Below are 57,671 nucleotides of genomic sequence, written 5' to 3' on the forward strand. Positions count from 1 at the left end.
AGTAAGCCAATTGCGGCTAAATGATTTTGCTGATTAATAGAACGTTCAAAGGCAAATGCCAATAGCAATATTGTTGCAATAGCGAAGCGTCGCTGGTTGATTATTAGCCCTGATAATTGCTCAGTTTGTTTTGAATTAAACAGTCGAAAACGTAAGGTGATAGGGTTTATTACTTCAGTAGAAATCATCGTACTTAATACAATAGCGGAAACAATCACCATACTTGTTGCTGCAGCCAAACCTCCAATATATACGACGCCACCTAGCCATGCCTGTTGATAAAATAAAGGAATGGTGAGCACATATGTATCGGCATCAACACTGCCGCCAGGAAAGGTTATTTGTCCAGCTAATGCTATTGGTAAGACAAAAAGATTGATCAAAATTAAATAGCCTGAGAACAACCAACGACCGCTTTTTAATTGCCGTTCAGTATGGTTTTCGATCATCATTAAGTGGAATTGCTGCGGTAATATAAAGATGGTAATTGCACCAAGCACCGCTTGCGAAATGCTTAAATAAATTGAGCTACCATTGACTATCTCAGCATTGCTCTGCATCTGGCTATGCTGGTTAAATAAATCTTCAAAGCCATTAAAAATGAAAAATGTGGCAAAAATTCCTACCGCGGTTAAGGCAAATAGTTTAACGATGGAGCTAAATGCAATAGCCAATACTAACCCTTGATTTTGTTTACTGGCGGCAAGTTGGCGAGTACCAAAAAAGATACTGAAAACGATAAGTACCAAGGTCACAATAAAGGTGGTACTGATCCCTGTTTGATAGTTACCGGTGAGTAAATCAAAGCTGTTTCCAATCGCTCGTAACTGTAAAGCGATATAGGGAATTGTGCCGATCAGGGCAATGATAGCGACAGTCGCAGCCACTTTGGGTGAGCGATCATATCGACAGGCAATAAAATCGGCAATAGAGGTTAAGTTTTGCTGTTTTATGATTTGTAGAATGCGCAGTAGCATTGGCCAGGCGAGTAGCAAACAAAGAATTGAGCCGATATAAATTGGCGCTATCCAGGCACCTGTTGTCGCTGCCTGACCAACGGTGCCATAAAAAGCCCAAGTGGTACAACTTGCTCCTAAAGATAAGCTATAAATCCAGGGCTTACTAAACCACTGCTTTTTAGCCTTATTTTGCCCCCAGTAAGCGACGACAAACAGTAATGCTAAGTACGCTATAGAAATAAGGGTAATTAACCACGCGTCTAAAGATAGCCAAACTAACAAAGGTAATTTCCCCGAAATAACATGTGTGCCATCGATTTTTATCGATGATTATAATTTTTATAAGCAGAATAACACGTCAGTACTTTACGAGTAGTGCACTAAGGTAGTACTTATTTCTATCGAGTCTTAAGGTACTCTGAACAGTAATTATTCTTTATTTTGAAATTAGCATATATGCAAATTAGTAACAAATATATCGTCGAAGGCATTGTTTTTATTAGCTATGTTTTATTTGCTATGGCTTGGGTAGGTGGAACTGCCAGTATGAGCCAAATTATGCAGGCAATGCAGGTAGATAGTTTTGCTTCAGCGAGTTTTATCAGTGGTTCAGTAACCTTGGCAAAAATTGTCGGCACATTTATGGCTGCTTGGCTAGCGAGTAAATTAGGCATTAAATACGCATTTTTTATGGCATGCATCTTAACGGCTGTTGGTATCATTACTCCCTTTGCCGGTAATTATGAAGTTTTATTAGCAAGTCGGTTCTTAATGGGCTTGGGCGGGGCGTTAATGATAGTGTACTTTAACCCCATCGTAATGAATTGGTTTGATGCCCAGCAACGGCCAACCGTAAATGGTATAAATGCGGTCGCGTTTAATGTAGGTACCGCAATTATTTTGTGGACTATGCTGGATATTAACGAGGTGACTGGAGGATGGCAAAACAGCTTATTAATATTCTCTATTGCCAGTTTAGTGCTAGCAATAACTTGGTTGTTTGTGCATTTTGAACCTACAAAAAGTTCAACTCCGGCGAGTACTGAAGATACTCAACAAGCCGATGCTCATTATACGTATGTTGATGGCCTTAAGGATAAATTTAACTGGGCTTATGCATTTACTTATTCAGGTTTATTAGCCTTTTATATTTGTTTGTTTACCTTTTATCCGAAGGCAGGCATCAGTCAAAGTAAATGGGTGATTGGCTTTGGTATTGTCGGTACATTAGCAGGTATTATTTACAGTAAAAAATTCCCGAATAGAGTGCCTGTCATTCGTTGGTCTGGTTTAATTATGGTGATCACTATTATTGGGCTGTCGTTTAGTACGTCAGAATTTGTGCAAACATTATCAGCAATTACCTTAGGCTTTTTTATTTTCTTCCCTGTTACAGCCTTAGTCACCTTACCGCATGAGTTACCAAAAATGACTCCGCAGAAAATTACCGTGGTCTTTAGTTTATTTTGGTCGATTAGCTATTTATTCTCGACCATAGTGTTATGGATATTTGGTAAAATGGTCGACGCCAATAATGGCGATTTTACTGTCGCATTCATACTTATTACGTTGATCAGTAGTACGTTTTTCATTGGGAGTTTTTTCTTACCTGAAACCAATCAACCTAAGGAAACAGCATAATGAGAGGAGTGGTCTCGCCTAAACTGGAGGATTTTCTAGAACAAGTAAATGCCGCAATTGCTGAAGCAAAAGCTAACAATGTTACTTTTACGCCTATCCAAACTCGGATCAATTTAAATAATTTATCCGCGTTTATTCCATCAGGTCCACAACTTGCTCAGGTGAAAACTGAGCATTTACATGCGCAAGACCGAGATATTCCGGTAACAATATACAACCCTGCACCAGAGCAAGAATTACCCGTACTTATTCATTACCATGGTGGTGGGCATATGTGCGGCAGCGTAGACTTGTATGATCCTATTAGCCGAAATTTAGCAAGCATGTGCCAATGTATTGTTATTTGTGTTGAATATCGCCTAGCGCCTGAACACCCTTACCCTGCTGGCATTGATGATTGCCAACAAGTTCTTATTCGCTATAAAGAATTATTAAAGGGTATGTCTTACAGTGATCAAGTCTATATTATTGGCGATAGTGCCGGTGGTGCTATCTGCACCACATTAGCTCAGCAAAGCTTAACCAATGCAGATATAAAAATTGATAAACAAATATTAATTTATCCCAGTGTCGATTACACCATGACTAGCCAGTCTATGCAGGAAAATGGTCATGGTTTTTTACTCGAACAAGATAAGATTACGTGGTATTTCGAACAATACTTTCAAGAAAATTGTAATAACCATGAGTTTGTCAAAGCGGCATCACCTTTACATGGCAGTTTTAACAACTTTATGCCGTCCACATTACTGTTCACTGGTGGTTGTGATCCGCTAAAAGATGAAGGAATTGCGTATGGTAAAGCTCTCGAAAATGCAGGTGTTGCGGTTGAATATGTGCATTTTGAAGGCATGATACATGCCTATATGTTATTGCATTCTTTAGTCGCAGAGGAATGCCAGAAAACTTACCAGTCGATAGCCAAATTTTTATCCACATCATAATAGTACTTAAATGTTATATAGATTTGTTGCTTTACTTGCCTAGCCTAATCTGAATTTCTTTCTATACTTTATTAACATTTATTACAAACTTGTCGGTTCCTTACAGGGCTACCAAGCCATTTAAAAATAAAGATAGTATATGAACAGGTTTATCCAATTAGTGTCGATTCCAATTTTAACCCTTTTATTATCCAGTAAAGCTTTTGCAAATGATCAGCACCAAATCAGCTATGGCAACGTGAAGTCGGTATTAATTACTACTGCCGATTCTGACATATTACAAAATACGATCATTGGCGGCGCGTTAGGAATGGCGATTGGTAATAACACCCAGGCAACTTTAGACGGTGCTGCAGCTGGGTTTGTTATCACGTCTCTGATGGAGGGCGATAGAAGAGTATTTTTATACACAATAGAAGTAAATGAAGATATTAAGAAAATAGCCATGGAAGAGGGAGGCATTGGTGAAGGTAGATGTGTTGCTATCGAAACTGATAATGACCATACAAACGTAAGGGCGGTATCTTCTACTTTTTGCCTGCAAACAGATCATAAAGCTCTATCTGCTGATGAAGTGATTGAGCAACAGCAAGCCCAAGCTCGACAATGTAAAGAGGCGAGAAAATCAGTGCTATCGGCAACTACAGATGCTGAAATTGATCATGCTATGGTAAAAGTGCGTGCTCTTTGTGAATAAACTTTAAATTATTTTACGCACAAGACTACCGCTTTAAAATTACAGGGAACATTATGAAAAACTTATTTAAATCTATTGGCTTATTGCTGTTATCTATATCTTTACTTGCTTGTACTGGCACGGTTAGCTCCGTTGATAGCAAAGGAGAAGGCGCGGGGCATGTATACGTTATTTCAGAAGTGATTGCTAAGCGACTGATGATGGCGGCAATGAAATCAGAATTTAATCCGCAAGACATTAAGGAATTATCGTCACCTAAATTAGGTTATGGTTCAAAAGTGCAGTGGGGGGTAGATCAAGACACCATAGAGCTAACTGCGTTATTGGCACAAGGTACAGACAGTGCTGGAGAAACTGTGCAAGGTTATGTATTTTCAGCGGAACATTCTGGTACAGCACCAGCGGCTGGAAGCCCAACGATTGATCGATTACTTGCACATATTGTGAAAGATGCAGAAACATTAGGTAGCACGGCTAAATTCACAAAATTAATCGACTAAATTGAAAAAATTCATTGGGGCAATCAGTACGCCGCTTGCTTCTATTTTTGGCAGTGGCTTTTTAGTCATAGTGCCAATATTGGCAGGCGCGGTAGCATTCTACTCTGTTTATGCAATGTTCGTAGTCTGTATACTCGCGTTTATAGTGGGTGAAGTGATTCGCTATAACATCAAATATGTAGAGCCTAGTTTAGTTAACGCACCCGCTAAATCGACATTTCTTTTTCAACGAGTATCAGATCTCGCCTTAGTGCTGGCATACATCATTTCAGTGTGTTTGTACTTACACATTTTGTCGGCATTTGTATTAACCGCAATTGGTTATGATAGCCACTTAAATGAAGACATATTAACCACACTAATCGTTATTTGTATCACTTTGATTGGATTGATCAAAGGGTTGAAACCATTAGAAAAACTTGAAACTTGGGCACTGTATGTAACATTATTGGTTATTGTTGTTTTGTGTGTAGCCTTGGCTGATTTTGACCTTTCTATTTGGCAACAGCAGTCTTCTTTTACCATGCCCACTTGGGTCGAACAGTCTACTTGGCAGGTGCTAACTATTCTTGCCGGTACATTAATTGTGGTGCAAGGATTTGAAACCAGTCGCTATTTAGGGCAGGAATACGATGCCAGTTTACGGATAAAAACGTCTCGTTGGTCTCAAATCATATCTACACTGGTGTATATATGCTTTGTCGCCTTGGCTTTGCCTGTCGTTCATACTTTAAATGGTCAGTATAATGATCACAGTTTAATCGACTTAATTGCTACGGTATCAGTACTGTTGGTTACACCTTTGGTGTTAGCTGCTGCATTGAGTCAATTTTCTGCCGCTGTTGCCGACACTCTTGCTGCCTCTGGCAGTATGGCTGAAATGAGTAAGGGAGTTTTAACACAGGCACATGGCTATATATTAGTCGGCATTGGTGCTATTGCATTAACTTGGTCGGTAGATACATTTGAAGTGATTGCATTGGCATCTCGTTCTTTTGCTTTGTATTATTTTATTCAGTGCCTTGTTGCACTTTCTGTGGCGAGTAACCGTTACTGGAAATTAGCATTAGTTGTTCTGTCTGCTATTTTACTGTTTATCAGCTTGTTTGCTAAACCGGTAGGATAAACTAAACATCTGTTATTGAGTTATTGCGATTGTTTATTACTCAACCCGGTTCAACATCATTTGATTAACTCTTTAACATAAGAAATGATTACTGAGCTGTCCAGGCGCCATCAATAGGTATTGATGAGCCAGTAATCGTACGGGCAGTATTACTGCATAAAAACAAAACTAATTCACCTACTTGCAATGGGTCAGTCATTTCCGGCAGTGCTTGTTTGGCAGTGATTAGTTTATGTTTTGCCTGTTCTACGGTTAATTTGTCATTACCAGCCATGGCATTTATTTGTTTGTTTATAAGAGGCGTGTCTACCCAACCAGGACAAATCGCATTAACAGTAATGCCATGTTCAGCACACTCTAATGCAGCTACCTTGGTTAACCCAATAATACCGTGCTTGGCAGCGCAATAAGCTGATTTATTAACTGAGGCAACTAAGCCATGCACGGAAGCAATGTTAACGATTCGGCCCCAGCGCTGCTCTCGCATTTTAGGTATAGATTTTTGCATGGTGTGAAACGCTGCGCTGAGATTGATTGCAACAATATCATTCCATTTATTCGTTGGGTACGTCTCAATACTTTCGGTGTGCTGTATGCCGGCATTGTTGATCAGAATATCAATTGTTCCCATCTTCTCAATGGCTTTATCCATAAAGGCAATTAACGCTGACTCATTTCTTAAGTCGGTATTATCAAATAGGGTTTCAATGCCATAATTTTGTTCAAATTGCTTGGCTAATTTATTACCCTCATCATCGCTAGCTAAGCCATGCAATACTAGGTTTACGCCCTGTTCAGCAAGTACATGAGCCGTTGCTAATCCAATACCACTTGTGGAGCCGGTTATTAATGAAACTTTGCCTGTTAACGTCATCAATTTTTACCTTATTAAAATAAATAAGGTAAATTTTAACTAATAACTCACAAAAGGTATTTAGCACCTTAGTACCACTAATAATTGACTGTTGTTTGGGGTAGAAAATGGGCAGTCAATAGTTAGTGTAGCGTTTACTTTACATGGAAAAATAACTGTTATAGCGGCGCATTATCAAGCTTACTTAACAACTTAAGTAAGCTTTCCTTTTCTTTTTTTGTGAGATTAGCTGTGACTTGCTGTTCATGTTTTAATGCAATAGGCACAAGCTTTTGGTATATATCAACACCTTGTGCTGACAAGGATAATTCATGACTGCGTTGATCGTTGTCGTCTAAGTGTTTAATTATTAAGTCTTTTTCAATCAATCTTTTCACCGCTCGCGATACGGCTACTTTATCCATGGCTATGCGGTTTGTGATGCCTACAGCCGAAAGTTTAGTTTCTTCACCAAGCGCCGCTAAAATACGCCACTCCTGCACGCTAATGCCATATTGTTTGCTATATTTAACTGCTAACGACTGGGAAATACGGTTGGCTAAGGCAGACAAGCGATAAGGTAAAAATTGTTGTAAAGATAAAGTGCCATCATTTGCTGAGGTCATAATACCTGCCTTGATTGTAATTAGTTACGGATGCAACTAAAATAGTTTCATCTGTAACTAATCATAACATATAAATAAATACGAGCAACGCAAGGGTGCTTGTAGTAGCGGAGAGAACATGACTGATTTATTTGAAAACCCAATGGGCCTAGACGGCTTTGAATTTGTTGAATTTACTGCACCAGCGCGTGGCATTTTAGAGCCTGTATTTGAATCTATGGGTTTCACCCTGGTTGCCAAGCACAAATCAAAGCAAGTTGAATTATGGCGCCAAGGCGACATTAACTTAATCAGTAACTATGAGCCAAAGAGCCATGCAGATTACTATGCCCAAGAGCATGGTCCGTCAGCGTGTGGTATGGCATTTCGTGTTAAAGATGCTAAAGCAGCATACGCTCGTGCTATAGAACAAGGCGCACAACCTGTTGAAGTAACAACGGGTCCAATGGAATTACGTTTACCTGCAATTAAAGGTATTGGTGGCGCTACTTTATATCTAATCGATAGATATGAAGGTACAAACACTATTTATGATATTGATTTTGACTGGATTGAAGGTGTTGACCGTCATCCTGAAGGTTGTGGTTTCCACACGTTAGATCACTTAACTCATAACGTTTACCGTGGTCGTATGGCTTACTGGGCTGAATACTACGAGAACTTATTCAACTTCCGTGAAATCCGTTACTTCGATATCAAAGGTGAATACACAGGCTTAACATCGAAAGCGATGACAGCACCTGATGGAAAAATTCGTATTCCATTAAACGAAGAAGCTGGTGGCGGTGGCCAAATTGAAGAATACCTAATGAAGTACAACGGTGAAGGTATTCAGCACATTGCATTTGCGTGTGATGACATTGTTGCTTGTTGGGACAAACTTAAAGCGCAAGGCATTAAGTTTATGACAGCTCCTCCAGGTACTTACTATGATATGTTGGAAGACCGTCTTCCAGGTCATGGTGAACCAATCGATCAGTTACAACCACGCGGCATCTTAGTCGATGGTACAACTGGCGACGGTAAGCCACGTTTATTATTACAAATTTTCTCTGATACTTTACTAGGACCAGTTTTCTTCGAGTTTATTCAACGTAAAGAAGATGAAGGTTTTGGTGAAGGTAACTTTAAAGCATTATTTGAATCAATTGAACGCGATCAAATTGAACGTGGTGTAATTGGTAAAGACGCGTAAGAGGTAGTTATGGCTATTAAACGTATTCATCATGTAGCGTATCGCTGCAATGATGCCAAAGAAACGGTAGAATTTTACCGTGATATGTTAGGCATGGATTTTCAATTGGCAATTGCTGAAAATGAAGTACCATCAACTAAGGCACCAGACCCATACATGCATGTGTTTTTAGATGCAGGTCAGGGCAATGTATTGGCGTTCTTTGAATTACCGAACTCTCCTAAAATGGGGCGTGATGTTAATACTCCTGAATGGGTACAGCATATTGCCTTTGAAGTAGAATCGATGGATGAGTTATTAGCAACTAAAACAAAGTTGGAAGACGCAGGTATTGAAGTACTGGGTCCGGTTAACCATACTATCTTTAAATCAATTTACTTTTTTGATCCAAATGGTCATCGTATGGAGCTTGCCGCACAAACGGCTAAACCAGGTATGATGTCAGAATTAAAACGTGTTGCACCTGCCATGTTAGATGAATGGGCAATAACTAAAAAAGCACCAAATCATGCGGCATGGCTGCACAATGGTGCTGACTTTGATGAAAAAAGTTTTCTAGGTGATAAATAATGAAATTAGCAAGTATTAAATCAGGTCGCGATGGCCAACTATATGTTGTAAACAGCGCTCTTACTAAAATGGTTAGTGCCACTGACATAGCTCCAACAATGCAAGCAGCATTAGACGATTGGGCAACAATTGAAGCGCAGTTAGAAGCACGTTTTGAAGCATTAGAATCAGGCGCCGTTGAAGGTGTTGAATTTGATCAAACAGCGTGTCACTCACCATTACCAAGAGCTTATCAATGGGCTGATGGTAGCGCTTATGTTAACCACGTTGAATTAGTACGCAAAGCGCGTAATGCTGAAATGCCAGCTACATTTTGGACTGATCCATTAATGTATCAAGGTGGTTCAGATACGTTTCTTGCACCACGCTCTCCAATCTTAATGCCACAAACTGATGGTTTCGGTATCGATTTTGAAGCCGAAGTTGCAGTAATTACTGGCGACGTACCTATGGGTGTTAGCAGTGATGATGCGCTTAACCACATTAAATTAGTAATGATAGTTAACGATGTATCATTACGTGGTTTAATTCCAGGCGAATTAGCGAAAGGCTTTGGTTTCTTCCAATCTAAACCTTCAAGTGCATTTAGCCCAGTATGTGTTACGCCAAAAGAGTTAGGCAGTGCATGGAATAACGGTAAATTAGCGTTACCTCTATGTTCACGTTACAACAACGAATTATTTGGTAACCCTGATGCAGGTATCGATATGACTTTCCACTTTGGTCAGTTAATCGCTCATGCAGCCAAAACTCGTCCATTAGCGGCGGGTACTGTAATTGGTTCAGGTACTGTGTCTAATAAGTTAAACGACGGTCCTGGTAAGCCAGTTACTGAAGGTGGTGTTGGTTACAGTTGTATTGCTGAAATCCGCATGATTGAAACGATTGAAAATGGTCAACCAAGCACACCGTTTATGAGCTTTGGTGACAATATTCAAATTGAAATGTTTGATGCAAATGGTCAATCTATCTTCGGTCAAATTAACCAAGATGTAGTTCAAGGCTAGTTGTAGTAAAGAGTTCGGGGAAGTAGAAAAGCCTGTAAGGCAAAGCGCTAATCAATAAAAATTAAAATACAAAAATAATAAAGCGACCCATTTAAAAAGCCGTATTAACGATGTTAATACGGCTTTTTTTACTTCAGGGAAGAAGTAATGCAAATCGCCACGGACGGCTTTAGATTTGTAACTTCAGAGTTCAACCCTTTAAAATTAACCTAATGGAATTGGCATACCATTAATTAGTGCCTGACCATTGGCAAAGGTAAAATCAAACGTTACTTCAGTTTCATCAGTAACCAACATGTTTTGCAAAATTAATGTTTCAATGTTTTGCTGCATGCCAATAGCATTGAAAAATGCCACCGGTGCTTTACCGTTAGCGTCAGCTTTAAGAGCCATTACTATACTCATTGGATTATTGGCATCTAACAAGTCTTGATCAAACTCAATGTTTAACTGACTGTCGATTTCACCTTGCTCAGTCTGCATGCCAAATTTTTTAATTTTAAGCTCTGGACCTGCGGCTAACAGCTTTGGTAATAATGCCTGAATTTCCATAGTCATCAGGTTTGGATCTTGCTGAGCGTTATTACTCATCAATATATTTTGAAATTCTTGATAAACATCTAAGTCTAATTTATTGAAGCTGACCAAATAAGCGAAGTCTTTAAATTGTTGCCCAATTGCATTGATATTAGCTACTTCAATATTTGCATCGGCGTACATTAAACCATCTTTTTCATGGCTGGTAGATAGTACGCTCAGGTTTTCCATGCTGACTTTTTCGGCGTCTGTCGGCCCTAAAACATCAAGACTGGCTAGGGTAAAGTTGCTATCGCCAACGGTAAGTGCGTTATAACTAAGTATGTCACCTCGTACCACTTGTTGATCTGCAGAGAACTGCATTTTACCAACGGATAAAATCTTTTCACTAAACTCGCTAAACTCCAGACCTTGCCACTCACCTGAAAACTGCAAATGACCATCTTTTGTCATTATCGAATCCACGTTCATCGCATGAATATCAAAAGTACCTTCGTTTGTTGTTACTTGAAATGGTTTTAAATACATTGAAGATGTCATGGCGCCACTAAAACCAATTCGAACATAACTTTCCAGTTTATCTTTACTAAAGGTATGACTAAATTCTAACGGCTCAGTTTGGTTGTGAGCAATATCGAAGTCGTAACTAATATCGACTAAGCCCAAACCCAAACCATTAGATTGCCATAAAATTGGTCCATGTTGCATGGTTTGTTTTGACGTTAATGTGAATTGGAATGGCTCTACCTGAGTGTCAATATCTTGCGTAATCGTGGCAACAATATCGGCTGTTGAGTTAAACCAACCACGTTGATAATTTTCAATGCTTACTGTCGCATTCGGCAGGTTTTGCATTTTTGCTAGCATGCTTTCCATTTCTGTTTGAGCCAGTTTTCCGGAAAAGTACGGTGCAACCAACAAACCTGAAACAACAGCTGTTGCAATTAATCTCTTTTTCAAAGTAATTATCCTTTTAAAATTTTTTATTCTTATTAGTCTCCTAAAAACATCATATCAATTATTTCAACAGAAATAAGCTATTTTTGTGTTCTAATTCGTATGTGTTAATGTTGATTAAATTTGTGTTAACTAATTGAGAATAATAATGAAAACACTGGTTAAAATAGTAGGTGGTTTATTCGTAGTTGTTATCGCTGTTGGCTTATATAGAGCCAATACTTTATATACAGATAGCCAATATTACCCGTCGACTGAAACACAAAAAGTTACTGTGGATGTTAATAAAGCGGTAGATACATTCTCCAAGGCTATTCAAATTGCTACGATATCCAACGATTACCCTGCTCCTGTAACACCAGAGCCTTTCTTGGCATTTCATCAGCACTTAATTGATAGTTTTCCTGCAGTGCACAGTTTCTCAAGTCGGGAGATTATTAATAATTACAGTCTTGTTTATAAGTTTGCAGGAACAGATGAAAGCTTAAAGCCGATTTTATATATGGGCCATATGGATGTTGTTCCCGTTGACCAAGACACCCTTGATAAATGGAGTCATGCACCATTTTCTGGAACAGTAGCAGATGGCAAAATTTGGGGGCGTGGTGCCATTGATGATAAATCTACGGTAATGGCATTAATGGAGGCAATGGAGTTAACGTTAAAGCAGGGTGTACCGCCCAAACGTACGCTTTATTTTGCCTTTGGTCATGATGAGGAAATTGGTGGCAGCCAAGGCGCTAAAAAAGTAGCCGAATACTTTCAACAACAAGGTGTAAGTTTTGAGTTTGTTCTTGATGAAGGTGGGTTAATTACTGAAGGTATGATCAATATAGTTGATCAACCATTAGCTATTATTGGCATTGCCGAAAAAGGCTTTATGAATATTCGCCTAATTGCCGAAAGGCCAGGCGGACACTCTTCAATGCCTCCTGAAAATACTGGCCCAGGAATTTTAGCCCAAGCGATCGTAAAATTAGAAGAAAACAAGTTTCCGGCAACGGTAAAGTATACCAATATTACTTTTGATGCGGTTGGTAGTCATTCTGATTTAGGCACACGGTTTGTGATGGCAAATCAGTGGTTAACAGAACCATTAATTTTAGATCAAATGTTGAAAGAACAAAGAACCGCAGCTGGAGTTCGAACGACAACGGCAGTAACCATGCTAAAGGGCAGCAGTAAATCAAATATACTTCCGACTAAAGCAAGTGCAGTGGCTAACTTTAGAATTTTACCGGGCGAGACAACCGATACTGTATTGGAATATGTAAAATCAGTAATTAATGATGACCGGATCAGCTATGAAGTGTTTATGGCCAATAACCCGTCAAAAGTATCAAGCACAGAGAGCCTCGGTTATAAATTGATCTCTCAAACTATACGAGAATTTGCTAACGATGCGCTGGTTGCACCATATTTAGTAATGGGAGGTACAGATTCAAAATACTTTTATCCGCTAACTGACTCGGTATATCGATTTTTAATGATGCGTGTTACCCCAGAAACAATGAAAATTGTGCATGGTATCGATGAACATATCAGCATTGAAAATTACATTATGAGTATTCAGTATTTTCATGAGTTATTAAGAAAGTCGGCGTTTGATAACGAAGCGCCAAAATAAATAGTCGGTAAAAAATATAAAAGCTACTCTTCCACAAGGTAGCTTTTATAGCCCTTAATGCCAAAATAACGAATTGACTTTTTTTGAGTGATCTTTTTAGCAATTAAGGTTTCACCGCAGTATATTTTGACTACCTGTTTATCAGTATTGGTATCAACCTCATAGCTGTGTTTACCATTAAGGCGCAAATTATCAAATTCGCTGCGCATGATTAATTTCATTAACACCTCTATTGTATAGTCTGGTTAACAACAGCATATTCAATGCTTAACTTAATGTCACCCTAGTTTGTATACTAATGCTTTTCTATAAGCTAAAGTACGTTTATAAAGTACTTAGCTGTTTTTTTTAAGTATCTGATTTAGATAATTATAAGGCAAAATTATGAAATGGAAGTTTAGAAATAAATCGTTGAAAAATAATTTATTAATGCTAATTGGTTTAGCAATTACCGGTAGTATAAATGCTGCTGAAGTCGTTGATTATAAAGATGTCTTCGAACTTGAATATGCCGCTTCACCACAAGTTCACCCGAATAAAAAAACAGTCATTTATGAACGTCGTTCTATGGACATTATGGGCGATAAAACTCGCAGCAGTTTATGGCAAGTGAACTTAGATGGTAGCAACCACCGTCCATTACTTTCAGGTAAAGAAAGTTTTCGCTCTCCTTCGTTTTCACCTGACGGTAAGCGATTAGCTTATACCTCAGCCCTTGATGGCTCAAATCAGCTGTATGTTCGCTGGTTAGACACTGGCCAAACAGCCAGAGTAACTAATTTACAAAATTCTCCTGGTTCTATTGCTTGGTCCCCTGATGGTAAGCAAATTGCATTTTCAATGTTTACTCCAAGCAAAGGAAAATCACTATTTAAAGACATGCCTAAAAAGCCGAATGGCGCGACCTGGGCTGGCACTGCAACTTATATAGATACTACCAATTATCGTGAAGACGGCGGTGGTTATGTTGAGCCGGGTTATGGTCATATTTATGTAGTTCCAAGTGATGGTGGCAGCCCTAGACAAATTAGCTCAGGTAACTTCCATCATGGCGGTCCAATAAACTGGAGCAAAGATGGGAAGCAAATTATTATCGATGCTGACAGACATGAAAACTGGCAACTAAGACCGAGAGAATCTGACGTTTACGCAATTAATGTTGCAGATGGAACCTTTACCCAACTAACTAGCCGCCAAGGTCCAGATAGACAACCATTAATCAGCCCTGATGGTAAACATATTGCTTACTTAGGCTTTGAGGATAAAAAATTAAGTAGTCAAAATGCACATTTAAGCGTGATGACTATTGATGGCAAAAATAGTGTAGATTTAACGCCAACACTTGATCGTTCAGTTGGTAATATTCAATGGAGCCAAGACAGTAAAGGTTTATATTTTTCATTTGATGATCATGGTCAGCAACAACTTGGCTTTGTCGATTTAACCGGCAAGTTAACTAAAATGAAAACCAAACTTGGTGGCCAGTCTCTAGGTAGACCATACACATCTGGTGACTATCAAGCGGTAGGTGATGGTAGAGTAGTGTTTACCCAAGGTAATCCAAATCGACCAGCCGATTTAGCGGTTGTTAATACCAAAGGTGAAGTGAAAAAATTGACCGCGTTAAATGAAGACTTATTTGCTCATAAAACCATGGCAAAAGTCAGAAGTTTAACGGTTATTTCCAGTTTAGATGAAAAATCAATTGAAGCTTGGGTAGCATTGCCACCTAACTTTGACCCGGCAAAAAAATACCCACTGATCCTTGAAATTCATGGCGGCCCACATGCTGCTTACGGTCCAAATTTTTCAATGGAAGTACAATTGATGGCAGCGCAAGGGTATGTCGTTGTTTGGTCTAACCCTCGCGGCAGTACATCGTACGGTGAAGATTTTGCCAACTTGATTCACCATAACTACCCGTCGAATGACTATAACGATTTGATGGATGTAGTCGATGGTGTAATAGAAGAAGGTTACGTTGATCAAGAGCAATTATTTGTTACTGGTGGCTCAGGCGGCGGTACGTTAACAGCGTGGATTATTGGTAAAACAAATCGCTTTAAAGCTGCAGTTGTTGCTAAGCCGGTAATTAACTGGATGAGCTTTAGTTTAACCGCTGATGGGTATTCTTATTTTACTCAATATTGGATGCCTGGCATGCCTTGGGACAATGCTGGTCATTTATGGGAGCATTCACCGCTTTCATTAGTCGGTAATGTGAAAACGCCAACTATGTTATTAACTGGCGAATTTGATTATCGTACGCCTATGAGTGAGACCGAGCAATATTACCAAGCACTGCAGCTACAACAGGTAGACTCGGCAATGGTAAAAATTAAAAAAGCTGGTCATGGCATCGCTAGAAGACCAAGCAACTTAATTCAAAAAATCGGTAATATTATGGCTTGGTTCGAAAAATATCGAGCTAAAGAAGTTAAATACAGATAAGTTATACCTAGTCTAATAACTAACTGTTCATTTTTCCTCATGAAAAAGTAGAACATTTAATTAAAAGAATTGATATTTAAAGGGCGCTAAGCGTCCTTTTTTGTTCATGGACTAACGATAAATTAAAATTGCCCAAAACGGCTCTAACTCGGCTTTGTATTTTGTCGCTTGATTTTACTGTCTTCGCTAAATGAACTTGGTAGTATTTCAACGCCAACCAAGCGGCTTAGTTTTATCATGACAGGGATGGTGATAGGAGCAAATGGTAATACCGCAAAAACGCCAAGGCCTAAGCCCTTTAGTAAGTCGATAAATTGTTTGTTGGCCGTTTGCATTTCTTCAGCTGATGCTTGTCGGCGAGTATACTTTTTGTATATCGCCAACATTTCTTTAGTTTCTGTCTTTTCTTGACCAAGCGCTACTTTCAACATGAGCATTTGTTGTTTAAAACGATAAACGCTGCGCCTTCTTTGGATGCGAATGACCCGAAAAGGCGCTTTGAAAATAAACACTCTAAGTTTCATAAAAAGATCAATTAACTACGGCGAAATAATCTAGCAATGAATAGTGCGCCAATAATTAAAAAGCTGCTGCTGCCTCCGCCGCTAGAATCATTATCTTCCGGTGGTGTAGGCATAGGTGCAGGATCTGTATTATCAAGTAAAGGTGGTAACTCTGGTTGGGTATCTTGATTTGGATCGGTAATCGTAATCGACTCTACTACGACTAAATGTTCATTTGTGATGATTTCATCTTCAGGAGGTAGGCTAATTAATGGTGCTGAATCAAATGCTCCGCCTAATTGATATCTGTCTAATTTATTGATTGCATCGATGATTTCTAAACCATTACCCGTAACCACACCAAATACCGTATAACCACCGTTGTCTTTATCTAGAGGGCTAGAATTATCAACCACATTGAAAAACCATTGATTAGTCGCACTATCTTCGTCACCAGCCTGTTTCGCCATAGCGATCGTGCCTGCAACATTAGAAAATACAGGTTCATTAACAACCGGATCAAAAGTGCTGGCAGTTTCAACTGTATCAGTCTCTAAATTGTATTGAAAACCACCACCTTGAATAACAAAATTAGGTACCGAACGATGAATAATTGTATTTTGATAAGTGCCAGCTTCAATATATTGAATGAAGTTGCTCACAGTTTTGGGAGTATGTTCATCCAATAGGTTGACTTCAATATCACCCATATTGGTTTTAATTAAAACTACTGTTGCTTTTGCTGGTGCGCTTAACGCTAAAATGCCAACAACTAAAAATGTAAATAAGGAAAGGTTAACTTTTTTCATCATCTCTACTACTTAAATTAAATGAAATTGCAGCTTAAACCATTTTTAACGCAAAGCAAGAGAATAGGGTTATTGTGCTAAAATAAACTAACTTTTATTTAATATTTTTGTAAATTCAGGCAAAAAGAGAGGGCGATGACAAGCAATCGGTTGGGGGGGTAATTACTTGCCATCATTTTGAAACTGGTTGTTTGGTAGAGAATATAGTTACTTCACCATAATTACGGTTAGCTCTAAATCGAGAACAACATCGCTGTGATACTTTTTCCTGCCATCTACAGTTTTCGTTAAAAACTCCATTTGTTCAGGACTATTATTTTTAATGCCGAGCATGTTGATTTTTACTAACGCAACATCTTCTCTATCCGCAACATCAGTTATCTCTAAAATTGTGCTTTGAGCATAAATGGTGTCACCAGCAAAAGAAGGATTACAATGGCTACCACTGTGGATAGCACTTAACCATATGCCATTGCCTAAACCGTTATAACTTAGCGCACGACAAAGAGAAATGATGTGCCCACCGTAAACTAACCGTTTACCATGATTGCTGTCGTTCATCATGTGCTGATCAAAATGCACACGCGCGTTATTTTGATAAAGTCTGGTCGCTAATGAGTGATCAGAGTCGTTAATGGTAATACCGTCACGATGAAAATAGGTATCGCCGACATTAAAATCTGATGCTTTAAGCTGCGAGTCACTGACAAAATCTGGCCATTGTGAAAGGTTCAGTTGTGCAGGTATGATTTGCTCTGTTGAACTTATTTCACTGGCAAGTGTAGGCAGCTGCGGTGCAGGGCAACTAGTGCTGTGATCCTTTTTATGAACCATAACCCAACGTTTAAAACTTAATACGATATGGTCATCTTGATTTACCGCTGTTGAATGCACATAAACCACACCGGTTTTACCATTTGAGTTCTCTTTTAGGCCAATTACTTCGCTAACCACCTTAATGGTATCGCCAGCAAAAGCAGGGCTTTTAAAGATAACTTCGGCATAACCAAGATTAGCAACAGCATTTAATGATACGTCGTTGACGGTTTTACCAAAGGCAATATGAAACAGTAGAAAGTTGTCTACCGGCATTTGGGTAAAGCCAACGGCATTAGCCACTGTTTTGGCGCAATGTAAGGCAAATCTAGACCCTGTTAACGCGGTATACAGTGTGCAATCAGCTTCAGTAATCGTGCGAGGTACACCATGAACCAAAGGTTGACCGATAAAAAAATCTTCAAAATAAAGACCTTCTGGCGTGGGCAAATAATTTGTTGGTATTGTCATTAAACGTCACTCTTTTTATTATTCAGCTGCAATTAACCCAGGGTTAACTCACCTTGACCAATTTCATTCACTTTAGTGTATAAACAAATTACACGATTTGCCCATTGCTCTAAACATGGCTCAATTAATCTATCGTCGATTACCGCAACACTTTGGCCATCAGCTTTAGCTTGTTCCATCGCTGAAATAATGCCTTTTGCTTTACGAATATCTTCGCCTTTTGGCGTTAACGCATCATTGGTATAAGTTAACTGTACTGGATGAATAACAGCTTTACCATCAAAGCCAAGATCGCGAGCTTGACGACAGCTGTATTCACAAGCAACCACATCTTTTAAATTAAAGTGCGGGCCATCAATGATGCTTTTATTATGTGCTCTGGCAGCCAAAATACACATCGATAAATAAGTTAATAAACCTTGTCTATCCAGTGTTACATTCACTCGTAATGAGTTGGCTAAATCGGTGGTGCCCATTACAATTGTTGTTAATCTGGGACTGGCAGCACAAATTTCTTCGGCGCGTAGCACGCCAAGTGGCGATTCAATATTAGCCATCACTAATTTATTTTCACCGTTAGCATTATCTAATGCGGCAATGGCTAGGTTTAACTCTTCACCGCTTTCAATGTCTGGAAACAGCACACCATCAATTTCAAGCTCTGCTATTGCGGCTAAATCGGCCTTTCCCCAAGGCGAATCAAGCTTATTTACACGAACAATTTTCTCCGAATAGCCAAAGTCGCTATTTTTTAATTGTTCAACTAATAATGCTCGTGCTTCTTCTTTACGAGAAGGAGGAACCGATTCTTGCAAATCAAAAATAATTACATCAGCAGATAAGCTACGCGCTTTAGTAATGTACTGCTGTTGATGTGCCGGAACATATAATGCACTGCGTCTTGGTCGAAAGTTTTCTTGAGTTTTGCAGTTCATAATTAGGCTCCTTGGGTGGCCGGTTGTTTGTTTTGCTCGGCAAGTTCAGCCAACATTTGTTTACGTAATACTTTGCCATTTTTAGTGCGAGGAAAATCATCGTAAAAATGCACAATTTTAGGAGCTTTATATTTAGCTAAATGACTATTACCAAAGCTTAAAATATCTTCTTCGCTAGCGGTTGCACCAGGCGCCAATATAATACAGGCACTTACCAATACTTTATCTTTTCCTAGTTCTTCACCAAGGGCAACACAGTCTGCTACTTCCGGGTGGGTTTTAATTACTCGTTCAATTTCGTGTGGTGATACACGATAGCCGAAGGTATTTATGATGTCGTCTTTTCGGCCTACAAACCAAATATAGCCATCTTCATCCACTCTTGCATAATCACCAGTAAAGAAATAACCACTGTGTCTTGCTTTCGCTGTTTCTTCTGGCAGTTGCCAATAATTTAAAAATAACCCTGGATCACTTTCAGGAATCGCAATCATGCCTTCTTCACCAGGTTGTGCCGGTTTGTTTTCTTCATTAAGTAGCACTACGTCGTGGCCTGGTTGGGTAAACCCAGCTGCGCCTGGACGAATAGGTTGTTGTTTGTTTTGCGAGATATAGTAAGAAAATTCTGACATGCCAATCGCTTCATATACATCCATACCAAAACGTTCACGCCAGGCTAGCAGCATTTCATCACTTAAGTGCTCACCGGCACTCATACAGTGCCGTAATGAAGGCACATCACTGCCTTTAAATTCGGTTTTTTGAATGATTTGACGGTAGATAGTTGGTACACCGATAAATATTGTACAGTCATGTTTGGCAATAAGGTTAGGCCATGTTGAAGCGTCATTTGCGCCCTCATGTACTATTACGGTATGGCCGTGAAATAATGGGTCCATCAATGCTGAACCTAAAACGTAGGTCCAGTTGAATTTACCAGAATGCATGATTCGATCGCCTTCTTTAAAGTCGAACCAAAAACGGCTGGCAGGTAAACGACCAATTAAAGAGCGATGCGCATGTAACACGCCTTTTGGATACCCCGTTGTACCGGAGGTATAAACTAAATACGCAGGATCATCCGGAGTACTTGCTACTATCGTGTCATCAACAGGGTTCGACTCTAGCAACGCTTCTAAATCTAATACTTGTACATTTAAGTTATTGCAATCACTTGGCATTTCCCCCGGACCTGCTAATAACACTGCACTTAACTGAGTGTCTTCAGTTAAAATCGACTTTAATTCTGGCCACATTGATTTGGCGGTTACTAATACTTTCGCACCAGAGTCTTTTGCCAAATAGGCAACTTCAGGGGCAGACAGTAATGTTGAAGTAGGTACGGCAATTGCGCCTTGTTTCAAACATCCAAAAAAACTTACCGGATAATCGCTAGAATTTGGTAAACGAATTAAAACTCTGTCATCGCTATTTAATCCTAACTCTTTCAAGGTATACACAAAGCGACCACTTAAACTATCCAACTCGGCATAGCTAAGTTCACGAGTGCCTAACGTGTCATCTTCAATTATCAATGCTGTTTTATTGCCATTATTTTGCTCAACATGCTGGCGTACACAGGCATAGGCAATATTAAAATACTCAGGTATGTGCCACTGCCAACCATTCGCGTTCTGTGTTAATAAATCATCAAACTTAATCATAACTTTTTCCTCATAAACGCCGGTTAAATGCGGCCGTATGGCCAGTTTTCACGAATAACCGTGATAGGCAGTTTCTTCAATACATCTATTGCAAATTGCTTATCTTTTTCGTCTAAAGATTTCAATGCATAGGCTCTTAACAGTGTTTGCAGTGCTTTACCAAACATTGGTGGATCAAGCATTTCACCTTCATATTTAATTGCGCCGCCTAACAGGGCGTCAGCATCAATGGCCATTTTCAAAATTTGCACGTTGCGCTTTATTACTTTTGGCGATGGCGTGAATGCCACTTTACATAAATGAATATGGTACGGGTGAATAAGTTGTTTGCCGGTTAAACCCATTTGTGTTTCAACAACAGCGTGTCCATGCACAACATGAGATTCGTGATCGCCATGTAAATCTAACCAGCGACGAACATCGTCAGGCTCGATAAACTTTTCTGGCATTGGCGTATCGTTAATCAATACTTCGACACCGCCAATAACACCTTTACCGGCAATTCTTGCCTCAAGTAACAGCATTCTTAAGTAGGTGAGTAACTCTTCAATCCAACCTTCTGGGGTTAAATGAATCGCCATTGCTTTAGAGAAATCGTGAATACCAAATACCACATGTTTAACCGCAGGAAATGCCATCAGTTCTGAGGCAATTTTTAAACTTCTTGGGTGCTCAATAATCGGTTGAATTTCAATCTTAGGGTTAACCCCTAACAACCAGGCGGAGAGGTCGCGAATTTCTGCAGCGCCGTACATTTCACCGGCTTTAGCGAGCACAATTACATCGATGTGCTCAGCTACCTTCATGATCATTTCTAAATCTTTTTCATACTCGTCGGTACGAAATGGATTTATACGCAGGGCTATTAGAAAGTCGCGCTCTGGAAATTTTGGTAATTCGTTTAGTAATAGTTCTCGGCTCATTTCTTTTTGACGACAGCCATCTTCTAAATCGAACAACAAGGTATGGGCTTGGCAGTTATGGGCATGCTTGCGCATTCGCTCAGCTGCTTGCTCCATATTTTCGTATTCTTCATCCTTAGGAGAGTATTTGACTGGCGGGTAGTACAGCTGAATACCCGGCCACGTGCCACCGAGTACGTCTTCTTCATCTACCTGCTCTAAGAACTCATTATGATAGTTCATTCACTTCTCTCCTCGGATGTTTAACAGTCAATTTATCTAAATTATTGTCATATTCATGAAAACTTTTATCTATAGTTACACGATTAGAGTAAATATTTCAAACAATAGTTTTAAAAAAGTGTTTGAATTTTTTATCTTATGTTGTAGTGTAAGTTATAACAAGTAACTAAGAGCCAAGGTGTCACCTAAGCAACAACATGGAGTTCATTAACTTTATATTATTAAGGTATAAACAATTTTAGTGTTAAAGTAACTAATCCATTAGTGGTAGTTTTTATAATTAATTCAATCACCACTAATCAATTAGTCTAATTTTGTTGACCAAGCGTTGACTTACTACAGGGCATCTGTAATTAATTTACATAATTGAAAACAAACTTGAGGAATTTTAAATGTCTGCAACAGTACATCCAAATGACGCACTTTTTGATGCGGAAAAACCATTTCCAGTGATCCCAAGCTGTGAACATTTTGCCGGTTCAGAAAAGCTGATCCTCAAAGCAATGCAAATGCAAAAAGACATTGGTCAAGTATTCGATATTACCTGTGATTGCGAAGATGGTGCTGCGGCAGGTTCTGAACAGGCACATGCTGAAATGGTTGCCCGTATCATTGGTAGTGATGACAACGAATTTAATATGATGGGTGTTCGTATTCATGATCCATCGCACCCACATTGGAAAAAAGATCTAGATATTTTAATTCCTGGTTGTGGACAAAAACTTGCGTATATCACCTTGCCAAAATGTACTGAAGGTGCACAAATTCAAGAAATGGTGTCATATATTCAAGGTCTTACTAAATACCATTCAATCGACCGTGAAATTCCAGTACATGTGTTAATTGAAACACACGGTGCGCTACGCGATGTTTGGCAAATAGCTGCAACTCCTTGGGTACAAGTATTAGATTTTGGCATGATGGATTTTGTATCTGGCCATTATGGTGCTATTCCAGCTTCATGTATGCGCAGCCCTGGTCAATTTGACCACGCCTTATTAAAACGCGCGAAAACTGAAATGGTTGCTGCAGCTCTAGCTAACGGTGTTGTACCTGCGCATAACGTAACACTTGATTTAAAAAATACGCAACAAACAACGGACGATGCAGGTCGTGCACGTAACGAATTTGGTTTCATGCGTATGTGGAGTATTTATCCAACGCAAATTACTGCCATAGTAGATGCAATGAAGCCAAATTATGAAGAAGTTGAAGATGCAGAAGCAATTTTACTTGCTGCCCAAGCAAACAGTTGGGGTCCAATTCAGCATAAAGGCGAACTCCACGATAGAGCAACATATCGTTACTTCTGGGAATTATTACAACGTGCCCATGTAAGTGGTATTGCTATTAGTAATGAAGCGGAAACCGCATTTTTCTAATTAGCATTTTTAATGCCGCTAATTAAATAAAGAAAACCCTAAATTGAACATTCAATTTAGGGTTTTTTACTTCAGGGAAGAAGGAATGCAAACTGCCAGGGATGGCTTTAAGTTTGTAACTTCAGGCATTCATCGCACCTTTGAATCATAGAAATATATTTGTATTTTGTCTTACACTCAGCGCTTTCTAATAAAAACCTTTACCATTGATGGCAACATTACGTATGTGATTATTGGCACAATTATGGCGACAGAAATAACCGTTACCCATAAATGGTTACTCGTAAATCTGGCGACATAGGGTGGGATAAAATACACAAGTGGTAATAAGGCCAAAAAGGTTAATAATGCCATCATATGTTTATTTGGATCTGATGTGTTGTGCTTGCTCACGGCGTAATCCCTATTTATTAGCAAAATGACTATTCATTACATAACCATACTTAGTGCTATGGTTTGCTAATACGTAGCCAAGTTCTTCTGCATTTTCACTGCGCCAGTCATTCATTATTTCAGCAAGTACAGATGCCCAAGTGGTTACCTTGACACCCGCTTGAGTTAAACGTTGTGTAGTTACTTCTTGTACGGTTTTGTTCCATGTACCAGAGGCATCAATAACAGCGTAAACATCAAAGCCTTCTGCAACTGCAGAAAGTGCAGGAAACAGTAAACATACGTCAGTAACAATACCGGCCATAATTATTTTTTTGCGACCTGTTGCGACTATTGCTGCTTTAAATTCTTCACTGTCCCAGGCATTAATTTCACCCTCTCGTTTGATGATGTTATCACCCAAGATATCAGTGATTTCAGGAATTACAGGGCCATTTGGTCCATCGTCTAAACTTGATGTAATAATGCTTGGGATACCTGCAGTTTTAGCTGTGTTACATAAGCCTTGAATATTATTTTTTAAAATAGTTGGATGTTCGTCGCCCACGCCAACCATGAGTCCAGCTTGGTGATCAATCATTGCTAAAACAGCGTTATCGCGAGTTAAAAATTCTGAATAATGTGTGTTTGTTGGGTAAGTCATGAGATTTCCTTAAATAATTTAGTTAATAAACGTTATTTGGTTAGGTAAACAACAATTAGTTGGGCATCCTTGTCGGCGATAAAATCGACTCCGTCGGTTGTTTTTATCGCAGTACGAGCCTTAATTTTTTGATTGTTGAAAATACCTTCTCCTTTGCTCAAGAATACTAATGCTTCGCCTGTATGCTGGACTGTTTGGCCTGCTTTTAAATTAGCAACCGCTATTGATGTACGGCTATAAAAAGTAGCGTTTTGTTTTTTACTGCCACCGTATATGTGTTGCAATTTACCTACCTGCGGTTGGTAAACCTTATAACCTGCGGGCTCTCCAGCTTCATCTGGTAATACCCACAATTGGATCATATGATTTTCTTGGTTATCCGGGTTGATTTCGTTATGAGCAAATCCTTCGCCGCCACCACGTTGTACTTGCGTATAACCTGCTGATAAGCCTTTACCATGCTCTAATGACCCTTCATGACTTATACGACCATCAACCATCACTGAAATTACATCTATTTCCCGGTGTGGATGCATCCCAGTTTCACCTTTAGCTTTAAAGTTGGCATCGGCTAGATAAACGAAATTACCTAGACCATCAAAAGTTTGTTTTCTTGCGTGTTTGAAGACGCGACGGTCAGTAACAAATTGGCGCTCTTTTAAACCGGCAAAACCGCCTTTTTCTAAGTCATTAAATTTTAATATTTCCATCATTTTTCTCCGCTGCTCTGAATTTATTTTTCATACTTTATTAAGATGTTAAACAGTTTATTGGGTTTCAAAAAATAGATAAACGTGTAAAAAAGTAACTAATTGTTCTATATTAGGTAACAATTAAATGACAGCCTATGTGGGTCCATATAAGAACGTAATGACTGATTTAAACGATATGATGGTGTTTCGCCAAGTAGTGGAACAGGGAAGCTTTACAGCTGCTGCTAATGAAATTAGCTTGCCAAAGTCTAATATTAGTAGAAAAATTTCGCGTTTAGAAACCGCTTTAAATGCAAAGTTATTAGAACGATCTACCCGCTCTTTAAACCTTACTGAAGTTGGCAGAGTTTTTTATGATCATTGTGTACGTATTGCGGACGAGGTAGCTAGCGCTCAAGAGTGTGTTGAAACATTAAGTCATAACCCAAAAGGCTGGATAAAGTTTTGTACGTCACTTACTATTGGACAAACATTAATAAGCCCGCATTTAGCAAAGTTCAGTGAACAATATCCTGATGTTCATCTTGATATAAATTTAACCAATCGTCGTGTGGATGTGATTGAAGAGGGCTTCGATCTGATCATTCGGGTTGGCGAATCTCCTGATTCAAACCTAATCACTAAACGCTTGACTACAGTAAAATTAGCGTTGTTTTCCAGCCAAAACTATGTAAAAAAACATAAGCTAATGTCGATAAATCATCCTGATGACTTGCGCGAACATCGTTGTCTTTATATGAATGCCGGAAATGAAAAACATCGCTGGTATTTATCTAACCCTGACAGTCAAATTCATCTAGATATTACTCCCTCGATGTTGTGTAATGACTTTGCTACCCTACAACAAATGGCATTATCTGATATGGGCATAGCATTGCTCCCAGAGTATTTATGCAAGGCAGAAGTAAATGCTGGCCATTTGCACAGAGTTTTGCCTGATTGGGAAGGTAGAAAAGTGAACCTTTATGCGATTTATCCAAGCCGTAAAGGTGCAACACCCAAAATCAAAGCGTTTATTGATTATTTAACCCAGCAATTAAATTAGTAGAATTTTAGTTCATGTATCCATTAGATTATATCCAACCCGTATTTCGCCCACCTTCAGAGTGGAAGAGTTTAATTCTGCAAGTTACCAATGGCTGTTCATGGAATAAATGCACGTTTTGTGACATGTATACTGACGAAGATAAAAAATTCAAACCGAAGAAACTTGACGTTATAGAACAAGAGTTAATTACTATTAAACAATCAGGTTTGCCTGTACGTAGAGTCTTTTTGGCCGATGGCGATGCGATGATGCTGCCATTTAATCGCCTAAAAGATATTTTGCAACTGATCCACAATTACTTTCCAAATGTGAGTCGAATTTCCAGTTATTGTTTACCCCGTAATTTAGGCAATAAAACTGTTGAACAACTCAGTGAACTTAAACAATTAGGTTTGAGTTTAATGTATGTCGGCTGTGAAAGTGGTGACGATAAAGTGTTGGAGCTAATTGAAAAAGGTGAAACTTTTGAAACTTCGTTGGCAGCGTTAAATAAAATCAAAGATGCTGGAATGAAATCTTCAGTAATGATTTTAAATGGCTTAGGTGGGCCAGAATATTCTGCGCAACATGCAGTTAATTCAGCAAAATTAATGAATGCCGCACAGCCTGATTATTTATCAACATTAGTAGTGTCATTTCCTTTAGGGGAAGAACGCTTTGCGCAAAACTTTGACGGCAAATTTAGGCAACTACAGCAACAAGAACTGTTTATGGAAATGCATACGCTATTGGATAACCTAGAGCTAAATAAAACCATTTTTAGGTCCGATCATGCTTCTAATTACCTAGTATTAAAAGGAATATTAGGTAAAGATAAGCAGCACCTGTTAAGACAAGTAAATATGGCTCTGGACAACGCCATACCATTACGCAAAGAGTGGCAAAGAGGCTTATAATTAGCCAGTTTGTACTAACTAAAATAATAAACGCAAAGGATAATTAATGGCGTACCCAAGTAGTAATAAAGGCTTCAGTTTGAATTTAATTGACGATTTAGAAGCACCTTTAAGTGATCGAATCACTTTGATTGAAAAGCCAATACCCAAATTAAAACCTGGAGAGGTGTTAGTAAAAATGTTGGCAGCGCCAATTAATCCCTCTGACTTGGTTTACTTAATGGGCAAGTATGGTCTTCCTCCGGTGGATGGTGCTTATGTCGGTTTTGAAGGCTGTGGAATAGTAGTAGCGGCCAATGCTGGTTTGTATGGTAAATGGTTAAATGGTAAACGTGTCGCAGTGTCAGCAACACCTGGCAAAGATGGCGTTTGGGCTCAATATGCAATAACCAAAGCGAATTACTGTCTACCGGTGCGCAAAGAAATAAGTAATGATCAGGCCTCTACTATTATCGTCAACCCTTGTACGTCAGTTTGCTTGGTTGAACGCGCTATTGAACTTGGCGCGAAAGCGATTGTTATAAACGCTGCGGCAAGCCAAGTAGGTAAAGGCGCTATTCGTTACGCAAAAATGCAGGGCATAAAGACTATTGCTACCGTTCGTTCACAAAGCAATGTTGATGCTTTGCAAAAACTTGGTGCTGACAAGGTCATTTTAACTACTGCCGATACGTTTCGAAACGAGTTAAAACAGGCGAGTAAAGATTTAAAGGCAACAGTATTGTTAGATGCAGTCGCTGATGTTGATACACCAAAAACAATGAGTTGTATGCCAAATGGCTCAACCGGCATTGTTTATGGTCGGTTAACCGAAACTCAAGATCCAATAGGTGGTCAGTTTTCAGTGGCAGATGTTATTTTTAAAACCCATAAAATAGAAGGTTTTTGGTTAGCCACTTACATCGGCAATGCTAAACCGTGGAAAGTGCTAGCGTTAAGTAAAAAAGTGCAAAAGCTATTTGCGCAAGGTATTTTTCAAACCGATATATATGGTCAGTTTGATTTTGGTGATTTCCCCAAAGCGCTTGAGCATTATGCTGTACACAAGAGTGATGGTAAGGTCATTTTAACGCCATAAAGTTAGAGCATGTTATTAAACATGCTCTATGATTTTATTTAGTACGACCCATCCAAGAGATAGCAAATGCCAGTGCAAATGGAATTAATCGCTCTAAATAATCTCCTGGTGGAGAAGGGAATAAACTTAAAATTACTGAGAGCACAAAGCCGGTAACAATTGCTGCAAAGGCAAACCGGCCGTCTACAGACTTACTCATTACCTTTACAATTAATAATGGCCCAAAAGCTGCGCCCAATGCGTTCCAGGCAAACAGTACACGAGAGAAAATATCTTCAGGCGCATATAATGCTAATAACATCGAAATGATACACATAACCACTACGGTTAAGCGTGAATAAAACAAACTTTTGCTGCTATTTTTATTGTCAATTACGTCATACGACATAGCCGACGCTGACACCAGTAACTGGCTGTCGGCGGTAGACATAATGGCTGATAAAATTGCAGCAATAATCACTCCGGCAACCACTGGTGGAAACAACATGTTTGTTACTTCTAACAATGCTTGTTCGTTATTCACTTCTGCCGCTAATAATACTTTTGCACACCAGCCAACAATTAACATGCCGCCAATTACAATGGTTGCCCAGCCGATGGCGATAATTTTAGCTTGTTGAACGGCTTTCTCATCGCGTAAAGCCATAATTCGGTTTACCACATGCGGTTGTCCCGGTTGACCTAAACCAATGCCCATTAACCCCACAATAAATGCAATGGCAATAAACCCACTATGACTGCCCGTGAGTTGCATTTGAGTTTCAGTAAATATGTGATGCATTTGCATCCATAAATCAGTAAAGCCACCCACTGCAAATAAGCCGGCAACAGGCAATACTAAACTGGCAATTGCCATTAATATGCCTTGCAGTGTGTCGGTTACACTAACCGCCCAAAATCCACCTAAAAGGGTGTAAATTAAAATGATTGTAGTGCCCATTATGATGCTGCTTTCCATGGATACTTCAAAGGTGGAAGCAAAGGTTGTTCCTGCGGCTTGAAATTGCGCGGCAACATAAAAGGTAAACGCAAAAACAATACAAAATGAACAAAACCAAATGATTGGTTTTTTAAACTTACCACTGCCACTTGCTAATAATTCAGTAAGGGTAACGGTTTGCTCTTTGGCCGCCTTGATTTGTAATTTAGGCGCTAACCATAACCAGTTAAATACATAGCCAAACAATACAGCCGGTACCAGCCAAACGGCAGATAATCCCATTGCATAAGCAGCTCCACTTACACCAAGTAAGGTCCAGGCCGAAGATGCACTGGCAGCAGAGCTGATGGCAGCAACCCATGGGCCTAAGCCACGGCCGCCGATAAAATAATCTTCAGTAGAGTTAGTTTTGTGATTTGACCAAAAGCCAATACCAATAAGAACGATTTTGTAGATCACTAAAGTGACCAGAACAGTAGTTGTGTAATCCATTGTACGTTTTTAGTTGTTATTATGAGGATTTATTCAATGATGATAACAATATACAACCCAAAATTCACCATAGCTTGCATTGTTAGTTTACTAAGGAAAATAACATTATTTGTTGTCAGAGTGATTGTTCCAACTATCAAAGTGAATAGCCGACTCCAAAGGTCGCCTTGCTAACCAGCCATGCTTTTCAAGATCAGGTTGGTCATTAAAGTGCGACACATAACCGACACACAAGTAAGCAACAATATTAATATCATCAGGAATCTGCAATGCCTCTTTGATGACATCGTCATGAACAATGCTAACCCAACCAATGCCAATATTTTCGGCCCTGGCGGCTAACCATAAATTTTGAATAGCGCAAACAGTGCTATAAAGATCCATTTCAGGTTTAATTGTACGACCTAAAATGATCGGGCCGTTTCTACTTCTGTCGCAGGTAACGCAAATACCCATTGGAGACTCAAGAATGCCTTCCAACTTTAACTTTTTATAAGACTGAGATTTGTCATCAGTAAACATAGCGGCAGACTGAGCATGTGCCAATTCAAATCCGTGCTTTATTTTCTCTTTAGTTTGCTGATTCTTAACAACAATAAAGTCCCAAGGCTGCATAAAACCAACGCTGGGTGCATGATGAGCCGCCTTTAATATTCGGCCTAATACGTCATCGGGAATAGGGTCTGATTTAAACTCAGCACGCACATCTCGGCGAGAGAAAATAGTTTTGTAAACGGCGTCGCGTTCTGTTTGGTTAATGTTCACTGGAGTCACAAACTAATAAGTTGTAAGGGAGTTGGCTAATGATATAGAGGTTGAGTTAAACCGCCAATAATTTTCTTGCTTTGATTGATTATGATGAAATTTTATGCAAAATAAATTTGCACTTATCAATTACATGTGTAATCCTTATTTAAATTACAAGTGTAATCGATGGGCATATGATAGAAATAAGTAAAGCAGAATTTGAAGTATTGGAAGCTCTTTGGATGAATTATCCCGCGAGTGCCAATGACATTATTAACAAATTAAATGAAGAAAAGACCTGGCACGACAAAACCGTTAAAACACTTTTAAACCGCATGGTGAAAAAGGGTGCAATAAGTTTTGAAAAGCAACAAAGGCACTATTTATATTCACCCCTGTTAGAGCGAGAATCTTACACCTACAAAGAAGGCAAGAGTTTAGTCGAGCGCTTTTTTGGAGGAAGAATTGCACCTTTGGTTGCTGGTTTTGCAAAAACTGAAAAGTTATCAAAAGACGACATTGATGACCTGAAAAAAGTAATTGCTCAATGGGAGAAGGATAATGATTGATTGGCTTATTGAGCAGCAACTTGTCTTGTCTTCATTATTAATAGTACTGATTTTTTGTGAAACAAAACTGTTGCCGGCACTTGGCGCAAAATTTTGCTATGGCTTATACGCGGCGATACCCGTGGCATTAGTATTGGCTAATATGCCAGAGATATTAAAACCTGAACTTGCACCGCAAATAAGCCGTTATTTAGTGGCAATTAATAACAATAATGTAGCAATAGATAACAGCGTTATTTGGTTGACCGCTTGGTGCGTAGGTTGCTTTATTGTTATTGCCTCAAGCACTTTTTCACACCTGCAATTGCGAACTGCAGAAGTAGCGATAAAGCCGAACAGTAATACTGAAGCGCTTAACTTACCTGATTCATTAACCCCCTATGTAAGTAAGCATGTGGCAAGTCCGTTATTAATAGGATTACTTTTTCCAAAACTCATATTGCCAAAAAATTATTTGCAGATGTACAGCGCAAAACAGTTGGCCATGGTGATAGAGCACGAAGTTGTGCATTTTAAACGCCAGGATACTCGCTGTAATTTTATCGCGCTGATCTTATTAAGCCTATTTTGGTTTAACCCATTAATGTGGCTTGGTTATAAAAGCTTTAGAAGGCTGCAAGAAATCTCTTGTGATGAGAGCGTTTTAACTGACAAAAATACCGATGAAAAAATTCAATACAGTAAAGCGATGTTACTTAGTATCGAAAATACTAATAACCAGCTTTATGCATACACCCACTACACAGAGAAGCAAACTATGTTAAAAAGATTAAATTTTATTAAACAAAAACAACAGAACAAGCCTTTCGTTAAAGTTACTATGTTAGCGCTTATAGCAAGTTTATTAAGCAGTATGGCCATTGCCGAAAATACTCCCGCAGCTAAAAGTGCCGATGAGGTTGTTGCACCTGTAATGCGAGTTGAGCCAATTTACCCAGAAAAAGCGGTAAAAGAGAATTTAAATGGCTCTGTGGTTTTACAGTTTGATGTAACTGCTGCCGGTAAAGTAGAGAATGTAATTGTGATAAACGCAGAGCCTAAAAAGATATTCGACAAGTCAGCGAAAATAGCCTTAAGGCAGTGGCAATACCAAAGCTCTAGTCATGGTTTGAAGAACCAACTTGTACAATTAGATTTTGTGACTAAAAACAATGAAAAATCTGAAAGTTTAGTCGAACGAATTAAAGTGACCCAGTAAGCCTTTATTAATTAAACGACACAAACAAAAACAGCACCTAATTAGGTGCTGTTTTTTTGCTTATCCTCCTGAACCATGTATGGGGTAAAAGGAGGATTGATTAAGCAATTACTTATTCTTGTTCTTCATACTCAGAAAAGTCTGTAACGCCTTGCTCTTCTAGAATTTTACGAACACTTTCCGGTAAGATTTGCTCATTACCTTTAGCTAAATCACTATCGTCTGGTAATGGTTGCCCCGTAAACGCATGTAAAAATGCTTCACAAAGTAATTCACTATTTGTGGCGTGACGCAAATTTTGCACTTGTCTGCGTGTTCTTTCGTCAGTTAGAACTTTTAATACACGCAACGGTATAGATACAGTGATTTTTTTAACTTGCTCACTTTTTTTACCGTGTTGTGCATAAGGATTGATGTATTCCCCATTCCATTCAGCCATCGATATTCCCCATTAATATAAATTTTCTAAATCTTTCTTGTTATATATAAATTGTACTAGCTATAGATTTCTAGTCAACATCTAAAAGCAAAGATGTTTAGATGGCTAAAACTTCTTGACCTTGGAGGTGAATACGTTTAGATTTATAGACGTCTAAACATCTAGTTTTAAATTTACACCAAAATAACTGACGAAGAGCTGATTATGAAACACGATAAATTGAATACAATAGCTGTACAAGCTGGCATAAATAGTGATGAACATCATGGTGCTGTTGTACCTGCTATGCATTTATCGAGCACCTATAGTTTAAAAGGCTTTAATGAAAAGCGTCAGTATGATTATTCTCGTAGCGGTAACCCAACCCGTACAACACTCGCTGAGGTGATTGCCGATTTGGAAGGTGGCACAACTGGTGTGATTACCAGTACCGGTATGTCTGCAATTCATTTGGTATGCCAATTACTTACCAGTGAAGATACCTTGCTTATTCCACATGATTGTTATGGTGGCAGTTATCGTTTATTTACTCATTTAGCCGCGCGCGGAGTATTTAAGTTACAGGTAGTGGACCAAACAAATGAGCAGCAACTTAATGAAGCACTTGCGCAAAAGCCTAAGTTGGTGTTGTTAGAAACACCGAGTAATCCATTGTTACGTCTTGTTGATATCGCAAAAATTTGTCAGCAAGCGAAAGCTGTCGGCGCCTTGGTTGCGGTAGACAACACCTTTTTATCACCTTTATTACAACGCCCGTTAGACCTAGGTGCAGACATTGTTATTCATTCAACCACCAAATTTATCAATGGTCACTCAGATGTAGTAGGCGGTGCGGTGGTTACCAAAGACGCTGAGCTTGGAGAAACATTAACGTGGTGGGCAAATTGTATTGGTATTACCGGCTCACCATTTGATAGCTATTTAACCCTGCGCGGCATTAAAACTTTGCCGATTCGTTTAAAGCAGCATGACGAAAATACCAAGCAATTAGTACAGTTTTTACAAAGCCACCCGGCTATTAACACTATTCATTACCCAGGTTTGGTAGACCACCCTGGGCATGACATTGCCAAAAAACAGCAAGCCGGTTTTGGCAGCATGTTTTCATTCGAACTTAATGGCGGTGTTGACGAAGTTAAAGCATTGTTTGCCAATGTTAAGCTGTTTACCTTAGCGCAATCATTAGGCGGCGTTGAAAGCCTTATTTCTCATCCATCGACTATGACTCATGCCGGTATGGATTTAGATGCACAAAAAGCGGCAGGTATTAGCCAAACGCTTATTAGAGTGTCTGTTGGCTTGGAAGATATTAGCGATATTATTGAAGACTTAAACCATGCATTAACTGCATCACAAGCGGTGGGTAACTAATGCAACAGCAAGTACAAAATATTGAATTTAACGCTTCATTAAACCCTTTAAAACAGGTTGAAGTAACAACAAATGTTCATAAATTTGGTGGCAGCAGCTTAGCAAATGCAGCATGCATTTTGCGCGTTGTTGAGATCATTAAAGACAATGCTAAATTGAATGATTTTATTGTTGTGTCAGCTAATGGCAAAACAACAGACCAGCTGTTTGAGTTGCTTGAAAGTGCTGATAATGACCAGTTGTTTGCAACTCAACTTAAGCAGTTAAAAGATGATCAAGCGGCATTAATTAACGAATTGCTTGATAACAACCAAGCTGCACAATTATTGCAGCAGTTAACTGCAGATATTGAATTTATTAACACTGAATCGGCCAATAGTTTTAAGCAAAGCCGTAATGATGTACTGGCTTTTGGTGAGCTATGGTCGGCCAAATTGTTAGCTGCGGTATTAAGCCAAAATGTTTGTAAAGCCAACGCCATTGATGCCAGAAAGGTACTAATTCTTGATTCAGGCAATAACTTTCAGCTGAATGAACAGCTGAGTAAAACAAACATTACTGCTGAAAAACTAGCCAACCAGTTAAATATTTTTACCGGTTTTATCGCCAGTGATGAGCAAGGAAACACGCAAACCTTGGGACGTAATGGCAGTGATTATTCTGCCACCATTGCTGCACATTTATTAAATGCTCAAAATGTTACTTTATGGACGGATGTAAACGGCGTTTATAGTGCCGACCCTCGTATTGTGAATACAGCGCGCAAATTATTCCGTTTAGAAAACTCGGTTGCAAAAGAGTTGGGCCGCCTGGGTAATCCGGTGTTGCATGCCAATACCTTAAACCCACTAACAACACATAATATTCATTTGAATGTGGCCAGTAGTTTTGCACCGCAAGATAGTGGTACAGAAATTGGCGCATTTGGTGAAATAGCCAAGAGTGAGATCTCGGTTACCCATAATAATGAGCTGATCAAAATAGACTCTACCGAGTTTGATGTTAAAACATTAGAGCAAATAAATACTCGTTTTCAGCCAATTTACCAATGCCAAAATAACACCTGCATTGTTATTTCACAGCAGTTTGCTGATTTAGCATTACATTACTTGCAAGCGCAAAACATTACGTTTTCGACCCTGAAAGTGTCATTAATTGCGGTTGTTGGTTATCAAGTTGCCAACCGAGGTGAAATTAAAGCTCGCTTTAAACGTGCACTTAAGCATACCGATATTGCCCAATTTGTTGGCTCTAGCAATGGACATAGTCTATTGGCGTTTTTTGAGCATGAAAGCTCGGTTGAATTAATCAATAAAGTGCACTCGCAAGTGACTAAAGACAGTCGCAACATTGGTTTGGTCATTGCTGGCCTTGGTAATATTGGTAAGCGTTTTCTTGAAATGTTGCCACAGCAACTAAACCGCTTGCCTGCACTTGAAAACGTGCATTTGGTTGGCCTTGCCACATCAAAAAAAGCATTGATTAATACCGATGGTATCGAAGTAAATCAGGCGCTTGAATTATTTCAGCAAGACAGCTTAGCCTATGACAATCAACTGTTATTAGAATGGCTGTCACAGCACCCATATGATGAACTGGTGCTGGTAGATATTACCCCAAGTGAACAGTTCAGTAATTTATACCAAGCATTTTTTGAGCAAGGTATCCATGTGATCAGTGCCAATAAATGTGCGGGCTCTAGTAGTACCAAGGCTTATAACCAATTATTAAATACGCAGCAACTTACTGGCAGCCAATGGTTAGTAAACACCACCGTTGGCGCAGGCTTACCGGTAAATTATGCTATTAATGATTTACTGAATAGCGGCGATGAAATCAATGAAGTGGCCGGTATATTTTCAGGTACCTTATCTTGGTTATTTTCTAACTTTGATGGCAGCTTAGCGTTTTCGCAGTTACTGCAAAATGCGCTGGAGCAAGGCTTTACCGAGCCAGACCCACGTGATGACTTATCAGGTTTAGATGTACAGCGTAAGTTACTCATTTTAGCGCGCCTTGCTGGGTTTGAGTTAGAGCTTACCGATATTGAATGCCAAAACTTAGTGCCAAATTCTTTAATTGGTTTATCGACAGATGAGTTTTTAGCACAAGCCAATTTATTGGATGAATATTTTGCCGATAAATTGCATGAAGCTAAACAGCAAAATGGCTGTTTACGCTATGTGGCCCGCTTTAGCAAAACAGACTCTGGCTATAAAGCCAAAGTAGGATTAGAAATTTTAGCGAATGATCATGCGTTCGCTAACTTAACACCATGTGACAACATATTTTTATTAACCACCAACTGGTATCAAGATAATCCATTGATTATTCAAGGTCCTGGCGCTGGTCGTGACGTAACTGCCGGCGGATTACACTCAGATTTAGTTAACCTATGTCGTGAACTTGCTGTAAAAACAAAAGAAGTAGAAATTAAGGGGATTAACTAATGAATGCCAAAGCTAGACAACTCGATTTACTAAACAGAACTGTAAGAGATATTGATAACGACTTAAATGTCTCGTTTGAATTTTTTCCACCAAATTCTCCTGCAATGGAAACTACTCTTTGGGGTTCTATTGAGAGATTAGCACCGTTAAACCCAAGCTTTGTTTCAGTAACTTATGGCGCAGGTAGTGGTACGCGAGACCGAACTCACGGTGTGATAAAGCGCATTCAAAAAGATACCGGATTAATTGCCGCGCCACACTTAACCTGTATTGATGCTGGCCGCGAAGAGTTAATCGATATTGCCAAAGATTACTGGGAAAGTGGTGTACGCCATATTGTGGCATTACGCGGTGACTTACCAAACGACAGTAAAAAGCCAGATATGTACGCGAACGACTTGGTTGAGTTACTAAAAGGTGTTGCCGACTTTGATATTTCAGTTGCTGCTTACCCAGAGACACACCCGGAAGCACCAAATGCTCAGTTTGACTTAGTAAACCTAAAACGAAAAGTAGATGCCGGTGCTAACCGTGCTATTACCCAGTTTTTCTTTGATATGGATTCATATTTACGTTTTCGTGATCGTTGTGTTGCCGTTGGCATTGATGTTGAAATTGTACCTGGCATTTTACCGGTATCAAACTTTGCTACGCTCAAACGCTTTGCCGACATGACCAACGTGCATGTACCTGATTGGATGGGTAAAATGTATGAAGGCCTTGACGATGACCCAACTACCCGCAATATGGTTGGTGCAAACATAGCGATGGAGCAAGTTAAAATTTTAAGAAGTGAAGGCGTGAACGACTTCCATTTCTATACCTTGAATCGCTCAGAGCTAACCTATGCAATTTGCCATACGCTAGGTGTTCGACCTTAAAGCCTTCCTCCCTAGCTTGTATATAACAAACGCCATTCTGAGAGATCTGAATGGCGTTTTTTATGATAATAATAATTCTCAGTAATTCCTCATTCAGTTTAGACTTTTCATGGACTAAACTGAACAGTTTGAATTTAATATAGTTTACTGTAAGTTAAAGATAAAAAAGGTAGGCGCAATTACTAAGACGTCTACATAAGAAGCTGTTATATGCAAAAGGAGAATTGCACATGAATATCAATGTAACACTTGTAGGCCAGATAGTTTTCTATTCTATGTTTTTCGCAGGAGGCTTAAGTTATTACTTGGGCAAACGTAAGACGAACAACCCCAAAATAGCAGTCCTCATTGGGGTTTTCTTATGTATTACGCCTCCATTAAATTTAGTTTATCTCGTCGTGTTGTTGTTGAAAAATGATGCGGTGCAGATCAACAAAATTGATAGCAGTGTGTAATTTGCATATAACAAGCAATTAAACAGGGACAAAAAACAGTTTGCTGTTGTTCGTTCCTCACATTTTAGCAAACAATTTTTTGCCCATTAATTGGGCGTTATAGCGAAAGGTTAATTTTCGAGAAATTTGATATTTATATTTTTGTCCCTATATCAATAGTTATTACAGCAGCAATTAATTCAGGGAGATAAATTGTGATTGCAGACATAATGTCTATCTTTCAACCTTCATTGAAAAATCTAGATAAAGCCAAAGAAAGAAAATTAGATCAATATGAGAATGGCGACGATTCAAAGGTAAGAGCTGAATTAGATAAAATACTTAAAGAAGGGCTTTCACCTAATAGCTTTAAAAAAGAAAAAAAAGACATATAGTAATTCGCGATAACAAGCTGTTTAACAAGACAAAATACAAGGATAGTTTGATGAGAACTCTTAGCATAATTTTACTTTTTATTTTCTTTCAATCTACTGCAATGGCTGAAAAAGGCGTAGTTGTTAACATACTTCCGGATAAATTAACGTTATCGATAGACTGTGAAGCTCAGGTGAAATTACAGCGATTAAAAACAGAGCCTAAGAAGTTTTCGGTTGGCTACTCTTGCAAAAATTCGACGAATGGCAGTTACTATATGGACTTTCGTTTAAATGATATGGATATAGTAGCTGATTTTGATGATGGTTCAGCTAAGGTAGATGTTAATAAAACCAAGTTTAAATCATATACACTTTATGAGTTATTTATCGAAAGTAAGAACGGAGAAAAATTTAAATTTGTTTCTTACTGTACGGAAGATGTCTGCCTTGATTTAGTGGGTAATTATGAGAAAGAAGTAAAAGATTCTATAACATCCCAGTTAAGAAGGTAGCATTTATAACAAGGTACTCAAGCGAGACAAATAACAGTTGGCTGTTTGCTCTTTTGTCGCTATTTTAGCCAACAATTTTTTGCCTCGCTTGAGGCGTTAGAGGCCTTCGAAGTATGAGATTCATCATCACCTTTTTGTTTTTAGTGTCAGGGTTTGCTTATGCAAATAGTGAGAAACTAAAAATCACTAAATTAGCTGATAATGTTTATCAACATATTTCTTATAAAGTGGTTGAGCCTTGGGGTAAGGTCGGTGCATCAGGTTTAGTAGTTATTGATGGAAATTATGCTCATATAATTGATACTCCTTGGGGCCAAGAAGCAACTGAAGAATTAATCGATTGGATCAAATCAAAAGGTCTTGTCATTAAAAGTACTGTAGTCACTCATTTTCATGAAGATGCTAGTGGTGGTATTCCATTTCTGAATAAGGCTAATATAAGAACATACGCTACGCGTAAAACTAACACTCTGCTCAACCTGAAAGATAAAGAACAATCCAGCCATGAAATTCCAAATAGTACATTTGAGTTAGTTAAAAGTACTATAGAAATATTTTATCCTGGCAACGGCCATACAGAAGATAATATTGTTGTTTGGCTTCCAAAGAATAAAATCTTATTTGGTGGCTGTTTCGTCAAGAGTATTCATAGTAAAAATCTAGGCAATACTGCAGATGCGTCAATTAAAAAATGGCCATCCTCAATTCAAAAAGTTATTAACCAATACCCAAATATTGAGATCGTTGTACCGGGTCATGGTAAAGTCGGTGATATAAGTTTACTTAAACATACAGCAAAACTCGCTTTAGATGCAAAAGACCTTTAACAAGTCATTAAAGCAGGAAAATTACCGTTGACTGAACATTATAGCCAACAATTTTCAGCCCCTTATTTGGGCGTTAACTTTTGTTACATCTTAAAGTCATTAATAGCTATCACTTCATGTTAAATTATTGTTTTTACTCGAGGATTGATTAATGAATAAATTACAAAAAATAGGGGGTGTTTCCGCTATTTTTGAAGCCATTATTTACGTATCTGCGTTTGTATTCTTTGGTGCGTTTTGGAGCTTCCCTACGGATGCTGATTCTGTACAAAAGTTTGCTTTTCTAGCTGAGAATCAGATCATCCTGTCCATTGTAAATTTCATTATGTACGTACTCTTTGGGATTATTTTGGCTGTATTAGTGCTGGCGATTCATGAGCGTTTGAAAAGCAATTCGCCAACTCTTTCACAAATCGCCTCTATATTTGGTGTTGTTTGGGTGGGCTTAGTCATTGCTAGTGGGATGATTGCAAATATAGGCTTATCTGCTGCTTTGGAGCTATCAACTAAAGACCCAGAACAGGCTATGACAGTCTGGCGGGCTATTTACTCAGTAGTTGAAGGTTTAGGAGGTGGAAATGAAGTTGTTGGAGGATTATGGGTTCTATTGTTAAGTTTTGCCGCTTTAAAAGGTGGAGAGTTTTCTAAAAGGCTTAACTACTTTGGGCTTTTCGTTGGTACTGTTGGCATCCTTACCGTTTATCCTGCTGACGTACTTACAGAAATTTTTGGTGTAAGCCAAATTGTATGGTTCTCTTGGTTAGGTTTCACTATGCTCAGAAGCAATCAAAGCTAACAACTGTTAAATAGGGAAAAACCAGTTGGCTGTGTTCGTTCCTCAATTTTTTAGCTAACTACAATTTGTCCTTAATGGGGCGTTATATGTACACGGAGGTTTGATGATAAACGTATATCTTTTTGATTGGGGCAATACTTTAATGGTCGACTTCCCAGGTGTTACAGGAAAAATGTGTAACTGGGAAAATGTTGAGGCTGTCACTGGCGCTAAAGAAACTTTAGAGGTGCTATCTAAACATTCCCAAATATATATTGCTACAGGTGCTGCCGATTCAACTGAGATAGAAATTCAACGGGCTTTTGAACGAGTGGGTTTAAGCCAATTTATATCAGGTTATTTTTGTAAAGATAACTTGGGACTATCGAAAGGAAGCCCTGAATTTCTCAATTCTATTTTGGACAAATTAAAAATCCCTTCAGCAAATGTGGCTATGGTGGGTGATAACTTTGATAAAGATATTAAACCTGCAATAGCTACTGGCATTCAACCATTTTGGTTCACTTCAAAAAATATTGAGTCATCCACATATAATGTTAAAGTAATTAAACAGTTAAGTGAATTGTATACTTAACTGTTGGCTCGGTTCCGCTTCGCTACATAAAGTTAGCCAAGCATTTATCAGCTCATTATTTGCGCGTTAGGGACACTTTAGGATGTGGAGACTTCTTTGATAGTTAGGCAAGGTAAACCTGAAGATATTTACGAAATTTCGGATATATATAAAGATTCTATTAGGGAACTATGTAAAGGTGAATATTCCCAAGAAATAATTTCTTTATGGGAAAACTCTATTGCACCAGAGTCAAGATTAAAATCAATAGATAGTGGTTCCCTCTGGGTCGTTGAAATCAATGGTGATATTGGTGGTTACCTTGTCTCCGTTCCAGGCGAGTTGGTCGCGCTCTTTATAGGTTCTGCCTATTCAGGACTTGGAATAGGAAGAAAGTTGTGTGAGTTAGGTATAAGACTAGCTACCAAAGATAGCCCGGTGGTTACTATCGAATCTACTTTGACAGCTGCACCTTTCTACGAAAAAATAGGTTTTACTAAAACTAGCAGCGGTTTTTTCAGTCATGGTAATTCCCAGATAAAAATACCAATAGTAAATATGGTCTATGACACAACGCGCACCTAACAAGCAATAAAGCAGGTCTTTAACGGGGCGTTAAGCCTTTAGGGGGAAACTATGAGAAAAGCACTAGTTATTGTCACACTACTCTCTTTAGCTGGTTGTTTGGGGATGCCTCAAACAATTGAACCAGTTAGTAATTTCAAGCTAAACCAATACTTAGGTAAATGGTATGAGATTGCTCGTTTAGATCACTCATTTGAACGTGGTTTAACACATGTCACTGCTGAGTACACACTGCGCGAAGACGGCGGAGTTTCAGTATTAAATCGAGGCTACTCGATTGAAAGCAAAGAATGGCAAGAAGCTATCGGTAAAGCTTACTTCGTAGATAGCACCAATAAAGGGTATTTAAAGGTTTCCTTTTTTGGTCCTTTTTATGGTTCCTATGTCGTGTTTGAGTTAGAGCAAAGCAACTATGATTATGCTTTTGTTTCTGGTCCGAATAATGATTACCTTTGGTTGTTATCTCGAACTCCTACAGTAGCTACAGAAGTACTTGAAAAGTTCAAACGTTTAGCAGAGCAAAATGGTTTTGATACAGAGCAGTTAATCTACGTAGACCAAAAATAACCTAACAAGGCGTTTAAGAGTGAAACCAAATGCGTGCCGGTTTCGCTTCTCTCACAGTATGGCACACTATGTTAGTTGCAGTTTAACGCAGCGTTATGTTTACAGGAGAATTCAATGCCGCATTGTGTAGTTGAACACTCATCAGCAATTGATGGAAATACTTTGATTCCCCTAGTTTTTGCGGGTGCCCTGGAGTCTAAACTATTTGAAATTGATGGTAGTGATATCAAGGTAAGGGCAATGCCATACTCTAATTATCAAACAGGTAATGTGGATGTAGATTTTGTGCATGTTACTTTAAAAATACTTTCAGGGCGTACTATTGATCAAAAATCAATGCTATCTAAATTAGTATTAGAAAAACTAAAAACACAGAATCTGGTTAATTGCTCTATATCAGTTGAAGTTGTAGATATTGATCGGGTTAGCTACTCTAAGGTTGTAATGTAAGCATAACAAGCTGTTAAATCAGAACAAAATATAGGTCGTTGTATTTCGTACTACAACAATTTACCTAGTAATAGGGCGTTATGTTATGAAAATTATTAGATAGCTTACTAATGAGGAACATATGATAAATATTCGTACCATTACTGCCATGGTAATACCTGCCACATTTTTTATTATTTTATTAAGTGTTTCTACACCAACATTTGCAGAAGACTCAAATCGAGCCCGTGATCTGGGAATACCCTTTGCTGGCAATCCAGGTCCATTGAACTCTATAACTGATGTAAAAGGTATTGAAGTTGGCCATGTAACTCTAGTAGAAGGTAGTGGTCCGCTTCAAGTTGGTAAAGGGCCTATCCGTACTGGTGTAACAGCGATATTACCTCGCGGGAAAAATTCTACATCCCCTGTTTTTGGTGGCTGGTTTACGTTAAATGGCTCAGGCGAAATGACAGGAACTACTTGGATAGAGGAGCGTGGATTAATTGATGGTCCTATCTTGATTACCAATACTCACAGTGTGGGAGTGGTTAGAGATGCTGCGGTATCTTGGATGGTGGACAAAGGTTGGGAAGCTGATTGGCATGCTCCGGTTGTCGGTGAAACGTATGATGGGGCTCTTAATGATATTAATGGTTTTCATGTTACCAAGGCTCATGCTCTGGAAGCACTGAGTAAAGCAAAAAGTGGCAACGTTGATGAAGGCGTTGTAGGCGGCGGCACAGGAATGATCTGTAATGGTTTTAAAGGCGGCATTGGTACTGCCTCTCGCCAATATAAAGTAGAAAGCCAAACCTATACATTAGGGGTGTTAGTTCAATGTAACTACAACTGGTCGCGCGACGACCTAACGATTGCCGGTAAGTTTGTTGGCAAAAGACTTCAAGCTGATCCAAACTGTTTCACTGATAGCAGCATCGAAAGACATTTTGGAGACTATTTACCTTATTGTGACGACCTTAACGTTGCTTCCATACAGCCTGACTATGCCCACGATGGTTCGATCATTATTATTATAGCGACAGACGCGCCATTGTTACCTCATCAGTTAAAACGCGTTGCAAAGCGTCCATCACTTGCTCTAGGAAGACTAGGTACTGTCAGCAACGCCGGTTCAGGTGATATATTTCTAGCGTTCTCAACGGCATCAAATAAACAAATATCGGAAAATAAAACATCCGATATAAACATGTTTCCCAATAACCATTTATCCACTGTTTTCAGGGCAACAGTGGAAGCTACGGAAGAGGCAATTGTTAATTCTATGGTCGCAGCTGATACTGTGATTGGCATCAATGGGCTTAGAGTCGTCGCCATTCCAGAAGATAAACTAAAAGCCATCATGCTTGAGAAATAACCATTCACTGAAGAAAAATGTGCACAAATTACTGGAGATCAGACAATGAGTGATGAACAAGAGATACGGGATCTATTCAACAATTGGATTAAATCAACCATCGAAGGAAATCTGGAGTTAGCGCGGCAATGCATTGCTGATGATGCCGTGTTTTTTGTGCCCGGTGTTGGTGAGATGGACAAGGAAACGTTTGCTCAGGCTGCTGCCGGTGGCTCGCCTGAAGAGTCCCCAATTGATTTTGATCTAGACAGTAAGCTTCGAGAACTAAAGGTGTTTGGTGACCAAGCCTACCTGTGGATTGAATCGACTCTTTTATGTTCACCAAAAAATGGCGACCCAGCCTCAAAAATGGCGGGGCATTCACTTTCGGTTTTAGAAAAGCGAGATGGTCGCTGGCAGATAATTCGAGATGCAAATACGATGACAGTGGTTGCTGATTAGTTGTTTTTTTTAAGAAAAACTCTATGTTGGTTGTGGTTTAATTTATCCTTAAGGATTGCCCAATGAAAAAATTAATAATAAGTATTATTTTTCTACAACAGCTCATTTTGAGTCATGCGCATGCTGCTCAACTTAAAGTTATTAAAGCTAAAAGTTATGTCGATGTAGCTTCTGGAAAACTAATATCTCCTGCGGTGATCTTAATTGAAGATGAAATAATACAGGCGATTAATCCTAAGAGTATACCCGCCGGTGCTAAAGTAATTGATGTCGGTGACCACGTATTGTTACCCGGCGTTATGGATATGCATACCCATCTCACCTCAGATTTTTATACAGGAGATCATTGGACTACCGCTGCTGTTAGGGAGACCACTGCAGATTGGGCATTGCATGGCGTTAAATTCGGTCGACAAATGCTTGAAGCCGGATTCACAACTGTAAGAGATGCAGGGGCTTTTCCTGGTTTTCCTGATGTTGCATTAATGAATGCTATAGAAAGAGGAGATATTATTGGGCCAAGAATGATCCCTGCAGGTCATTATATTTCAATTACTGGCGGGCATTGTGACGTTACTGGGTTTGCTCCCGGAATAATGGAACTAGGCCCGAAACAAGGTGTTGCAGATGGTAAAGCTGAACTGCTAAAGGCTATTCGTTATCAAGCTAAGCATGGTGTCAAAGTTATAAAAGTTTGCGCGACCGCTGGCGTATTCTCTAAAGGAGACAGTCCAGGTGCACAACAATATTCAGATGAAGAATTAAAAATAATCGTAGATGAAAGTGCACGGCATGGATTAAAAGTCATGGCGCATGCTCACGGCAGCGAAGGAATTATGGCGGCAGTAAAGGCTGGCGTTGCGTCTATAGAGCATGGCTCAATGCTAACCCCCGAGATAATTGATGAGATGAAAAAAAGAGGCACTTACTACATCCCAACAATTTATATAAATAATATTTCTTTACCTCCAGAGACCCCTGCATGGACGGTTAAGAAAAATGAATTTCTAAAGCCTCATATTGAAAACAGTTTTGTTATAGCCGTGGATAAAGGCGTAAATATAGCCCTTGGCAGCGACGCAGGAGTTATGCCGCACAATGATGCTCGATTGGAGTTCTTTGCCATGGTAAGTCGTGGTATGTCTGAATCTCAAGCGTTACAAAGTGCGACAATAAATGCGGCAAATTTATTAGGTGTGAGCGACCGTGGGCAACTTAAAAAAGGCATGCTAGCAGACATTATTGCAGTTGAGAGCAACCCTCTAGAAAACATTAGAGTAATGGAAAACGTATCCTTTGTGATGAAAGGCGGAGACGTTATTAAATCTATTAGTAAATAAAATTTGGGGGGCTTGTTAGCAAATTCCCCTTAACTAAAGATTTAAAACACAACAAGAATTTAAAGCGGGACTGCTAACAGTTTGCAGTTTCATTCCTCAACATTTTAGCAAACTAATAAAAAGGCCCTTAATGAGGCGTTAAGCATTTAGGGAAGTTTCGTGGATTCAGATAAGAATAAATTTTTAATCATTGGTTCTATTTGCAGCGCTTTAGCTGCTTTAGTTCATTTGGGGTGTATTATTTTCGGCGCTGACTGGTATCGTTTTTTTGGTGCTGGTGAGCAAATGGCTAGAATGGCTGAAGATGGACATTGGTATCCGACTGTCGTTACATCAATTATTGTATTGGTTTTATCTATTTGGTCATTATATGGTTTGTCTGGCGCTAAGGTCCTTTTTAAGCTTCCTTTTTTAAAGCTTGGTTTAATTGTTATTTCTCTAATTTACTTAGTTCGGGGCGTAGCATTTGTAGCAATTATGCCAATGTTTCCAGAAAACAGTTTAACTTTTTGGCTGGTAAGTTCGGGTATTTGTTTATTCATAGGCATTTTATATTCAGTTGGCACTTTTCAGAGTTGGTCAACGCTAAATGTAAAAATGCCTAACAAGTAACTAAAGCGAAACTGTTACTCACCGCTTAACGCGGCGTTATAAAATTTTCGGAGTCAGATGTTGTCAAAAGTAATTTTGAACGGGTATATATTGATACCAGATGCAGATTTAGAAATTGTAAAAGCTGAGCTTATTGTGCATTCTAAATTGACTAAAGAAGAACCAGGATGTTTGGTATTTAACGTTACACCAGATGATAAAAACGTAAACAAGTTTAATGTGTATGAAGAATTCATCGATCAAATCGCTTTTGATAACCACCAATCTAGAGTTAAACGTTCAAATTGGGGTAAAGTGACAAAACGGGTTACACGTGAATATCAAATTAGTTACGATGTACAAAACATATAATAAGACGTTAAATTTCAGCAAAGGATCTGTATCACTAGTATGAATTTGTTTAAAAATATCATCACAAAACCTTTTGAATGGTTTATATCTATTATTGGATATTGCATATTCTCCTGTCTTTACCTGCAAATTGTGATTACTCCGGCTATTATTCTTTCGCTATTAGGGTTAGTCGCTTTTAACTTTCTAGATTACGATTCGGTTATTAATTTGCTTTACGGCTTAGCTGTTGTCGGTTTCATTCTTGGTATTATTTGGGCTGAGCATATCCGTAAAAAATACAGTGTTTTTGGTTTTCTTGGCTATATTTCAGGGCACCCTGAGATTGACGGGTGGCAAAATCATAAAAAAGGTATCGTTTTTCGAAAAGGTAATTTAACAAGAACTTCAAGCGGGCGTTCAAATTCCATGCAAAGGAAATATTAATGAATATATTATTCGCAACTATTAGGACTTATTGGATTGCGATAGCGCTATTTATCCTTGCAGTCATTACCGCCTTATCCCTTTATCCACTGCAAAGTTTACCTTCTGTGCCTGGTAGTGATAAAACTCATCATTTTATTGCCTATGGCGCATTGATGTTCCCTGTAGCGTTACGAAGGCCAAATAATTGGATGTTCATTGGTTTATTTTTTGTATTTTGGGGTGGTGGCATTGAGTTGGTGCAGCCCTACGTTAATCGTTATGGTGAGTGGCTTGATATGGCAGCAAATACTGGAGGTATATTTTTTGGTTTACTTGCAGCCCAATTTATAAATTGGTTTTGGCCTGATAGCCAAAACAAAAGCAGTAAGAACTGAACCATTTGGATATTGAACGTTAATCATAACAAATCCAATAGCTCGTTATATTAAGGAAGAACCATGCAATTAACACCGTTTCATATAGCAATTCAAGTTCGTGATATTGATGAGGCCAGAGACTTCTACGGAGCTAAGATGGGGCTTTCTGAAGGTAGAAGTTCGGAACATTGGATTGATTTTAATATGTTTGGTCACCAATTTGTAACGCACCTTAATTCACAATTGGGTAAAACTGGAAAAATCACCAATATTTCAAATCCAGTAGACGGACATGGAGTTCCAGTTCCTCATTATGGTGTTGTCATGAATTTTGACGATTGGGAGATCTTCGCCAAAAAAGTTAGCACATTCATCGATGATTTTATTATTGAACCTTATGTTCGGTTTAAAGGTGAGCCCGGAGAGCAAGGTACTATGTTTTTTTCAGACCCTTCAGGAAATGCTTTAGAGTTTAAAGCATTTAAAAATATTGAGCAGGAGTTGTTCGCCAAGTAAGTATTGTGTATTAGGCAATCAAGCAGAGTAAAATACGCTTTGTATTTGCTCTGCCGTCGCAATTTCTGTCAACAATTCTTCTTATTAATTGGTCATTATGTATACATCAAAGTTGAGTGTGTTACTTTAGGTCTGAACAAATTAAAATTTTAATAAAAACAAAGGAATGTATATGAAAAATTTAACTTTAGTCGCTTTCGTTCTTGTTACCCTATCAACCGGTAGTTTGGCGAAGAATAAGCATTTTTACGCCGATGTACAGGTTACAGATATAAGCCCAACGAGTGACTTCATTTGGAAACGTGCCAATCAAAATACCCCTAAATATCCAATAGAACTCGCACGTTCTGGAATTAGAGGGTGTGCGGTTCTATCTTTCGATATTTCAGAATCAGGTGAAACTGAGAATGTAGAAATCATTAGCTCAGTACCTAAAAAACACCTTGGTAAGTACTCTCGTAAAATGCTAAAAAAATGGAAATGGGTTCCTGTTTCAGCAGTAGAGTTTACTTCTGAAAAAAGAACTTTAAGGTTGGATTTTTGCATGGGTGAAGAATCAACGGAGCAATCCCAACAAGCGTGTAAACAACAAACACAATTAGCATGTGGCTAATTCAGTAATAAGAATTTAAAGCGGACGATCCATGCTCATAAAACTAGTAACTAAACTCTTGATACTCGTATCTATCAGTAATTTTTGTTTTGCTGAACAAGCTAACTTTGACTCACAAAAAATAGATAAGCACATTCTAAAATATGTCGAAGAAGAAGACTTCAGAGGAGTTGTGTTAGTTGCTAAAGAAGGGAAGGTACTCTTTAAATCTGCATACGGTAATGCAGATGACAGCAACAAAACACTTAATACTGTTAATAATAAATTTTTGATAGGCTCTCTTACAAAATCATTTACTGCTGTTACTGTTATGAAGTTAGTGGATGAAGGTAAATTAAATTTAAATGCTCCATTAGCGACCTATATACCGAAATTAAATACCAATATAAGTAAAAATTTAACGTTACACCTGTTACTTAAACACCAATCTGGACTTCCTCAGCATTTAGAAAGAATAGTTAGTTTCGAAGAAAAGGATGTTTCTTCAGATGAAATCTTAGACATAATTAATACCGCTAGCTTAGCTTTTACTCCAGGAAAACAATATCAATATTCAAATTTAAACTATCACTTAGCCGCCATTGCAATAGAAAACGTAATGGCAAAGACGTACGCAGAAGTTCTTCAAGAGAAAATATTTATCCCCTTAAACATGAAAAATTCAGGTGTGGAGCGTTTAAGTAATATTCCAGCTAATAGGTCAAACGGTTACCGAAAGGGAGTGTTGGGTATAAATAGAGACGAAAATATAGTGTCTTATGCCTTAGGTTCTGGGGATATTTATTCTACAGTTGACGATTTATTAAATTGGGAGCAATCCTTATACAGCAGCAAACTTTTATCAGAAGAAAGTCAAAAACTATTGTTCGCTGGTGAGAGCCAAGAGTTTGGAAATTATGGGTATGGATTTAGGATACAAAAGTATCAGAGAGCAAGTACCGAAAGTAAAGGAACCTTAACAAGGCACGGTGGCTCTATGAATGGGTTTCTGTCGAATTTGCACCGTTATACAGATGACAAACTTACGGTAATTATATTAGCGAATATACGCAGTTTTCCTATCAGAAATTTAACCTTTGAGCTCAAGGAGATAGCATTGGGTTTGGATGTTGGCGATCGCAATAGGAAGAGGTTTGAGTGAAGTTTCGACTGTTTATATTACTGTTAATTAGTACTGGCCAGATGGTCGGTGCTAAAGAGGAGAGTTCTTTTGAAATACCTCGAAGCAGTATCACCAATATTAAAGATCCTGACTCTGGGAGAGTTTACCCTCTTTTTATAAAACTACCTCGTTCTTATAGTTACAATAGCGAAAAATCATATCCCGTTATCTACTTAACTGATGCTTTATATAGTTTTCAAATCGTATCTGGAGCCACTCGATTTCCAATGAATACGGGCAAAATGCAAGAAGCAATAATTGTAGGTATATCATACTCAAAGGGTTCAGGTGGGCATGCAAGTCGAGTTCGTGATTATACTCACATTGAAGACCGAAGCTGGAAGTATCAAACCGGAAAAGCAAAAGAGCATATTAGTTTTATTGAAAAATCAGTTTTCTCTTTCATTGAAAAAAACTACAGAGTAAATGAGTCTAGGACTTTTGTAGGCAATTCACTGGGTGGGCTACTTGGCGCATACATATTGTTTACTAAACCTGATATGTTTAATAACTATATCTTAGGTAGTCCATCGGTGTGGTTTAAAGATCATGACATCCTTAAAATTAAAACAAAACCTAATGTTAATAAACATAAGGTTTTTATTGCTGTTGGAGCTAATGAAACGCTTGAACTAGATTCACCAAAATACGATATGGTAGAAGGTTCAAAGAAACTTGAATTAAAGTTATCGGGTGAGCTATTCCCTAATACAAAAGTAAAATTATTGACTATTCAAGACGCAAACCATGAAACTGCGTTTCCAACAACTGCAATTCAGGGTTTGTATTGGCTGTTTAAAGAATCGTGAAAATAGCGTATCAATAAGCTGTTCAACAAGGGCAATATGTTTATCAATAATGTAAGTTTGTTATCAGCTTTGGAGGGGAAATGAAAAAGGGACTTACGGAAATATTTGAAGTTGATTCGGTATTAAAAACGTTAGCTCTTTGCATACTAACTGTTGGCTCATATTTAATTTATAAGCTGTATCGTTTCTCAAACCAAATCAACCAACATACAGAACTTAAAATATCTAACATTTTTATTTCTATAACCGTTTTTTTATTTACTGTGTCATTAGTTAGTTTAATTTATGGTTTAGTTAACCTTGATGATCTAACCATTTTAAAAAGCTCTATTGGAATTCATATGGTTTCAAGTGTTTTTGATGTAACTTGGATAATTATGGTGCGTAATAGAATTAACTTAATTTCGGGCTCTAACAAAGGTGACAAACTTTGGTTAAATCCGCTTGTTACGTCAATTTTTCATGTTATCTATATGCAACATAAAATCAATCAAGGCTCGGTGAAAAATACAATGTAAAAGGCAATCAAATAGACAAATAACCGTTGGATTTTGCTCTTCCTCGTTATTCCAGCCAACTATTATTTACCAATTAACAAGTCATTATATCTCTAGGAGCTTGAATTGATTATTGCTGAAACAGAAAGATTATGTATCCGTCAAATTACCAATGAGGATGCTAAAAACCTATCAAAAGTGTTAGCTGATCCTGAAGTAATGCGATACTCGACAGTAGGTGTTCATACAGAAAAACAGATTTATGATTATATAGATAATTGTAAAAAACAATATGACTTGACTGGTTATGGACATTGGGCAATTTATAACTGTATCACTGATGAGTTTGTTGGGGTATGCGGCCTCAACAAACATCAAGTGGACTCTGATGATGTTATACATATAAATTATCGTCTTGCTACTGATCAACAAGGTAAAGGCTATGCTGTTGAGTCGACACTTGGCGTTTTAGATTTTGCTAAAAGAATACTAAAAATTAACGCTGTTTACGCACTAATAGAGCCTGAAAATACTAGCTCTGTTAACGTTGTAAATAAAACAGGCTTCCAATTCATTAAATCTTCTGTGTTTCGTGGATTCGCTATAGATATTTATCAAGTGGTTTTATAAGACGAGATATAACAAACTGTTAAATCAAGAAAAATACAGTTAATGTATTTCGCTTAGCAACAATTTTTTTGCCTATCAACTAGGGCGTTATGTATTTATTTCAGGAGTTAGAATGATTAATAAGTTTATTGGGGTTGTACTTATTATTGCAGGTGTAATTATAGCTATGTGGGGCTACGATATTTATGACTCAGCAAGTTCACAGTTTAGTCGAGCATTAAGTGGTGATACCCCTTTAGAAGCTTGGGCAGGTATGGTTGGAGGCGTGATTTCAATTTTAATTGGTATTACTAGGCTAAAGTAATACCAAATTGTTATGGTTAAACAGGTGAAAATCTGTTCAAGTGGAAAAACACATAAGCTCATTTTCTCTGTGCTAAACATTTTAGCATGCATAAATTAGTCACTTATTGGCATTAGGGCTTACACAAAGGAATATTAAATGAATAGAGTCGCACGATGCACTTGTGGCGATTTAAGCATCAAAGTTCAAGGTGAGCCTAAATTATCTTTGGCTTGTAATTGTGTTAATTGCCAAAGAAGAACAGGGTCGGTTTTTGGTGTAAGTGCTTATTTTGATAATAACTCCATCATAGAGAAAACAGGGTGCCCAAGTCATTTTCAAGGAGAAAGTGATAGTGGAAAAAAAATAACGACATCATTTTGCTCAAAATGTGGCTCAACTGTATTTTGGGAGGCCGACTTTTTCCATGGCCTAGTTGGCATAGCCGTTGGGTGTTTCTCAGATCCTGATTTTCCCGAACCATCAACTGCTGCTTGGACTGATTCAAAACATAAGTGGGTAAGTTTTCCTGAATATTGGCATTGTTTGAAAAAGCAGGAGTCAAAAAATGCTTAATAAATGCAAAAACATTCGCCTAACGATGGTTGTCGAACGTTTCTCAATTTTTAAACAACGAATATTTGCCTCTTAGTTGGGCAATTCAGCCCCTTGGCGCTCAATGTAAATAGAAGGCGAAATAAATGAAATTATTTGATAAAGCGAAAGAAATTACCGATAAAGTTACTGAATCAGTAACTTCGTTTAGCAGTGATGAAGTCATTGCCAATACGCTTATTAAGGCGATTGGCAAGCAAGAAAAGGTTAATGCAATTTTAAAAGAAAAAGGCTGTAATTATCGGGTAGCAGATATTGAACTTGGTATGGGGGTTCCTCCATCAGTTACTTTTGGCGTTCGCAGGGTCGATGAACCCAACGCTTCAGAAAAAAATTCAATGGAAATCAGTGAACAATAGAAGTCAGTGCACACGCAACTTAGTTAATTTAAATATTGAATGCCTGGAGATTCATTTATGCGACACAAATCAATAAAGACATTAGGCGTTCTAATCGCTTTTTTTACGGCAGCATTCAGCGTAAACGCTGCTGAATTAACACATGGAGAAGCACAAGCTGCTATTCGTAGCGCAGATTTTGCCTGTAACCATGTGATTAATCTGAAAAGCAGTGGCGACAATACTTGGATGGTGAAATGTAACTCCGGAATATTTAGTATCACGCGCGATAAGAACGGTAAATTTACTGTCAGCCAGGTTGAATAAATGCATATACAGTTTCTTATAACTTGCTTAAGGCTGAAAATGGAATTAGAGGGTAGGCTTTGGAAATAAGGAAGTTAAATACACTTAGAGGTATAGCGGCACTCGTTGTCTTTATTACTCACTTCAGCGACGCCACCAATTGGCTTGACGGCGCTTTAGGAGGTCGAGCAGGTCAATACGGCGTAATGTTATTTTTTATGCTTAGTGGCTTCCTTATGTCTTATCTTTATTTCGATAAAGCATTCACTAAAGTAAATTTACAAACTTACTTTCTTGCCCGTGTAGGCAGGGTTCTGCCGCTGTATTTATTGATTGTATTCTCCTCTTACTTTTTATCACTCACTGGAATGCAAGGGTTGTATGAAATTACCGATATCCACTCCTTAATCGCCCATTTAATGTTTATATATGGTGAAAGTGTGCTCTGGACAATATCGCCAGAAATGCAGTTCTATTTCGCTTTTACTTTATTTTGGTATTTCACCGCCAGCAGAGCAGGGTATATTTATGTATTAGTCGTGGCAGTTCTAATTTTATTATTTTTTACCAACTTTCCGCGTTTGTATGGTGACTTCAGCGGCATTAAATATAATTTCTTTCTTATTCTTCGAAGCCTGCCCTATTTCTTTGTGGGCGTTATTTTCGGCATGCACTATAAATCGTTTAAAGTGCCTGAATACCTCAAGAAGAACTGGTTTATTTTAACTCTTCTTCTGATCCCTTTGATGTTTCCACAATTTTCACCTGTAACATCGGATGCAAAAAATAAAATGTGGCTCAGCTACGAAGTGCTATTAGTGATGAGCACCGTGTTTTTTTGTATTGTGTTTTTGGTGCCGAATAATAATATTCTCCTGGCTAATAAGGTGGGAGATTTTATTGGAAAAATATCATATTCACTGTATCTATTGCACATGCCTATTATTGCTAAAGTGAATGAGTTAACTTTATCCATAGAGCTTAAGCTGTTGGTGTCGATTATTCTTAGTGTTGGAGCTGCTTATCTATCGTATCGATATTTTGAGAAACCTTCAGCTAAATACATTCGAAATATCGCACCTAACAAGTTATTACCGAGCGTAAAACAACGCTGGCTTTTGCTTCGTCGTCGCTAATGTTAGCCAACACTACGCCCGACAAAAGGGTGCTATATGAATCAAGAAATTTGGAGTTTTTATGAGAAATCTAGTGTTAATTTTTAGCCTTTTATTTGCTACAACAGCAGCAGCAAATGAAATTGATCTAAAGAAATTCGCTCACACTTACTTTGATACCATGATCGCAACTCAAGCTCCTGATGCAACGAAAAATGATTTGGAGAACTATTTTGCCTTGCTTACTGACGATGTCGGGCATTCACATTTGCCATGGGTAACCGATGACTCCAGATTGCCTGACGGCAAAGAGGCTATGCGCAAAGGTATGCTATTTTATTTAGGTGCTCATACTGAATATAGTGCAGAGCTGCTTAACGTTTTTACTTTTAATAACTCTGCCATTGCAATTCGCTATAGAAATAGTGCCAAAGGCATTCATCCACAAAACAAACAAGCCATTGCTTATACACAGGTAATGATGGAAGTGTTGGAAATTGAAAATGGCAAAGTTGCTGTCATTCGAAAATACCATGAGTAAATCTACAAAACAGTTGGCTTCGCTTTACATTTAATCAACCTATACTGAACCCATTAACGCGGCATTATATTTTTAGGCAAGTCATGAGTACTCAGCACATTATTATTTTTGATGGCGTTTGTCATTTCTGTAACAGCTCTGTCAATTTCATTATTAAGCGAGATCATAAAAATGTGTTTGTCTTTACGCCAATGCAAAGCAAACCTGCACAAAATTTAATTGCAAAATACCAAGTTGAAAATGTTGGCTTTGATACATTCCTACTAATCAAAAATAATGAATGCTATTACCGTACAGATGCCGCATTAGAAATTACCAAAGACTTATCTGGTCTTTGGTTTTTATTTCGAGTTTTTAAATTGTGTCCCAGGCCTATTCGGGATTATTTCTATCGTTTGTTGGCTAGAAATAGGTATAGTATTTTTGGTAAGACAGATGCTTGTATGATCCCAACAGCAGAAGTTAAAAGTAAGTTTTTGGAATAATAAAAATAAATCAAGCGGTTTCAGCACGACAACATACCGTGTGAAAGTTATCGACAAAAGGTGTTATATGACAGAAGAACAAGAAATTAAATCAACGTTAGAAGATTATGCAAAAGCATATTGTGCTAAAGATATTGACTCATTAATGGCCGTGTTTGAAGACAGCGATGACATTTCTGCAATTGGCACCGGCGCTGATGAACTTTGTGAAGGGAGAGCAGCTGTTAAGGAGCTATTCCTTAGAAACTTTGCAGAAGCTACTGCCTATGAGTTTGAATGGCAGTGGTCAAATATAAATATTTTGAATGATTATGCTGTGGTTGCCATTTCATTGGTTATTCATCTTGAGTATCAAGGAGAAAGATTAGAAATACCAATTAGATGGAGTGTCGCATTAAGAAAAACAGACCGGTGGGTATGGTTGCACCGGCATGCATCGTCACCCGCGGTAAATCAAGATGAAGGACAAGCATACCCGCAAGAGTCGTAATTTTTTTATTCGTATTTAAAAACAATATTTTTGAATAAACTTTAATAGTATTTTTTCTGTCGGTTCAATTTGGTCAAACGCTAAATATTCATTTACCTGGTGCGCTTGGTCGATTGAACCTGGTCCCAACACGATTGTTTGACAACCTAGTTGCTGAATGAAAGGTGCTTCGGTAGCGTAATTAACTGCTTGGCAGCAATGGCCAGAGAATTTTTCTGCAAGTTTTACCAGTTCGCTATTTTCATCCTCAGCAAATGCAGGCGAACTGGCATGCAATTCTTCCATTGACACTCTACCAGGGTAATTTTCGGCAACGTCTTTTAACGCTTCCGATAACCAATGAACCAACTCTTCATCTTTTATGCCGGGTAGGGCCCGTAAATCGATATCTAGATAACAGTCACCACAAATGCGATTAGCACTATCGCCACCTTTAATAGCGCCAAAATTTAACGTTGGCTCAGTTACAGTAAATGCTTCATTAATGTATTTGTCGGCGAGGTCATTTTTTAAGTTCATCAATTTTTCAATGATGAAATACATCACCTCAATGGCGTTAACGCCTTTTTGTGGCATGCTGGAATGGCCTGATTTACCTTTTACCGAAATACGATGCGACATATGACCCTTATGCATGATCACCGGCTGTAAATTGGTTGGCTCACCTATTATTGCTACGTCTGGCTTTGCCAATTGTTGCTCGATAAAAAAACGTGCCCCGGCCATGGTGGTTTCTTCATCGGCTGTCGCTAATACATAGAGTGGTTTGCGCATATCTTTAATAGGCAAGTGTTTACAGGCTTGTAGTATGAACGCAAAAAATCCCTTCATGTCACAGGTGCCTAAACCATAAAATTTGTCAGCTTTATCGGTAATGGTAAAAGGATCACTATCCCAGCCTTTTTCATCAAAAGGTACAGTGTCGCTATGCCCTGATAACAATAAACCGCCTTCACCCTCGCCAAGTTTGGCAAGTAAGTTATATTTTCCTCTACTGTCGGGAACTTGTTGAATATTGATGCTAAACCCTAAATCGGCAAACCAGGTTGCCAGTAATTCAATTACCGTTTGATTGCTTTGATCCCATTTGGTTGAGGTGGCACTAATTGAGGGGCACGCAATCAATTCAGTTAAGGCTTGTTGAAAATTTGGTAAAGGCATAGTTATTCCATATTAAACGTTAAAATACTTATGCTAAAAAGTTGCATAAATAATCAATACTTGTTACTTTCACACTATCAGTGTAATCAAGCAGATGTTTTCTGGCTACTAAATAATTATTTAAGCTGTAACTTTAGGTAATTACTGTGTTTTGAATTGTGTTGGAACGATGAATTTGTTCGCTAGATATACAATTGTTGATTATAATTTAATGAATAGAATTGCAATAAGGTAAGTTTGTGAAAGTAGCAGTTGTAGGTGCTAGCGGTTATGCAGGCGCTGAATTAGTTGAAATATTAACTCAACATAACAAAATTAGTGATTTTCAGGTGTTGGTATCTGAAGGTAGTGCATCAAGTGGTTTACTATTTTCTGATCTATACCCGCGCATGAAATCTGTTTGCGACAAACCTTTGCAACCGTTCTCAAAAAATTGGCTGGATCAAAACTTAGACTTAGATGCTGTATTCTTTGCAACTCCACATGAGTATTCGCAGCAATGGGCATTTGAATTTGTAAATGCGGGAATAAAAGTATTCGATCTTTCTGGCGCATTTCGTTTAAGCGAAGCTAGCGATTACCCTAAATATTATGGTTTTGAGCATAAGCATCAAGATCTACTAAATGCAGCAATTTATGGTTTAGCTGAATTTAACGGTGAAGCGATTAAAAGCGCTAATCTTGTTGCCGTTCCAGGTTGTTATCCAACAGCCAGCTTGTTAGCACTCAAACCAATTACTGCAAATAACTTACAACAAGACAATGGCTTAATTGTTGTTAATGGAATTAGTGGTGTGAGTGGTGCAGGTAGAAAAGCGTCTCTTGCAACCAGCTTTAATGAATTAAGTTT

Annotated in this window: 67 protein-coding genes (2 of these 67 running past the window's edge); 50 read left to right on the plus strand and 17 right to left on the minus strand. The window is 38.5% G+C overall.

Going from position 1 to position 57,671, the window contains the following annotated elements; translation table 11 throughout:
* On the minus strand, positions 1-1,241 hold the 5' portion of the coding sequence (locus RI845_RS01055) for a hybrid sensor histidine kinase/response regulator (protein ID WP_348387905.1). 2,203 nt of this gene lie to the left of the window's left edge; only the first 1,241 of its 3,444 coding nucleotides appear in the window; its start codon is at positions 1,239-1,241; its stop codon lies beyond the left edge, outside the window.
* Positions 1,242-1,415: 174 nt separating this feature from the next.
* Between RI845_RS01055 and RI845_RS01060 the strand changes: the two genes are divergently transcribed.
* The 5 genes from RI845_RS01060 to RI845_RS01080 all read left to right on the plus strand — a co-directional run bounded on the left by RI845_RS01060 (position 1,416) and on the right by RI845_RS01080 (position 5,867).
* Entirely contained in the window at positions 1,416-2,600 is a 1,185-nt protein-coding gene (locus tag RI845_RS01060; protein ID WP_348387906.1) for an MFS transporter, read from the plus strand.
* On the plus strand, positions 2,600-3,544 hold the full coding sequence (locus RI845_RS01065; protein ID WP_348387907.1) for an alpha/beta hydrolase: 945 nt from the start codon (positions 2,600-2,602) through the stop codon (positions 3,542-3,544). Before RI845_RS01060 ends, RI845_RS01065 begins: the two co-directional genes overlap by 1 nt.
* 139 nt (positions 3,545-3,683) lie before the next feature.
* Positions 3,684-4,241, plus strand: coding sequence for a hypothetical protein (locus RI845_RS01070; protein WP_348387908.1), 558 nt, complete (start codon positions 3,684-3,686; stop codon positions 4,239-4,241).
* Between the two features lie 53 nt (positions 4,242-4,294).
* Positions 4,295-4,741 carry a hypothetical protein gene (locus RI845_RS01075; RefSeq protein ID WP_348387909.1) on the plus strand — a complete coding sequence of 149 codons (447 nt, stop codon included), beginning with the start codon at positions 4,295-4,297 and terminating at the stop codon, positions 4,739-4,741.
* A gap of 1 nt (position 4,742) precedes the next feature.
* Positions 4,743-5,867 carry an APC family permease gene (locus RI845_RS01080; RefSeq protein WP_348387910.1) on the plus strand — a complete coding sequence of 375 codons (1,125 nt, stop codon included), beginning with the start codon at positions 4,743-4,745 and terminating at the stop codon, positions 5,865-5,867.
* Positions 5,868-5,955: 88 nt separating this feature from the next.
* On the opposite strand, the gene RI845_RS01085 is transcribed toward RI845_RS01080, so the two are convergent.
* Both RI845_RS01085 and RI845_RS01090 read right to left on the minus strand, forming a co-directional pair.
* Positions 5,956-6,741, minus strand: a complete 786-nt coding sequence (locus RI845_RS01085; RefSeq protein ID WP_348387911.1) for a 3-hydroxybutyrate dehydrogenase — start codon at positions 6,739-6,741, stop codon at positions 5,956-5,958.
* Positions 6,742-6,899: 158 nt separating this feature from the next.
* A complete protein-coding gene (locus RI845_RS01090; protein ID WP_348387912.1) occupies positions 6,900-7,346 on the minus strand; it encodes a MarR family winged helix-turn-helix transcriptional regulator in 447 nt (148 codons plus the stop codon).
* Positions 7,347-7,464: 118 nt separating this feature from the next.
* Between RI845_RS01090 and hppD the strand changes: the two genes are divergently transcribed.
* Genes hppD through RI845_RS01105 form a run of 3 tightly spaced genes read left to right on the plus strand, consistent with a single transcriptional unit; the run spans position 7,465 to position 10,118 of the window.
* A complete protein-coding gene (gene hppD / locus RI845_RS01095) occupies positions 7,465-8,541 on the plus strand; it encodes a 4-hydroxyphenylpyruvate dioxygenase (protein ID WP_348387913.1) in 1,077 nt (358 codons plus the stop codon).
* Positions 8,542-8,550: 9 nt separating this feature from the next.
* Positions 8,551-9,111, plus strand: a complete 561-nt coding sequence (locus RI845_RS01100) for a VOC family protein (RefSeq protein WP_348387914.1) — start codon at positions 8,551-8,553, stop codon at positions 9,109-9,111.
* On the plus strand, positions 9,111-10,118 hold the full coding sequence (locus RI845_RS01105; RefSeq protein WP_348387915.1) for a fumarylacetoacetate hydrolase family protein: 1,008 nt from the start codon (positions 9,111-9,113) through the stop codon (positions 10,116-10,118). The genes RI845_RS01100 and RI845_RS01105 overlap by 1 nt, the downstream gene beginning before the upstream one ends.
* Before the next feature lie 204 nt (positions 10,119-10,322).
* Here the strand turns inward: RI845_RS01105 and RI845_RS01110 are convergent, their stop codons facing one another.
* Positions 10,323-11,615 carry a YdgA family protein gene (locus tag RI845_RS01110; RefSeq protein WP_348387916.1) on the minus strand — a complete coding sequence of 431 codons (1,293 nt, stop codon included), beginning with the start codon at positions 11,613-11,615 and terminating at the stop codon, positions 10,323-10,325.
* Between the two features lie 145 nt (positions 11,616-11,760).
* Between RI845_RS01110 and RI845_RS01115 the strand changes: the two genes are divergently transcribed.
* Positions 11,761-13,239 carry a M20 family peptidase gene (locus tag RI845_RS01115; RefSeq protein WP_348387917.1) on the plus strand — a complete coding sequence of 493 codons (1,479 nt, stop codon included), beginning with the start codon at positions 11,761-11,763 and terminating at the stop codon, positions 13,237-13,239.
* A gap of 23 nt (positions 13,240-13,262) precedes the next feature.
* Here the strand turns inward: RI845_RS01115 and RI845_RS01120 are convergent, their stop codons facing one another.
* The gene (locus tag RI845_RS01120; RefSeq protein ID WP_348387918.1) at positions 13,263-13,460 is read right to left on the minus strand and encodes a hypothetical protein; all 198 of its coding nucleotides are present in this window, start codon (positions 13,458-13,460) and stop codon (positions 13,263-13,265) included.
* Positions 13,461-13,623: 163 nt separating this feature from the next.
* On the opposite strand from RI845_RS01120, the gene RI845_RS01125 reads away from it, so the two are divergent.
* Entirely contained in the window at positions 13,624-15,690 is a 2,067-nt protein-coding gene (locus tag RI845_RS01125) for a S9 family peptidase (RefSeq protein ID WP_348387919.1), read from the plus strand.
* 143 nt (positions 15,691-15,833) lie between these two features.
* On the opposite strand, the gene RI845_RS01130 is transcribed toward RI845_RS01125, so the two are convergent.
* The 6 genes from RI845_RS01130 to RI845_RS01155 all read right to left on the minus strand — a co-directional run bounded on the left by RI845_RS01130 (position 15,834) and on the right by RI845_RS01155 (position 22,033).
* On the minus strand, positions 15,834-16,121 hold the full coding sequence (locus tag RI845_RS01130; protein WP_405054069.1) for a hypothetical protein: 288 nt from the start codon (positions 16,119-16,121) through the stop codon (positions 15,834-15,836).
* A gap of 104 nt (positions 16,122-16,225) precedes the next feature.
* Positions 16,226-17,005 (minus strand): peptidylprolyl isomerase, encoded by a 780-nt coding sequence (locus tag RI845_RS01135; protein WP_348387921.1) that lies wholly within the window; start codon positions 17,003-17,005, stop codon positions 16,226-16,228.
* Between the two features lie 204 nt (positions 17,006-17,209).
* On the minus strand, positions 17,210-18,289 hold the full coding sequence (locus RI845_RS01140; protein WP_348387922.1) for a MaoC family dehydratase: 1,080 nt from the start codon (positions 18,287-18,289) through the stop codon (positions 17,210-17,212).
* A gap of 32 nt (positions 18,290-18,321) precedes the next feature.
* Complete coding sequence (locus tag RI845_RS01145; protein WP_348387923.1) at positions 18,322-19,224, minus strand: HpcH/HpaI aldolase/citrate lyase family protein; 903 nt, start codon at positions 19,222-19,224, stop codon at positions 18,322-18,324.
* 2 nt (positions 19,225-19,226) lie between these two features.
* Positions 19,227-20,888, minus strand: a complete 1,662-nt coding sequence (locus RI845_RS01150) for an acyl-CoA synthetase (RefSeq protein ID WP_348387924.1) — start codon at positions 20,886-20,888, stop codon at positions 19,227-19,229.
* Between the two features lie 23 nt (positions 20,889-20,911).
* Positions 20,912-22,033: an HpcH/HpaI aldolase/citrate lyase family protein gene (locus RI845_RS01155; protein WP_348387925.1), complete on the minus strand. Its 1,122-nt coding sequence runs from the start codon at positions 22,031-22,033 to the stop codon at positions 20,912-20,914.
* Between the two features lie 392 nt (positions 22,034-22,425).
* Between RI845_RS01155 and RI845_RS01160 the strand changes: the two genes are divergently transcribed.
* Complete coding sequence (locus RI845_RS01160; RefSeq protein ID WP_348387926.1) at positions 22,426-23,415, plus strand: HpcH/HpaI aldolase/citrate lyase family protein; 990 nt, start codon at positions 22,426-22,428, stop codon at positions 23,413-23,415.
* A 403-nt stretch (positions 23,416-23,818) separates the two neighbouring features.
* Here RI845_RS01160 and RI845_RS01165 read toward each other — a convergent pair whose 3' ends face one another.
* Positions 23,819-24,451, minus strand: a complete 633-nt coding sequence (locus RI845_RS01165; RefSeq protein WP_348387927.1) for an isochorismatase family protein — start codon at positions 24,449-24,451, stop codon at positions 23,819-23,821.
* Positions 24,452-24,483: 32 nt separating this feature from the next.
* Positions 24,484-25,164 carry a pirin family protein gene (locus tag RI845_RS01170; protein ID WP_348387928.1) on the minus strand — a complete coding sequence of 227 codons (681 nt, stop codon included), beginning with the start codon at positions 25,162-25,164 and terminating at the stop codon, positions 24,484-24,486.
* 157 nt (positions 25,165-25,321) lie between these two features.
* Here RI845_RS01170 and RI845_RS01175 point away from each other — a divergent pair, with 157 nt between their 5' ends.
* From RI845_RS01175 to RI845_RS01185, 3 genes are read left to right on the plus strand one after another with little or no spacing between them, the layout of a single operon-like run.
* A complete protein-coding gene (locus RI845_RS01175) occupies positions 25,322-26,209 on the plus strand; it encodes a LysR substrate-binding domain-containing protein (RefSeq protein ID WP_348387929.1) in 888 nt (295 codons plus the stop codon).
* A gap of 14 nt (positions 26,210-26,223) precedes the next feature.
* Complete coding sequence (locus tag RI845_RS01180; protein WP_348387930.1) at positions 26,224-27,108, plus strand: radical SAM protein; 885 nt, start codon at positions 26,224-26,226, stop codon at positions 27,106-27,108.
* A 46-nt stretch (positions 27,109-27,154) separates the two neighbouring features.
* The gene (locus tag RI845_RS01185) at positions 27,155-28,186 is read left to right on the plus strand and encodes a zinc-binding dehydrogenase (RefSeq protein WP_348387931.1); all 1,032 of its coding nucleotides are present in this window, start codon (positions 27,155-27,157) and stop codon (positions 28,184-28,186) included.
* Between the two features lie 34 nt (positions 28,187-28,220).
* Here the strand turns inward: RI845_RS01185 and RI845_RS01190 are convergent, their stop codons facing one another.
* Both RI845_RS01190 and bluB read right to left on the minus strand, forming a co-directional pair.
* Positions 28,221-29,618: a sodium/proline symporter gene (locus tag RI845_RS01190; protein ID WP_348387932.1), complete on the minus strand. Its 1,398-nt coding sequence runs from the start codon at positions 29,616-29,618 to the stop codon at positions 28,221-28,223.
* A gap of 105 nt (positions 29,619-29,723) precedes the next feature.
* Positions 29,724-30,383 (minus strand): 5,6-dimethylbenzimidazole synthase, encoded by a 660-nt coding sequence (gene bluB / locus RI845_RS01195; RefSeq protein ID WP_348387933.1) that lies wholly within the window; start codon positions 30,381-30,383, stop codon positions 29,724-29,726.
* 176 nt (positions 30,384-30,559) lie between these two features.
* Between bluB and RI845_RS01200 the strand changes: the two genes are divergently transcribed.
* Positions 30,560-30,934 (plus strand): BlaI/MecI/CopY family transcriptional regulator, encoded by a 375-nt coding sequence (locus RI845_RS01200; RefSeq protein ID WP_348387934.1) that lies wholly within the window; start codon positions 30,560-30,562, stop codon positions 30,932-30,934.
* Complete coding sequence (locus RI845_RS01205) at positions 30,927-32,132, plus strand: M56 family metallopeptidase (RefSeq protein WP_348387935.1); 1,206 nt, start codon at positions 30,927-30,929, stop codon at positions 32,130-32,132. Before RI845_RS01200 ends, RI845_RS01205 begins: the two co-directional genes overlap by 8 nt.
* Before the next feature lie 112 nt (positions 32,133-32,244).
* On the opposite strand, the gene metJ is transcribed toward RI845_RS01205, so the two are convergent.
* Positions 32,245-32,571, minus strand: a complete 327-nt coding sequence (gene metJ, locus RI845_RS01210) for a met regulon transcriptional regulator MetJ (protein ID WP_348387936.1) — start codon at positions 32,569-32,571, stop codon at positions 32,245-32,247.
* A gap of 204 nt (positions 32,572-32,775) precedes the next feature.
* On the opposite strand from metJ, the gene metB reads away from it, so the two are divergent.
* The 33 genes from metB to RI845_RS01375 all read left to right on the plus strand — a co-directional run bounded on the left by metB (position 32,776) and on the right by RI845_RS01375 (position 55,660).
* Positions 32,776-33,942, plus strand: coding sequence for a cystathionine gamma-synthase (gene metB, locus RI845_RS01215; RefSeq protein ID WP_348387937.1), 1,167 nt, complete (start codon positions 32,776-32,778; stop codon positions 33,940-33,942).
* A complete protein-coding gene (gene metL / locus RI845_RS01220; RefSeq protein WP_348387938.1) occupies positions 33,942-36,392 on the plus strand; it encodes a bifunctional aspartate kinase/homoserine dehydrogenase II in 2,451 nt (816 codons plus the stop codon). The genes metB and metL overlap by 1 nt, the downstream gene beginning before the upstream one ends.
* Positions 36,392-37,273, plus strand: coding sequence for a methylenetetrahydrofolate reductase (gene metF / locus RI845_RS01225; protein WP_348387939.1), 882 nt, complete (start codon positions 36,392-36,394; stop codon positions 37,271-37,273). Before metL ends, metF begins: the two co-directional genes overlap by 1 nt.
* Positions 37,274-37,503: 230 nt before the next feature.
* Positions 37,504-37,728: a hypothetical protein gene (locus tag RI845_RS01230; RefSeq protein ID WP_348387940.1), complete on the plus strand. Its 225-nt coding sequence runs from the start codon at positions 37,504-37,506 to the stop codon at positions 37,726-37,728.
* Positions 37,729-37,922: 194 nt separating this feature from the next.
* Positions 37,923-38,102, plus strand: a complete 180-nt coding sequence (locus RI845_RS01235) for a hypothetical protein (protein WP_348387941.1) — start codon at positions 37,923-37,925, stop codon at positions 38,100-38,102.
* 50 nt (positions 38,103-38,152) lie between these two features.
* Positions 38,153-38,596 carry a hypothetical protein gene (locus tag RI845_RS01240; protein WP_348387942.1) on the plus strand — a complete coding sequence of 148 codons (444 nt, stop codon included), beginning with the start codon at positions 38,153-38,155 and terminating at the stop codon, positions 38,594-38,596.
* 113 nt (positions 38,597-38,709) lie between these two features.
* A complete protein-coding gene (gene bla / locus RI845_RS01245; protein WP_348387943.1) occupies positions 38,710-39,423 on the plus strand; it encodes a subclass B1 metallo-beta-lactamase in 714 nt (237 codons plus the stop codon).
* 151 nt (positions 39,424-39,574) lie between these two features.
* Complete coding sequence (locus tag RI845_RS01250; RefSeq protein WP_348387944.1) at positions 39,575-40,219, plus strand: hypothetical protein; 645 nt, start codon at positions 39,575-39,577, stop codon at positions 40,217-40,219.
* A gap of 103 nt (positions 40,220-40,322) precedes the next feature.
* A complete protein-coding gene (locus RI845_RS01255; RefSeq protein ID WP_348387945.1) occupies positions 40,323-40,793 on the plus strand; it encodes an HAD family hydrolase in 471 nt (156 codons plus the stop codon).
* 84 nt (positions 40,794-40,877) lie between these two features.
* Positions 40,878-41,357, plus strand: coding sequence for a GNAT family N-acetyltransferase (locus RI845_RS01260; protein ID WP_348387946.1), 480 nt, complete (start codon positions 40,878-40,880; stop codon positions 41,355-41,357).
* 51 nt (positions 41,358-41,408) lie between these two features.
* Positions 41,409-41,924, plus strand: coding sequence for a lipocalin family protein (locus tag RI845_RS01265; protein ID WP_348387947.1), 516 nt, complete (start codon positions 41,409-41,411; stop codon positions 41,922-41,924).
* A 114-nt stretch (positions 41,925-42,038) separates the two neighbouring features.
* Complete coding sequence (locus RI845_RS01270) at positions 42,039-42,374, plus strand: 5-carboxymethyl-2-hydroxymuconate Delta-isomerase (protein WP_348387948.1); 336 nt, start codon at positions 42,039-42,041, stop codon at positions 42,372-42,374.
* A gap of 121 nt (positions 42,375-42,495) precedes the next feature.
* Positions 42,496-43,731, plus strand: coding sequence for a DmpA family aminopeptidase (locus RI845_RS01275; protein WP_348387949.1), 1,236 nt, complete (start codon positions 42,496-42,498; stop codon positions 43,729-43,731).
* Positions 43,732-43,776: 45 nt separating this feature from the next.
* Positions 43,777-44,172 (plus strand): YybH family protein, encoded by a 396-nt coding sequence (locus RI845_RS01280; protein ID WP_348387950.1) that lies wholly within the window; start codon positions 43,777-43,779, stop codon positions 44,170-44,172.
* Positions 44,173-44,234: 62 nt separating this feature from the next.
* Positions 44,235-45,512: a metal-dependent hydrolase family protein gene (locus RI845_RS01285; RefSeq protein ID WP_348387951.1), complete on the plus strand. Its 1,278-nt coding sequence runs from the start codon at positions 44,235-44,237 to the stop codon at positions 45,510-45,512.
* A 159-nt stretch (positions 45,513-45,671) separates the two neighbouring features.
* On the plus strand, positions 45,672-46,124 hold the full coding sequence (locus RI845_RS01290; protein ID WP_348387952.1) for a hypothetical protein: 453 nt from the start codon (positions 45,672-45,674) through the stop codon (positions 46,122-46,124).
* Positions 46,125-46,214: 90 nt separating this feature from the next.
* Entirely contained in the window at positions 46,215-46,475 is a 261-nt protein-coding gene (locus RI845_RS01295; protein ID WP_348387953.1) for a putative quinol monooxygenase, read from the plus strand.
* 39 nt (positions 46,476-46,514) lie between these two features.
* A complete protein-coding gene (locus RI845_RS01300) occupies positions 46,515-46,901 on the plus strand; it encodes a hypothetical protein (RefSeq protein WP_348387954.1) in 387 nt (128 codons plus the stop codon).
* A complete protein-coding gene (locus RI845_RS01305; RefSeq protein ID WP_348387955.1) occupies positions 46,901-47,278 on the plus strand; it encodes a VanZ family protein in 378 nt (125 codons plus the stop codon). Before RI845_RS01300 ends, RI845_RS01305 begins: the two co-directional genes overlap by 1 nt.
* Positions 47,279-47,341: 63 nt before the next feature.
* Positions 47,342-47,776 (plus strand): VOC family protein, encoded by a 435-nt coding sequence (locus tag RI845_RS01310; protein ID WP_348387956.1) that lies wholly within the window; start codon positions 47,342-47,344, stop codon positions 47,774-47,776.
* 172 nt (positions 47,777-47,948) lie between these two features.
* Complete coding sequence (locus tag RI845_RS01315) at positions 47,949-48,389, plus strand: energy transducer TonB (protein ID WP_348387957.1); 441 nt, start codon at positions 47,949-47,951, stop codon at positions 48,387-48,389.
* Positions 48,390-48,420: 31 nt separating this feature from the next.
* Positions 48,421-49,530 (plus strand): serine hydrolase domain-containing protein, encoded by a 1,110-nt coding sequence (locus RI845_RS01320; protein WP_348387958.1) that lies wholly within the window; start codon positions 48,421-48,423, stop codon positions 49,528-49,530.
* Positions 49,527-50,360: an alpha/beta hydrolase gene (locus RI845_RS01325; protein WP_348387959.1), complete on the plus strand. Its 834-nt coding sequence runs from the start codon at positions 49,527-49,529 to the stop codon at positions 50,358-50,360. The genes RI845_RS01320 and RI845_RS01325 overlap by 4 nt, the downstream gene beginning before the upstream one ends.
* An 80-nt stretch (positions 50,361-50,440) precedes the next feature.
* On the plus strand, positions 50,441-50,878 hold the full coding sequence (locus RI845_RS01330) for a hypothetical protein (RefSeq protein ID WP_348387960.1): 438 nt from the start codon (positions 50,441-50,443) through the stop codon (positions 50,876-50,878).
* A gap of 105 nt (positions 50,879-50,983) precedes the next feature.
* Positions 50,984-51,487, plus strand: coding sequence for a GNAT family N-acetyltransferase (locus RI845_RS01335; RefSeq protein ID WP_348387961.1), 504 nt, complete (start codon positions 50,984-50,986; stop codon positions 51,485-51,487).
* Between the two features lie 112 nt (positions 51,488-51,599).
* Entirely contained in the window at positions 51,600-51,791 is a 192-nt protein-coding gene (locus RI845_RS01340; RefSeq protein WP_348387962.1) for a DUF3185 family protein, read from the plus strand.
* A 138-nt stretch (positions 51,792-51,929) separates the two neighbouring features.
* Complete coding sequence (locus RI845_RS01345; protein WP_348387963.1) at positions 51,930-52,346, plus strand: GFA family protein; 417 nt, start codon at positions 51,930-51,932, stop codon at positions 52,344-52,346.
* A 125-nt stretch (positions 52,347-52,471) separates the two neighbouring features.
* On the plus strand, positions 52,472-52,744 hold the full coding sequence (locus RI845_RS01350; protein WP_348387964.1) for a hypothetical protein: 273 nt from the start codon (positions 52,472-52,474) through the stop codon (positions 52,742-52,744).
* 57 nt (positions 52,745-52,801) lie between these two features.
* Complete coding sequence (locus RI845_RS01355; protein ID WP_348387965.1) at positions 52,802-53,050, plus strand: hypothetical protein; 249 nt, start codon at positions 52,802-52,804, stop codon at positions 53,048-53,050.
* Between the two features lie 59 nt (positions 53,051-53,109).
* Positions 53,110-54,165, plus strand: coding sequence for an acyltransferase family protein (locus tag RI845_RS01360; protein WP_348387966.1), 1,056 nt, complete (start codon positions 53,110-53,112; stop codon positions 54,163-54,165).
* A gap of 61 nt (positions 54,166-54,226) precedes the next feature.
* Positions 54,227-54,685 carry a nuclear transport factor 2 family protein gene (locus RI845_RS01365; protein ID WP_348387967.1) on the plus strand — a complete coding sequence of 153 codons (459 nt, stop codon included), beginning with the start codon at positions 54,227-54,229 and terminating at the stop codon, positions 54,683-54,685.
* A gap of 83 nt (positions 54,686-54,768) precedes the next feature.
* Positions 54,769-55,170 carry a thiol-disulfide oxidoreductase DCC family protein gene (locus RI845_RS01370; protein WP_348387968.1) on the plus strand — a complete coding sequence of 134 codons (402 nt, stop codon included), beginning with the start codon at positions 54,769-54,771 and terminating at the stop codon, positions 55,168-55,170.
* 67 nt (positions 55,171-55,237) lie between these two features.
* Positions 55,238-55,660 carry a nuclear transport factor 2 family protein gene (locus tag RI845_RS01375; RefSeq protein ID WP_348387969.1) on the plus strand — a complete coding sequence of 141 codons (423 nt, stop codon included), beginning with the start codon at positions 55,238-55,240 and terminating at the stop codon, positions 55,658-55,660.
* 15 nt (positions 55,661-55,675) lie between these two features.
* On the opposite strand, the gene argE is transcribed toward RI845_RS01375, so the two are convergent.
* Positions 55,676-56,821, minus strand: coding sequence for an acetylornithine deacetylase (gene argE / locus RI845_RS01380; protein ID WP_348387970.1), 1,146 nt, complete (start codon positions 56,819-56,821; stop codon positions 55,676-55,678).
* A gap of 239 nt (positions 56,822-57,060) precedes the next feature.
* Between argE and argC the strand changes: the two genes are divergently transcribed.
* A protein-coding gene (argC, locus tag RI845_RS01385; RefSeq protein ID WP_348387971.1) for an N-acetyl-gamma-glutamyl-phosphate reductase crosses the window boundary here: on the plus strand, positions 57,061-57,671 show its 5' portion. Its footprint extends 448 nt past the window's final position; only the first 611 of its 1,059 coding nucleotides appear in the window; the start codon lies at positions 57,061-57,063; the stop codon falls past the right edge of the window.

The organism is Thalassotalea nanhaiensis, assembly GCF_031583575.1.
GTDB lineage: Bacteria > Pseudomonadota > Gammaproteobacteria > Enterobacterales > Alteromonadaceae > Thalassotalea_A > Thalassotalea_A nanhaiensis.

Coding starts and splice junctions, on each gene's coding strand:
- RI845_RS01300 (WP_348387954.1), top strand. CDS start 46,515: ATGAATTTGTTTAAAAATATCATCACAAAACCTTTTGAATGGTTTATA.
- RI845_RS01165 (WP_348387927.1), bottom strand. CDS start 24,451: ATGACTTACCCAACAAACACACATTATTCAGAATTTTTAACTCGCGAT.
- RI845_RS01250 (WP_348387944.1), top strand. CDS start 39,575: ATGAATAAATTACAAAAAATAGGGGGTGTTTCCGCTATTTTTGAAGCC.
- RI845_RS01205 (WP_348387935.1), top strand. CDS start 30,927: ATGATTGATTGGCTTATTGAGCAGCAACTTGTCTTGTCTTCATTATTA.
- RI845_RS01330 (WP_348387960.1), top strand. CDS start 50,441: ATGAAAAAGGGACTTACGGAAATATTTGAAGTTGATTCGGTATTAAAA.
- metB (WP_348387937.1), top strand. CDS start 32,776: ATGAAACACGATAAATTGAATACAATAGCTGTACAAGCTGGCATAAAT.
- metJ (WP_348387936.1), bottom strand. CDS start 32,571: ATGGCTGAATGGAATGGGGAATACATCAATCCTTATGCACAACACGGT.
- RI845_RS01065 (WP_348387907.1), top strand. CDS start 2,600: ATGAGAGGAGTGGTCTCGCCTAAACTGGAGGATTTTCTAGAACAAGTA.
- RI845_RS01160 (WP_348387926.1), top strand. CDS start 22,426: ATGTCTGCAACAGTACATCCAAATGACGCACTTTTTGATGCGGAAAAA.
- RI845_RS01140 (WP_348387922.1), bottom strand. CDS start 18,289: ATGACAATACCAACAAATTATTTGCCCACGCCAGAAGGTCTTTATTTT.
- RI845_RS01275 (WP_348387949.1), top strand. CDS start 42,496: ATGATAAATATTCGTACCATTACTGCCATGGTAATACCTGCCACATTT.
- RI845_RS01070 (WP_348387908.1), top strand. CDS start 3,684: ATGAACAGGTTTATCCAATTAGTGTCGATTCCAATTTTAACCCTTTTA.
- RI845_RS01200 (WP_348387934.1), top strand. CDS start 30,560: ATGATAGAAATAAGTAAAGCAGAATTTGAAGTATTGGAAGCTCTTTGG.
- RI845_RS01060 (WP_348387906.1), top strand. CDS start 1,416: ATGCAAATTAGTAACAAATATATCGTCGAAGGCATTGTTTTTATTAGC.
- RI845_RS01305 (WP_348387955.1), top strand. CDS start 46,901: ATGAATATATTATTCGCAACTATTAGGACTTATTGGATTGCGATAGCG.
- RI845_RS01355 (WP_348387965.1), top strand. CDS start 52,802: ATGCGACACAAATCAATAAAGACATTAGGCGTTCTAATCGCTTTTTTT.
- RI845_RS01145 (WP_348387923.1), bottom strand. CDS start 19,224: ATGAACTGCAAAACTCAAGAAAACTTTCGACCAAGACGCAGTGCATTA.
- RI845_RS01315 (WP_348387957.1), top strand. CDS start 47,949: ATGAAAAATTTAACTTTAGTCGCTTTCGTTCTTGTTACCCTATCAACC.
- RI845_RS01280 (WP_348387950.1), top strand. CDS start 43,777: ATGAGTGATGAACAAGAGATACGGGATCTATTCAACAATTGGATTAAA.
- RI845_RS01285 (WP_348387951.1), top strand. CDS start 44,235: ATGAAAAAATTAATAATAAGTATTATTTTTCTACAACAGCTCATTTTG.
- RI845_RS01170 (WP_348387928.1), bottom strand. CDS start 25,164: ATGATGGAAATATTAAAATTTAATGACTTAGAAAAAGGCGGTTTTGCC.
- RI845_RS01350 (WP_348387964.1), top strand. CDS start 52,472: ATGAAATTATTTGATAAAGCGAAAGAAATTACCGATAAAGTTACTGAA.
- RI845_RS01155 (WP_348387925.1), bottom strand. CDS start 22,033: ATGAACTATCATAATGAGTTCTTAGAGCAGGTAGATGAAGAAGACGTA.
- RI845_RS01365 (WP_348387967.1), top strand. CDS start 54,227: ATGAGAAATCTAGTGTTAATTTTTAGCCTTTTATTTGCTACAACAGCA.
- RI845_RS01115 (WP_348387917.1), top strand. CDS start 11,761: ATGAAAACACTGGTTAAAATAGTAGGTGGTTTATTCGTAGTTGTTATC.
- RI845_RS01150 (WP_348387924.1), bottom strand. CDS start 20,888: ATGATTAAGTTTGATGATTTATTAACACAGAACGCGAATGGTTGGCAG.
- RI845_RS01100 (WP_348387914.1), top strand. CDS start 8,551: ATGGCTATTAAACGTATTCATCATGTAGCGTATCGCTGCAATGATGCC.
- RI845_RS01125 (WP_348387919.1), top strand. CDS start 13,624: ATGAAATGGAAGTTTAGAAATAAATCGTTGAAAAATAATTTATTAATG.
- RI845_RS01185 (WP_348387931.1), top strand. CDS start 27,155: ATGGCGTACCCAAGTAGTAATAAAGGCTTCAGTTTGAATTTAATTGAC.
- RI845_RS01175 (WP_348387929.1), top strand. CDS start 25,322: ATGACTGATTTAAACGATATGATGGTGTTTCGCCAAGTAGTGGAACAG.
- RI845_RS01120 (WP_348387918.1), bottom strand. CDS start 13,460: ATGAAATTAATCATGCGCAGCGAATTTGATAATTTGCGCCTTAATGGT.
- RI845_RS01370 (WP_348387968.1), top strand. CDS start 54,769: ATGAGTACTCAGCACATTATTATTTTTGATGGCGTTTGTCATTTCTGT.
- RI845_RS01105 (WP_348387915.1), top strand. CDS start 9,111: ATGAAATTAGCAAGTATTAAATCAGGTCGCGATGGCCAACTATATGTT.
- RI845_RS01135 (WP_348387921.1), bottom strand. CDS start 17,005: ATGATGAAAAAAGTTAACCTTTCCTTATTTACATTTTTAGTTGTTGGC.
- RI845_RS01255 (WP_348387945.1), top strand. CDS start 40,323: ATGATAAACGTATATCTTTTTGATTGGGGCAATACTTTAATGGTCGAC.
- RI845_RS01240 (WP_348387942.1), top strand. CDS start 38,153: ATGAGAACTCTTAGCATAATTTTACTTTTTATTTTCTTTCAATCTACT.
- RI845_RS01270 (WP_348387948.1), top strand. CDS start 42,039: ATGCCGCATTGTGTAGTTGAACACTCATCAGCAATTGATGGAAATACT.
- RI845_RS01190 (WP_348387932.1), bottom strand. CDS start 29,618: ATGGATTACACAACTACTGTTCTGGTCACTTTAGTGATCTACAAAATC.
- RI845_RS01130 (WP_405054069.1), bottom strand. CDS start 16,121: ATGTTGAAAGTAGCGCTTGGTCAAGAAAAGACAGAAACTAAAGAAATG.
- RI845_RS01345 (WP_348387963.1), top strand. CDS start 51,930: ATGAATAGAGTCGCACGATGCACTTGTGGCGATTTAAGCATCAAAGTT.
- RI845_RS01375 (WP_348387969.1), top strand. CDS start 55,238: ATGACAGAAGAACAAGAAATTAAATCAACGTTAGAAGATTATGCAAAA.
- RI845_RS01230 (WP_348387940.1), top strand. CDS start 37,504: ATGAATATCAATGTAACACTTGTAGGCCAGATAGTTTTCTATTCTATG.
- hppD (WP_348387913.1), top strand. CDS start 7,465: ATGACTGATTTATTTGAAAACCCAATGGGCCTAGACGGCTTTGAATTT.
- RI845_RS01310 (WP_348387956.1), top strand. CDS start 47,342: ATGCAATTAACACCGTTTCATATAGCAATTCAAGTTCGTGATATTGAT.
- bla (WP_348387943.1), top strand. CDS start 38,710: ATGAGATTCATCATCACCTTTTTGTTTTTAGTGTCAGGGTTTGCTTAT.
- metL (WP_348387938.1), top strand. CDS start 33,942: ATGCAACAGCAAGTACAAAATATTGAATTTAACGCTTCATTAAACCCT.
- RI845_RS01265 (WP_348387947.1), top strand. CDS start 41,409: ATGAGAAAAGCACTAGTTATTGTCACACTACTCTCTTTAGCTGGTTGT.
- RI845_RS01340 (WP_348387962.1), top strand. CDS start 51,600: ATGATTAATAAGTTTATTGGGGTTGTACTTATTATTGCAGGTGTAATT.
- RI845_RS01085 (WP_348387911.1), bottom strand. CDS start 6,741: ATGACGTTAACAGGCAAAGTTTCATTAATAACCGGCTCCACAAGTGGT.
- argE (WP_348387970.1), bottom strand. CDS start 56,821: ATGCCTTTACCAAATTTTCAACAAGCCTTAACTGAATTGATTGCGTGC.
- RI845_RS01320 (WP_348387958.1), top strand. CDS start 48,421: ATGCTCATAAAACTAGTAACTAAACTCTTGATACTCGTATCTATCAGT.
- RI845_RS01180 (WP_348387930.1), top strand. CDS start 26,224: ATGTATCCATTAGATTATATCCAACCCGTATTTCGCCCACCTTCAGAG.
- RI845_RS01090 (WP_348387912.1), bottom strand. CDS start 7,346: ATGACCTCAGCAAATGATGGCACTTTATCTTTACAACAATTTTTACCT.
- RI845_RS01075 (WP_348387909.1), top strand. CDS start 4,295: ATGAAAAACTTATTTAAATCTATTGGCTTATTGCTGTTATCTATATCT.
- metF (WP_348387939.1), top strand. CDS start 36,392: ATGAATGCCAAAGCTAGACAACTCGATTTACTAAACAGAACTGTAAGA.